This is a genomic window from Streptomyces anulatus, assembly GCF_014650675.1.
GTDB lineage: Bacteria > Actinomycetota > Actinomycetes > Streptomycetales > Streptomycetaceae > Streptomyces > Streptomyces anulatus.
In genome coordinates, this window is the sequence record NZ_BMVK01000019.1 from 1 (window position 1) to 57,671 (window position 57,671).

The window sequence follows — 57,671 nt, forward strand, 5'->3', positions numbered from 1 at the left end:
CCCGTTTCACCGGGGCCCTCCGGGCGCTTCCCTTCGTTTTCTTCTTTGTCTTGCTGTCCTGCGTTTCCGACTCTATCAGACTCTTTCGTGTCCGATTCCCGGTCGAAGCGGGATGCTTTCCAGGTCCTTCGCTTTCGCGTTTTCCCTTTCCGGCGGTTCCAACTTTACCAGACTCTTTTCCGTTCCGTTTCCGGTCCGAATTTGATTTCCAGTGGCCTGTGGAGTGGCCTTGCCTTTCGGCGGTCCCGACTTTATCAGAGATTCTGAGTCGGAATTCCCGCCCCGTTCGGGGTTCTCCAGGCGCACGAGTGCGCGCGGTGTTTCCCGTTCAGGCGGAGACGTAAACGTACTGGAGCGGGGCTCCCCGATGCAAATCGAGGGCCCCGCTCCAGGTCAGGCGGTCGTGAGGGGTCAGACCTCGACGACGACCGGAAGGATCATCGGGCGCCGGCGGTAGGTGTCGGACACCCACTTGCCGACGACCCGGCGGACCATCTGCTGGAGCTGGTGGGGCTCCATCACGCCGTCCTGCGCCGACTTGTCCAGGGCTTCCTGGATCTTCGGCGTGACGGCCACGAAGGCGCTGTCGTCGATGCCGGAGCCCCGGGCCTGGATGTGGGGGCCGCCCACGATCTTGCCGGAGGAGCTGTCGACCACGATGAACACCGAGATGATGCCCTCGTCGCCGAGGATGCGGCGGTCCTTGAGGGAGGTCTCGGTGACGTCCCCGACGGAGAGGCCGTCGACGTAGACGTAACCCGCCTGGACCTTGCCGACGATCTTCGCCTTGCCGTCGATGAGGTCGACGACCACGCCGTCCTCGGCGATGACGATGTGGTCCTTCGGCACGCCGGTGAGGGCGCCCAGCTCGGCGTTGGCGCGCAGGTGGCGCCATTCGCCGTGGACCGGCATCAGGTTCTTCGGCTTGCAGATGTTGTAGAAGTACAGCAGCTCGCCGGCCGAGGCGTGGCCCGAGACGTGGACCTTGGCGTTGCCCTTGTGGACGACGTTGGCGCCCCAGCGGGTCAGGCCGTTGATCACGCGGTAGACCGCGTTCTCGTTGCCCGGGATCAGCGACGACGCGAGGATCACCGTGTCGCCCGGGACGATCCGGATCTGGTGGTCGCGGTTGGCCATCCGGGAGAGGGCCGCCATCGGCTCGCCCTGCGAACCCGTGCAGACCAGCACGACCTCGTCGTCCGGGAGGTCGTCGAGGGTCTTGACGTCGACGACCAGTCCGGCGGGAACCTTCAGATAGCCCAGGTCGCGGGCGATGCCCATGTTGCGGACCATCGAGCGGCCGACGAAGGCGACCCTGCGGCCGTACTCGTGGGCGGCGTCCAGGATCTGCTGGATGCGGTGCACATGGCTGGCGAAGCTCGCCACGATGATGCGCTTCTGGGCGTTCGCGAAGACCGTGCGCAGGACGTTGGAGATGTCCCGCTCCGGCGGCACGAAGCCGGGAACCTCGGCGTTCGTGGAGTCGGAGAGAAGAAGGTCGATGCCTTCCTCGCTCAGCCGGGCGAACGCGTGCAGGTCGGTGAGACGGCCGTCCAGCGGGAGCTGGTCCATCTTGAAGTCACCGGTGGCCACGGCCATGCCCGCGGGGGTGCGGATGGCGACGGCGAGAGCGTCCGGGATGGAGTGGTTGACCGCGATGAACTCGCAGTCGAAGACGCCGATGCGCTCGCGCTGGCCCTCGGTGACCTCAAGGGTGTACGGACGGATCCGGTGCTCCTGGAGCTTCGCCTCGATGAGCGCGAGGGTCAGCTTCGAGCCGATGAGGGGGATGTCCGGCTTCAGGCGCAGCAGGTACGGGACACCACCGATGTGGTCCTCGTGGCCGTGCGTGAGGACGATGCCCTCGATGTCGTCCAGGCGGTCCCGGATCGTGGTGAAGTCCGGCAGGATCAGGTCGATGCCCGGCTGCTCCTCCTCGGGGAAGAGGACGCCGCAGTCGACGATGAGCAGGCGGCCGCCGTACTCGAAGACCGTCATGTTGCGGCCGATCTCGCCCAGGCCGCCGAGCGGGGTGACCCGCAGGGCGCCCTTCGGGAGCTTCGGCGGGGTACCGAGTTCAGGATGCGGATGACTCAAAAGACTCTCCTTACCACGCACGCCACGTACCGCTGAGGCACGTGGCGCGCATGTCATTCGTGCACTTGCTGTTGTCTTGGGGTGGTGCTCGATGCGAGTCGCCTCGCTGTTCAGTTGTGAAGTCTGTTGTGAAGCCGTGTTCAAGAAGTCTGACTAGAGATGTACCCCGCCGGCGGCGAGATCGATCTTGAGCTGGGCCGTCTCCTGGGCGCTGAGCTCCACCAGCGGCAGGCGCAGCGGTCCGGCCGGGAGGCCCTGGAGCGTCAGGGCGGCCTTCGTGGTGATGACGCCCTGGGTGCGGAACATTCCGGTGAAGACCGGGAGCAGCTTCTGGTGGATCTCGGTGGCCTTCTGGACGTCACCGCTCAGGTGCGCGTCGATCAGGGCCCGCAGGTCGGGGGTGACCATGTGGCCGACCACGGAGACGAAGCCGACCGCGCCGACCGAGAGGAGCGGCAGGTTGAGCATGTCGTCGCCGGAGTACCAGGCGAGTCCCGATTCGGCGATGGCCCAGCTGGCGCGGCCGAGGTCGCCCTTGGCGTCCTTGTTCGCGACGATCCGCGGGTGGTCGGCCAGCCGGACGAGGGTCTCCGTGTCGATCGGCACCCCGCTGCGGCCGGGGATGTCGTACAGCATCACGGGCAGACCGGTGGAGTCGGCGATGGCCGTGAAGTGCCGGAGCAGGCCCTCCTGCGGCGGCTTGTTGTAGTACGGCGTCACCGCGAGAAGGCCGTGGGCGCCGGTGCGCTCGGCCGTCCGGGCGAGTTCGACGCTGTGCCGGGTGTCGTTGGTGCCGATGCCGGCGACGACATGCGCTCGGTCGCCGACCGCTTCGAGCACCGCTCGTACGAGCTGGTCCTTCTCCGTGTCACTGGTGGTCGGGGACTCACCGGTGGTGCCGTTGACGATCAGGCCGTCATTGCCAGCGTCCACCAGGTGGGCGGCGAGCCGCTGGGCGCCGTCGAGGTCGAGAGCGCCGTCCGCCGTGAAGGGCGTGACCATAGCGGTGAGGACCCGCCCGAAGGGGGTCTGCGGAGTGGAGATCGGAGCCATGGGTAACACGCTACTCGCTGCTCAGCGCGCGGGGTCCCCTCGGGGGGACGGGGAAGAGGAGCCCGGCACTGCCTGCTCGGGGGTTCAAGCAGTGCCGGGTCCGTTTGATCAGCCTAGATGAACTTCTCGAAACGCCGCAATACGGACACCGCCTACGGGGCTACCCGTCCATTTTTGTTGAAGGCCGCATGAGTGAGCGGCATGAGCTGCTCCCAGTGGGCTTCCATCTGCTCGCCGACCATCTCGATCTCGCGCTGCGGGAAGGACGGAACCTTCGCCAGTTCGTGCTGGGTGCGCAGGCCGAGGAAGTGCATCAGGGAGCGTGCGTTGCAGGTGGCGTACATCGTGGAGAAGAGACCGACCGGCAGGACCGCACGGGCGACCTCACGGGCCACGCCCGCCGCGAGCATCTCCTGGTACGCCTCGTAGGAGGCCCGGTAGGACTCCTCCATGGCGCGGGTCGTCAGGTCGTACTGCTCCTCGGTGCCCTCGACGAACTCGTACTTGCCGGGGCGGCCCTGCTGGACCAGCTTGCGGGAGGTTCCGGGGACGTAGAAGACCGGATCCAGCTCCCTGTAGCGGCCCGATTCCTCGTTGTACGACCAGCCGACGCGGTGCCGCATGAACTCGCGGAAGACGAAGATCGGGGCGCTGATGAAGAACGTCATCGAGTTGTGCTCGAACGGGCTGCCGTGCCGGTCCCGCATGAGGTAGTTGATGAGCCCCTTGGAGCGCTCGGGGTCCTTGGTGACCTCTTCGAGCGACTGCTCTCCGGCGGTGGAGACCCGGGCGGCGAACAGCACGTCCGCGTCGCGCGCGTCGCTCTTCACCAGCTCGACGGTGACGTCGCTGCGGAAGTGGGGCTTTGCGGGTTCGGGGGTGTCGGTCACCGACAGGGGTCCTTCCAATGGCGTCGCTCGGGCGGCGACCACTTTACGGGCCGGGCGGACGGCGTATGCACGCGGCGGCCTCGGGCAGCCGTTCGTGGAGTCCTTCAAACGTTACGGCGATTCGGGGCACCGATCGGGCCGTTCGTACGTCTGACTCATTAGCAGCACCCGTCACTGAGATCAAGGAGAGTTTCCTCATGTTCCGCCGGCGTGAAGCCGTCCCGTTCTCGTTCGTCGCCGATTCCGACCGGTTCCGCAGTAATGTCACTCCCCCTCCCTCGACCCGCGCCACCGTTCCCGAACTGCTGGGGCGGTCCCTCGTCGGGCTCACCGTGGTCGCCGGTCTCGTGGGTTCTCTGCTGCTGGGGCTCCCGGCTCTCGACACCGAGCAGTCCCCCGCACACGGCAAGCAGTCCGAGGCGTCGCAGGGCCGCTGACTCGTACGGACCCCCTGGGGTGGTCGGGCCGGTGGCACGCTCGGTAGCCTCACCGGGCACAGCAATCGAGCGTGCTTGTGAGTGAGGATGAGTCGTGCCCCTGCCCTTTCTGACGGCCGACCGCGCATTCGATGCGAGCGCGGAGGACGTCGCGCTGCCGTTCGACGACCACGACAGCTGGCGGCGGCCCTACCGCCCCGGCCCGTGGCGGGTCGCGGCGGCGGCCACCCTGTTGTTGCTGGCCTCGTTCGTTCTGCTCGCGGCCATGATCATCGGTGTGGCCGGAGCGCCTTCCGGCGCCACCGTGTGCCTGGCCCTGGCCGGTGCGCTGATCGCCGCCGCCCTGCGACTGCTGCGGGTCGGCGCGTGGGTCAGCCGCCACGGTGTGCGGCGCGTCGCGTTCTTCCGGACCACCACGGTGGCCTGGAGCGGCACGTCCGCGGTTCGTACGGTCCAGCAGCCCGTGAAGTGGATGGGCCTGCCCCGTACGGTTCAGGGCCAGGCGCTCGTCGTGGTCCGGCAGAGCGGTGAGACGCTGCCGCCGCTGACCACCGACCACAACGCGGACTTCCTCGGACGCGAAGAAGCGTTCGAGCGGGCCACGGACGCGGTGGAGGCCTGGGCGGACGAGTACCGGCAGGTGTGAGCACCTGCCTGCCGCCACCTGTACGCAGATGAGCCCGGGACCCACAAGGGTCCCGGGCTCATCTGCGTACGGCAGGAAAGATGTCCTCAAACGCCGGACGGGCTGGAACTGCGCAACGCGATCGCTCGTTGCATCGCCTTGCGGGCTCTCGGCGTGTCCCTCGCGTCCTGGTAGGCGACCGCCAGCCTGAACCAGGTGCGCCAGTCGTCCGGGGCGTCCTCGGTCTCCTCGCGGCGCTTGGTGAAGACCACGTCCGCGGAGTCCCGGTCGATGCGGCCGGACGGGGTACGGGTCAGTTCGTCGACCGGCAGGCCGCCCTCGGCGTCCAGCTCGGCGGCCAGGGCGTTGGCGCGGCGGACGAACTGGGTGTTCTTCCAGAGGAACCAGACGCCGATCACCGGCAGGATCAGCACGGCGATCCCGAAGGTGACCGTGACCAGCGTGCCGTGCCGGATGAGCATCAGGCCGCGGCTGCCGACCAGGACGAAGTAGAAGACCAGGACGGCGGCCGTGACGATGTAGGTGATCTTTGCGCGCATGGTGGGCTCAGTCAGTTCAGGTCGAGGAAGTGTTCCAGGCCGAACGTGAGGCCGGGAGTGGTCACCACACGGCGGACGCCGAGCAGGATGCCCGGCATGAAGCTGCTGTGGTGGAGGGAGTCGTGGCGGATGGTGAGGGTCTCGCCCTCGCCGCCGAGAAGCACTTCCTGGTGGGCCAGCAGGCCGCGGAGCCGGATCGCGTGGACCGGGACGCCGTCGACGTCCGCGCCGCGCGCGCCGTCCAGGGCGGTGGCGGTGGCGTCCGGCTGGGGTGCGCTGCCCGCCTTCGCGCGGGCCGCCGCGATGAGCTGGGCGGTGCGGGTGGCGGTGCCGGAGGGGGCGTCGACCTTGTTCGGGTGGTGCAGTTCGACGACCTCGACGGACTCGAAGTAGCGGGCGGCCTGCTCCGCGAACTTCATGGTCAGGACCGCGCCGATGGAGAAGTTCGGGGCGATCAGGACGCCCGTCCCCGGGGAGTTGTCCAGCCAGGTGGTCAGCTGCGCGAGCCGTTCGTCGGTCCAGCCCGTGGTGCCGACGACGGCGTGGATGCCGTGCCGGACGCAGAAGTCGAGGTTGCCCATCACCGACGCGGGGGTGGTGAGCTCGACGACGGCCTGGGCGCCGGTGTCGGCGAGGGTCTCCAGCTTGTCGCCCCGGCCCAGGGCCGCCACCAGCTCCAGGTCGTCGGCGGCCTCGATCGCCCGTACGGCCTCGGAGCCGATGCGGCCCTTCGCACCGAGAACGGCTACGCGCAGCTTGCTCATCTTGATTCCTTAGGGGATTAGGAGACCGCTTCGTCGAGGCGGTCCGCCTGCTTGTCCTTGAGCGGGCCGATGACCGAGAGCGAGGGGCGTTGGGTGAGGAGCTCGCCCGCCACCTCCCGTACGTCGTCGGGGGTGACCTCCGCGATGCGCGCGAGCATGTCGTCGACGGACATCTGCTCGCCCCAGCACAGCTCGCTCTTGCCGATACGGTTCATCAGCGCGCCGGTGTCCTCCAGGCCGAGGACGGTGGACCCGGAGAGCTGCCCGATCGCGCGGGCGACCTCGTCGTCGTCCAGACCGTGCGTGGCGACCCGGTCCAGCTCGTCGCGGCAGATCTTCAGGACGTCGTGGACCTGGCTCGGGCGACAGCCCGCGTACACCCCGAAGAGGCCGCAGTCGGCGAAGCCCGAGGTGTACGAGTACACGCTGTAGGCCAGGCCGCGCTTCTCCCGTACCTCCTGGAAGAGGCGGGAGCTCATGCCGCCGCCGAGGGCGGTGTTGAGGACGCCCAGCGCCCAGCGGCGCTCGTCGGTGCGGGCGAGGCCGGGCATGCCGAGGACCACGTGGGCCTGCTCGGTCTTGCGGTTCAGCAGCTCGACCTTGCCGGCGGTGCGCAGGGTGCGGGAGCCCTCGCGGGGCGCCATCGGAACGGCGTCGTGACGGGAGAGGGCCCCGGCGCGTTCGAAGGCGCGGCGGACCTGGCGTACGACCGTGGCGTGGTCGACGTTGCCCGCTGCGGCGACGACGAGGTGCGTGGGGTCGTAGTGCTTCTTGTAGAAGCGGGCGATCTGGCCGCGGTTCAGCGCGTTGATCGTGTCGACGGTGCCGAGGACGGGGCGGCCGAGGGGGGTGTCGCCGAGCATGGTGTGCGCGAACAGGTCGTGCACACAGTCGCCCGGGTCGTCCTCGGTCATCGCGATCTCCTCGAGGATGACGCCGCGCTCGGCGTCGACGTCCTCGGGGGCGATCAGCGAGCCGGTCAGCATGTCGCAGACGACGTCGATGGCCAGCGGCAGGTCGGTGTCCAGGACCCGCGCGTAGTAGCAGGTGTACTCCTTCGCCGTGAAGGCGTTCATCTCGCCGCCGACCGCGTCGATCGCGGAGGAGATGTCGAGGGCGGTGCGCTTGGCGGTGCCCTTGAAGAGGAGGTGTTCGAGGTAGTGGGTCGCGCCGTTCAGGGTGGGCGTCTCGTCGCGGGAACCGACGTTGGCCCAGATGCCGAAGGTGGCGGACCGGACGGAGGGCAGGGTCTCGGTGACGATCCGCAGACCGCCGGGGAGGACGGTCCGGCGGACGGTGCCGATGCCGTCCTTGCCCTTCAGAAGCGTTTGGGTACGGGCGACGGCCCGCGCCTCCGAGGAGGTGCGGGCCGTCGTCGCGGAACTACGGGACGTCACTTGTCGGTGTCGTCCTTCTTCTCGTCCTCTTCACCCTCGACGACCGGGATCAGGGAGAGCTTGCCGCGGGAGTCGATCTCGGCGATCTCGACCTGGACCTTGGCGCCGACGGCGAGCACGTCCTCGACGTTCTCCACGCGCTTGCCACCGGCGAGCTTGCGGATCTGCGAGATGTGCAGCAGACCGTCCTTGCCCGGCATGAGCGAGACGAACGCACCGAAGGTGGTGGTCTTGACGACCGTACCCAGGTAGCGCTCGCCGACCTCCGGCATGGTCGGGTTGGCGATCGCGTTGATCGTGGCGCGGGCGGCCTCGGCCTGCGAACCCTGCTGGGCACCGATGTAGATGGTGCCGTCGTCCTCGATCGTGATGTCGGCGCCGGTGTCCTCCTGGATCTGGTTGATCATCTTGCCCTTGGGGCCGATGACCTCACCGATCTTGTCCACCGGGATCTTGACGGTGATGATCCGGGGGGCGTTCGGGGACATCTCGTCCGGAACGTCGATGGCCTCGTTCATGACGTCCAGGATGTGCAGACGCGCGTCACGGGCCTGCTTCAGCGCGGCGGCCAGGACCGAGGCGGGGATGCCGTCGAGCTTGGTGTCGAGCTGGAGCGCGGTCACGAACTGCTTCGTGCCGGCGACCTTGAAGTCCATGTCGCCGAAGGCGTCCTCCGCACCGAGGATGTCGGTGAGGGCGACGTAGTGGGTCTTGCCGTCGATCTCCTGCGAGATCAGGCCCATGGCGATACCGGCGACGGCGGCCTTGAGGGGCACACCGGCGTTCAGCAGCGACATGGTGGAGGCGCAGACCGAGCCCATGGACGTCGAGCCGTTGGAGCCCAGCGCCTCGGAGACCTGGCGGATCGCGTAGGGGAACTCCTCGCGCGAGGGCAGCACCGGCACGATGGCGCGCTCGGCGAGCGCTCCGTGGCCGATCTCGCGGCGCTTGGGCGAGCCCACGCGGCCGGTCTCGCCGACCGAGTACGGCGGGAAGTTGTAGTTGTGCATGTAGCGCTTGCGGGTCACCGGGGAGAGGGTGTCCAGCTGCTGCTCCATACGGAGCATGTTGAGGGTGGTGACGCCCAGGATCTGGGTCTCGCCACGCTCGAACAGCGCCGAGCCGTGCACGCGCGGGATGGCCTCGACCTCGGCGGCGAGCGTACGGATGTCCGTGACGCCGCGGCCGTCGATGCGGACCTTGTCCTTGATGACGCGCTCGCGGACCAGCTTCTTGGTCAGCGAGCGGTACGCGGCGGAGATCTCCTTCTCGCGGCCCTCGAAGGCCGGGAGGAGCTTCTCGGCGGCGATCTCCTTGACGCGGTCCAGCTCGGCCTCGCGGTCCTGCTTGCCGGCGATGGTGAGCGCCTGCGTCAGCTCGGAGGTGACGGCCTTGGAGAGCGCCTCGAAGACGTCGTCCTGGTAGTCCAGGAAGACCGGGAACTCGCCGACCGGCTTGGCGGCCTTGGAGGCCAGGTCCGACTGGGCCTTGCAGAGCGCCTTGATGAAGGGCTTCGCGGCGTCCAGACCGGCGGCGACGATCTCCTCGGTGGGAGCCTCGGCGCCGTCCTTGACGAGCTGGATCGTCTTCTCGGTGGCCTCGGCCTCGACCATCATGATCGCGACGTCGCCGTCCTCCAGGACGCGACCGGCGACGACCATGTCGAAGACGGCGTCCTCGAGCTCGGTGTGCGTCGGGAACGCGACCCACTGGCCCTTGATCAGGGCGACGCGGGTGGCGCCGATCGGGCCGGAGAAGGGCAGGCCCGCCAGGATGGTGGAGCAGGAGGCGGCGTTGATCGCGACCACGTCGTACAGGTGGTCGGGGTTGAGCGCCATGATCGTCTCGACGATCTGGATCTCGTTGCGCAGGCCCTTCTTGAAGGAGGGGCGCAGCGGCCGGTCGATCAGGCGGCAGGTGAGGATCGCGTCCTCGGAGGGCCGGCCCTCACGGCGGAAGAAGGAGCCGGGGATCTTGCCGGCCGCGTACTGCCGCTCCTCGACGTCCACCGTGAGGGGGAAGAAGTCGAGGTTGTCCTTGGGCCGCTTGGAAGCGGTGGTGGCCGACAGCACCATGGTGTCGTCGTCCAGGTACGCGACGGCGGAGCCGGCGGCCTGCTTGGCCAGGCGGCCCGTCTCGAAGCGGATGGTGCGGGTGCCGAAGGTTCCGTTGTCGATAACGGCCTCGGCGTAGTGGGTCTCGTTCTCCACTAGTGATTTCTCCATACTCGTCGTCTTTCGTCCTCACGCCCGTGTGGCGGGGGACGGTGCGGGAGAGGCGCACCGTGGATGCGGGCCGGTCTTCGATCGAAGCTCCCGGGCATGTTCCCGGGGGCCACTACCGAGGACCGGCGGCGGCGTCGTCGCGCCTCTCCCTCGTTCTTGCGTCGCGCGTGTTCGTCGCGCTGGTCGTGCGGGTGTCGCTGCACCCAGGTTACTGAGCTTGACACCGGTCGTGCACGTACGGCAAAGGGAGCGGTCCCCTCAAACGCGGGAACCGCTCCCTTTCCACAGCGTTCTTACTTGGCGCCGCCGGCCGCGCCACGGCGGATGCCGAGGCGGTCGACGAGCGCACGGAAGCGCTGGATGTCCTTCTTGGCCAGGTACTGCAGGAGGCGGCGACGCTGGCCGACCAGGATCAGCAGACCACGACGGGAGTGGTGGTCGTGCTTGTGCGTCTTGAGGTGCTCCGTCAGGTCCGAGATCCGGCGGGAGAGCATGGCGACCTGGACCTCGGGGGATCCGGTGTCACCCTCCTTCTGGGCGAACTCGGACATGATCTGCTTCTTCGTAGCGGCGTCGAGCGGCACGCGTACTCCTCTTGATGTTCGAAGCGCCCACGAGTGCCCCTGGTCTTGATCTCAGGGGAGCTTCCGTGACTCGGAGGCGAAGGTCCGATGAGCGCAGCCCCCAGGATGATCCGAGGACGCGTACACAAACGGCCACTGGACAGAGTACCAGCCATTCGGGTCACGCCCCGCCGGTGATCAGCCGGCGGGGCGTGCAGATCAGCTGGTGAGCGCGCGGATCGAGTGGTAGACGTCGAAGACCGCGAGGCAGAGCGGGAGCAGCGTCAACAGGACGACTGTTTCGGCGATCTCCAGGAAGCGGCCCCAGAACGGGGTCACCCCCTTGCGCGGCACGATCAGGCCGATGGCGGTGATCAGGACGGCGACGCCGGCGACGGCGGCGGCGAGCCACACCGTACGGATGTCGAGTGCGGCGCCCTCGCCCCGCATCGCGTCGCGCACCATGGCGACCGGCGGGTTGAGGGACAGCCCCAGGCCCAGCAGGACGAGGGAGCCGAGGCCCGCGGCGAGCGTGCAGCCGACCTGGGCCGTGTAGCGGAACAGGTGGGCGCGCATCAGCATGGCGACGCCGGTGGCCAGGGCGAGCAGCTGGCCCCAGACGTTGTTCGAGAACCCCAGCACCGCGGCGGCCGCCACGGCGACCAGGGCGCAGCCGCCGACCAGGCCGAGGAGCAGTTCATGGCCGCGCCGCGCCTGGGCGGCGAGGCGTACCGCGTCCACCGCGCCCGTGGACGCGGGCTCGGAGGTCCCGTAGTCGCCGACCGTGGTGCGGGGCGGCTCGAATCCGATGGGCAGCCGGGCGAAGCGGGTGGAGAGGCCCGGCAGGAAGGCGAGCGCCCCCACGGCGAGCGGGGAGCACACGGCGGCGGCCTCGATCGGCTTCATGTCGCTCAGGATCGCGACGAAGGTGACCAGGAGGCCGACGGCGCTCGCGAAGACGAACGCGACGAACGGCCCGTCCCCGCCGGGCGCGACGATCATCAGAATGACCGCCACGACGAGGACAGCCGCGCAGGCGAGCAGGAACTGCAGCCGTCCGACGCCCTGTCCGGTGCTCAGCGGCAGCAGGCCGGAGCCGGCGACCGCCGCGTTCACCAGGGCGCCGGTGCCGAGCGCGATCGCCGAGGCCCGGTCGTCGTACACCCGCGCCCGCACGCAGGCGAAGGCGAGCAGGAGCAGGGCGACGACGGCCGCCAGGATTCCCGGCAGGCCGTTCATGTCGTGGAGCGGGTCGGCCGTCCACAGCACGAAGCCGAGCAGCACCAGCAGGACGGAGCCGCCGAAGAGGCCGGCTCCGCGCATGAGGGCGTCGCCCCAGAGCGTGCGGTCCTTGGCCACGGCGGTGGCGACGGCGTCCGACACGTCGTCGAAGACGGCGGGGGGCAGCGATTCGGAGAAGGGCCGCATCGACAGCAGTTCGCCGTCGAGAATGCGGTGACCGGCGAGCGTACGCGCGCTGTCCAGGACGGTGCCGTCGCGGCGCACCAGGTGGTAGCCGACCGGCGCGCCGGGGGCGGGGCTCTGTCCGGACAGCCGGAGGATCTCGGGATACAGATCGGCTACGGGAATGTCCTCGGGCAGGGCCACGTCGACACGACTGTCGGGCGCGACGACCGTGACCCGGCAGAATCCGGTGCCGCTGCCGGACGGGGTCCCGTGACTTTGCCGACCGGATCCGGTGGCTGCCGCTTGGGCCGTCATGGTCACCTGGTGCTCCCCCTACTACTCGTACTACTAGCTTGTTCTGCGCTTCTGCTGCCGTTTGCTGCTTCTGCTTCTACTTGCTGCTTCTGCTGCTTATTTCCGTCGTTTGCTTGTTTCCGCCGTTGTCGCCGCGGCTCCCGCCGACCGGCTTCTTCCGCTGCCGCCGCAGCCCCCGTTTCCGCCGGGCCGCGTCCGCTTCCGCCGGAAACACACCGCCGGGACCACGGATCGCACCGCACGTCCCGAATGACCGTCTTCTCGCGACAGTTACGCGACAGTTAGCGGATGCGTACACGCGTCGCGACACCCTACCGCCATGGGACCGCCGCCACGCCAGTAGGATCCTTCCCGCGGATGGAGCCCGTCGCCACGGGGGCGCCGATAGGAACACTTCCGTCCGGCAAGGGAATTGGTGAGCTGTGAGCCAGATCGTCGTCAAGCGCCCGCCGCGGGCCCTGCCCACCGAAGTACCGGTCGAGCAGGTGCAGTTGCAACCTCCACCGGAACTCCCCCGGGGCCAGCAGGAGGGGGCGCTGATGCAGCTCCTGCCGATGCTGGGCATGGGTGGTTCCGTCGTCTTCTTCTTCATGACGCCGAACCCGATCATGCGGATCATGGGCATGATCATGATCGCCTCGACGTTGGCCATGGCCATCGCGATGCTCGTGCGGTACCGGCGGGGCACTCAGGGGGAGCTGGCGGACATGCGCCGCGACTACCTGAAGTACCTGACGCAGACCCGGCGCACGGTGCTGAAGACGGCCCGCAAGCAGCGGGACGCGCAGTTCTACCTCCACCCCTCCCCCGAGCAGCTGTGGGCGCTCGTCGCCGAGGGCAGCCGGGTGTGGGAGCGGCGTGCCGGTGACGCGGACTTCGCGCAGGTGCGCATCGGGCTGGGCAGCCAGGAGCTGGCCACGCCGCTCATCGCGCCCGAGACGGCGCCCGTGGACGAACTGGAGCCGCTGGCGGCCGGGGCGATGCAGCAGTTCCTGGCGACGCACTCCACGCTGGACGGTCTGCCCATGGCCGTCTCGTTGCGGGCGTTCTACCACCTGACGATCAGCGGCCACGCTGATTCCGCGCGCTCGGCGGCGCGGGCCGTGGTCGGCGGGCTGGCCTCTCTGCACTCCCCCCAGGACCTGGTGATCGCGGTCGCGACCGGTACGGAGGCCGCACCGCAGTGGGAGTGGGCGAAGTGGCTCCCGCACGCCCAGACCTCCGGGCCCGTGGACGGAGCCGGGAGCCGGCGCCTCATCACCACCAACGCCCTGGCCCTGGAGGAGCTGCTGGCGGGCCGCCTGGAGGGCAGGCCCCGCTTCCAGCCCGGCGGTCAGCCGCTCCTGGAGCAGCCGCACGTCGTCGTGGTCCTGGACGGTGAGTCGGTGCCCCCCATGTCGGTGCTCGCCTCGGCGGAGGGCCTGCAGGGCGTGACGGTCATCGAGGTGGTGCCGGGTGAGGTCACCGGGTCCCGCGGGGGCCTGTCCATCGTGGTGCAGCCGACGTCGTTGCAGCTGGAATCGGGTCAGGGGCTCGTCTACGACGGGGTTCCGGACCTGCTGAGCTACGAGGCCGCCGAGGCGCTCGCCCGCCAGCTGGCCCCGCTGCACATGGCCACCGGCGGGGACGACGACGAACCTCTGCTGGCCAACCTGGAGTTCACCGACCTGCTGAACCTGGGGGACGCCGCCTCGATCGAGGTCAGCCGTACCTGGCGGCCCCGGTCGCAGGCGGAGCGGCTGCGGGTGCCGATCGGTGTGGGCGAGGACGGCTCACCCGTGATGCTGGACCTCAAGGAAGCGGCCCAGGAGGGCATGGGCCCGCACGGCCTCTGCGTCGGCGCCACCGGTTCCGGAAAGTCCGAGCTGCTGCGAACGCTGGTGCTCGGTCTCGCCGTCACCCACACCTCGGAGACGCTCAACTTCGTTCTCGCCGACTTCAAGGGCGGCGCGACCTTCGCCGGTATGGCGCAGATGCCCCACGTCGCGGCCGTGATCACCAACCTCGCGGACGACCTGACGCTGGTCGACCGTATGGGTGACTCCATCAGCGGTGAGCTCAACCGCCGGCAGGAGATGCTGCGCGACGCGGGCAACTACGCCAACATCCACGACTACGAGAAGGCGCGCGCGGCCGGCGCCCCGTTGCAGCCCATTCCCTCGCTCGTCCTGGTGATCGACGAGTTCAGCGAACTCCTCACCGCCAAACCCGACTTCATCGAGATGTTCGTCCAGATCGGCCGTATCGGCCGCTCGCTGGGCGTGCATCTTCTGCTGGCCTCGCAGCGCCTGGAGGAGGGGCGGCTGCGCGGTCTGGAGACGTACCTGTCGTACCGCGTGGGTCTGCGGACGTTCTCGGCGGCCGAATCCCGGGCCGCGATCGGTGTGCCCGACGCGTACCACCTTCCCAACGTGCCCGGTTCCGGGCTGCTCAAGTTCGGTACGGAGGAGATGGTCCGGTTCAAGGCCGCGTACGTCTCCGGGGTGTACCGCTCGGGCGCGCACCGGGCCGCCGCGCCGGGTGCGCCGCTTCCGGTGGACCGCAGGCCGGTTCCGTTCACGGCCGCGCCGGTTCCGGTGCGGTACGTCGAGCCGGCGGCGCAGCCCGGAGGCGTACCGGATCAGCGCTCGACGCAGGACGACGCGCTGGCGGACACAGTGCTCGATGTGATCGTGCGCCGTCTGGAGGGCCGCGGGGCCTCCGCCCACCAGGTGTGGCTGCCGCCGCTGGACAATCCGCCGTCGCTGGACGAGCTGCTGCCGGGGCTCTCCCCGGTGCAGGGCCGGGGGCTGACCCAGCCCGGCTTCGAGGGCGCCGGCCGGCTGGTCGTGCCGCTGGGCGTCATCGACAAGCCGTTCGAGCAGCGGCGCGACACTCTGTACCGGGACTTCTCCGGCGCCGCCGGTCATATGCAGATCACCGGAGGGCCGCAGTCGGGGAAATCGACGCTGCTGCGGACGCTCATCGCCGGCTTCGCGCTCACCCACACACCGGAGGAGGTCCAGTTCTACGGCCTCGACTTCGGTGGCGGCGGCATGTCCTCGATCTCGGGTCTGCCGCACGTCGGCGGCATCGCGTCCCGCCTCGACCCCGAGCGGGTACGCCGTACGGTCGCCGAGGTGTACGGCATCATGGCGCGGCGCGAGGAGTACTTCCGCAGCGCCGGGATCGACTCCATCGCCACGTTCCGCAGGATGCGGGCGCGCGGCGACATCTCGGTGACGGACCAGCCGTGGGGTGACGTCTTCCTGATCATCGACGGGTGGGGCAGTTTCCGGACGGACTACGAGGGGCTGGAGTCGGCGGCCACGGACATCGCGGCCCGCGGGCTGGGTTACGGCATCCACCTGATCGTCACGGCGTCGCGTTCCATGGAGGTGCGGGCCAGCCTGAAGGACCACCTCATGAACCGCCTGGAGCTGCGGCTCGGCGACGTGATGGACTCCGAGCTGGACCGCAAGGTGGCCGCCAACGTGCCGGCCGGGGTGCCGGGTCGCGGTCTGACCCCGGAGAAGCTGCACTTCATGGCGGCGGTTCCGCGGATCGACAGCATCAACTCCGACAGTGACCTCTCGGAGGCCACCGCGGCGATGAACCAGGAAGTCGCCCGCCACTGGACGGCCGCGCCCGCACCGGCGGTGCGTCTGCTGCCGCGCGCGCTGCCGGCGAGCCGGCTTCCGGCCGGTTACGCGGTACCGGAGCGCGGCGTCGCCTTCGGCATCGACGAGAACAACCTGGAGCCGGTGTTCCTGAACTTCGAGCAGGACCCGTTCTTCCTGGCGTTCGGCGAGAGCGAGTCCGGGAAGTCCAACCTGCTGCGGTTGCTCATCAAGCAGCTGACCGAGCGGTACGACGGTGATTCCTGCAAGCTCTTCGTCATCGACAACCGGCGTTCGCTGCTCGATGTGACCCCGCGGTCGCACCTGGCGGAGTACATCCCGATGTCCAACAATATGGAACATCACATGGCGGCGCTGCACGACCTGATGAAGCGCCGCACACCGTCCGCCGACGTCACGGCGCAGGAGCTGCGCGACCAGAGCTGGTGGCAGGGCCCCACGGTGTACGTCGTCATCGACGACTTCGACCTGGTCTCCACGTCGAGCGGCAACCCGCTGTCACCGATCACGGAACTGCTGCCGTTCGCCCGCGACGTGGGCGTCCGCTTCATCATCGCCCGCAATACGGCGGGGGCCAGCCGGGCCCTGTACGAACCCTTCCTCCAGCGCATGATCGAGCTGGGCGCACAGGGCGTGGTGCTGTCGGGCGACCCGAACGAGGGCGACGTCCTCGGCAACGTACGACCGCGGCCGATGCCCGCGGGCCGGGGCATCTTCGTCACCCGGCGGCGGGGGAACCCGCTGGTGCAGACGGGGTTGATGGACGAGCAGTAGGCCCGCGAAGCGGGAAGGCGGAGGGGGCGGGACGCACGGATGATCGTGCGTCCCGCCCCCTCCGCTTTCCCCGTTGGCCGGACGAACCTCCGGGCGCAGGGCGCAGGGCGCAGGCTCGGAGGTCGCGGACCGGCCTCGGGACACAGCTCAGGGTGGACACCTCCCGCGCGTGTCCACCCTGATGTGCTGTGCTGCGTGCTGTGATCTGGTGCTGTGTTGTGCTGTGCTTTGGTGCTGGGCTTTCGTGCTGGGCTTGAACTCCGTTAGAAGTTCGCTGCCGCCCGCTTGTCACCGCTGCGGTAGATGGGCGACGCCTCGCTGACCTTCTGAGCGATGTCGTTGAGGTTGTCGCGGATGGCGCTGGCGTCGTTCCTCCACCGCTCCTGGGCGTCGGCGTAGGCACGCTTCGCCTCGCCCTCCCACAGCTCCGAAACGCCCGCGATCATGGTCCTGATCGCTTCGAGGTCCTCGGCGAGCTGCTTGCCCTGTCGCTTGATCTCGGCGGCCGCGAGATCCAGGCTCGCGTAAGTGACGACCGTCGTACCGTCGTTGTTGCCCATGTGATCCTCCGCTGAATTCGAGTTACGGGATGAGGCTCAGAAGTCGTTTAGGCTGGACGCCCGGTTCGTCGCCGCGCTGGAGTGGCCTTCGACGACGTCCACGCCCTTGAGGGCCGCGAGGATCTCGTCCTCGTTGTTGCCCGAGATGGTGCGGGCGGCCTTGATGGACTCCTGGAAGTGGAGAAGCTGCTTGGCCAGGCTGACCATGCGGTTGTTGATCTGCTCCTGCTTCGCGTTGAAGTGGTTGGCGCCGATGCCCTGCCACTTGCCCTCGAGGCCGTCGATCGTCGCGTGGAGCTTCTGGAGCTGGCCCTTCACCGAATCGAACTTGATGGAGAGGTCGCCTTCCAGCTTCAGGAGTGCGGCATCTGAGACCTTCTGATCTGCCATGGTTCTCTTTCCCTTTCGGTTGGTTCTGCAAGGCCGGCACGGGTCGCCGGCCGGTTATGCGGAACGTGCGGTCAAGCGGCCTTACGCCTGCGGACCACGGCGTAGGCCACTCCTCCGAGCACGACCACAACTGCGGCCACTCCGAGGATCAGGCCCAACTGGCTTTCGTCCCCCGAGGACTTGGTTTCTTCTGCCGCCACGGGCTTGTCGGCCTCCGCGCCGTTCTTGGCGGGCTGCTCCGAGGCCGAGTCGGCGGGCTTCTCGGACGAGTCGGCGGGGCCGGTCGTCCTCTCCTTGGTCAGCGGGCTGATGTCCGGGTCGCCGGGCTCACCCTTGCCCTTGAGGACGTTCATCGAAGGGCGGATCAGACCGTGACCGAGGTACTTGCTGGTCTCGCCCTTCTTCCAGTCACGGCCAGCCGTGTCGAAGAGGACGTTGAGTACCTGGTTGGCCGTCCAGTCGGGGTGGAGGGACCAGACGAGGGCGGCAGAGGCGGAGGCGATGGCGGTGGCGGCGCTGGTGCCGCCGTCGCCGTCGCAGTAGCTCTTGAAGGAGCTGTCGCACCAGTACGGGACGTCGCTGCCGGGGGACGCTACATCCACCGTGCCTGCGTGCTGCGAATAGAACGAGACCTTCCCCTTGCGGTCTGCTGAAGCGATACCCACTACCTCAGGGAAAGCGGCTGGATACCCCTGCTTGTTCTTCTTATGCCCTTCATTCCCCACGGCCGCGAAGAGCAGCTTGCCTTTACTTTCGGCGTACTTGATCGCTTCATGTTCCTGAGGCGAGAAGTAAAAGCCACCGAAGGACATGCTGATGATCCGTGCATCGCCGTCGGCCGCAGCGCGGATGGCGTTCGCCGTGTCAGGGATCGTGATGGAAGGCTTCTTCTTCTCGAACTCGCCCAAGGCGACGCGCATAGGGATGATCTTGGCTCCGGGGGCAAGTCCCTTCAGACCGCCTCCCTTGCCTGTCCCGGCGATCAACTCAGCCATCGTCGTACCGTGACCGTCGTAGTCGTCGGTTTCGTCGCCTGGTGCCTCGGTTGCGTCGACTCCCTTGAGCACTTGTCCCTGCAGCGACGGCGTGGACGAATTCACACCCGAGTCAATGACAGCGACTTTGACGCCTTCGCCCGTCGTGACTTTCCACATTTCCTCAGCCTGCATCGCGCTGAGATACCACTGCTTCGACTGCGTGTCGGCTGCGGCGGGCTGCGCCGCGCCGACGAACAACACACTCCACGAAGCGGCCACAGCCAACGCGCCGAGCCCACGCACGCGCCTCTGAGCTCGGCTCATTCCTGCTGTCATCCCGGCTTCCGTACCTTCCCTGGGGACTGCTACTCGACCACCGGCGGCACGGCTCCGCGCCGACCGGCATTCCACGTCTCTTCGTCTTCCGTCAGGTAGTCGGGACGGGTCGAACCGTTGTCGTCCTCTTCCTCCCGGCCGGAATTCCGCCGACCGGCAGGACCACGGACGAGCCCTGCCCCACCGGCCGTGAAGCCCTTGGCATTCGAGCCGGCTCCCCCAGCCTTGCGGGGAGCACCCACGACTCCGTTGGCGCCCGAAGCCTGAGCGGGCCGTCCGCCGGGCCGGGATGCGGCAGCCGCTGCCCCACGTCCTCCGATCACGCCCCGCTGACCGGCAGCTCCGGTCCTTCCCTGGGGCGCATTCTGAGGGGTTCCGCCGACGATGCCGGTTCTCCCTCCCCCACGAGGACCTCCGACTGTGGACGTTCCTCCTTGGCCGGTAACCGGTCGTCCACCGGTCGGAGTGGAACGGCCGGTGATCGGCGACTGCGGCCCGACCGGTGGACGGGTGGACGTCCCTCCACCTCCCATGGGGCTGGGACGGCCGACCGGGGGCCCGCCCGGGCCCTTGGCCACGGGCCCTCCCCCGGTGGGCTGCGCCTTACCCAAGCCGGGGCCTGCCGGGTTCACCGTCCGTTGCGTTGCAGGCCCTGTGGTACGCGGCGGGTTCCCCTGCGTGGTGGTCATGAAGGGCGGCGGAACCGGCGAGGGCTGCGGAACAGTAGGCCCCGTCGTGGGCGTGGGCGACGGGAGCGGCGGCGTGCCGGTAATCGTCGTCGGAGCAGGCGGCGTCTTGACGCTATTGATCTCCGTAGCTGTGCTCCCGTCCGGCAAGGGTGCCGAGCCGAGAACCTGATTCGGTGGCCTACTGGTTGTGGCTACTGGAGCGGTGTCCCCCGCCGTAGAGCGTCCTGAAGAGTCAGGCACTGGACTGTTGCCGAGACTCTCGGAGCGCTCGCCGGAAGTGCCGGAGGTCGGGGTGCCCCAACGATCCCTCGGCGGAGGCATATAAATACCCAGCGGCTTATCGAACCGCGGCGGCTCCTGCCCCGCCAGCACTTCCTCGGAGACCGAGTAGTACGACGCCAACCGGTTGACCTGGTTGATCGCCTCCTGGCGGTTCTTCTCCACCTCAAGCGCAGCCGCGTACTGCGGGTTCGTCTCGGTCCGGGCCGGGAACAGGATGTCCTTCACGTCCGTCTGGATCATCCGGCTGTCACGCGGCGGCATGGCACTCTTCACCGACGCCAGGCCGGTGCCCGCGACCGTGATCTGAGTGCCGGCCGCGTCCGCGAAGTCGCCCAGCTTCTCGGCGTGGGCGACCAGGCCCGTTCCGAAGGCCCGGAAGGCCGTGCCGGACTCGCCCTGCCAGTCGACCCCCTTGAGGTGGTCCTTCAGTTCCTTCGCCGCGCGCCGGATGGCGTCCCTGGCCTTCCAGAGGGCCTCGCCGGCGCTCTCCAGGTGTTCCGGGTTGGTGTTCTCCACCATGTCGATGAGGGCGTTGAGCTGGTGTCCCTCAAAGGAGGTACGGCCTCCGGTGCGGGGGTTGCCGAAGCCGAAGGATTCCATTGCCCGGCCGAGCGTCTCGGTCATGTCCGTGACGACGATCTGGGTCTGGACCCGCCCCTCGTCCTGCTTGTGCTGCTCGGCGGGGGTCAGGTTCGGCTGCTTCTCGTCGCTCATTCCGCTGCCCACCCGGAGTCCGACTGCTTCTCGTTGTTGGTCTGTTCAGGCTTCGCCTGCTCGGCCTTCGCGTGCTTCTCGCGTTCCTGTTCCATCCGGGTCTGGATCTCGTAGAACCGCCGCCTGATGTCGTCCTCGACGTTGTCGAAGCCGACGGCCGCCGCGTGCACACCCAGGCTCAGGTACTCGATCTGGTCGCCGAGCGACTTGGAGAGCGAGACGAGGGAGGAGTGGACCCGGTTGTACTGGGTGTAGAGGCCGTCCGCCTCGGCGAAGCGCGCGTTCGGGCCGCTCAGTGAGGCCCGCGAGACCTTCTGGTCGGCGACCTTCGTCTTGCTGGCCGCCGAGCCCTCGAAGTCCGTCAGCAAGGCGTCGACACGCTTCTTGAACGTCTCCAGCGCTCCCACTCCGCGCCTGAGGTCACCCGTACCGCCACCGCCACCTGGATCGGTCACAATGCCGTCCTCCCCGTTCTGCATCCCCGTTTGCTCGGATCATGCCGCGTTGCTATCGCACTGCCGCGGTCCGATCCGATCCCATCCCGACAACTCTAGTCACTGCCTACGACAGCGCCAATCGACTTGAGAGCCACGTGACTTGTCTCATGACTGGCTCTTCACCGTTCTTCACCGTTCCCGTCGTTATGCCGCGCCCGCCAGACGCCCCGCGCGTCGCCGCTTGTCCCGTACCGCCACAGCCGTACCCGCGATGGCCGCCACCAGGACGCCGCCGCCGACCATGACGTACGTCGCCAGGCGGGCGTTCCGCTCGTCGGCCGTTTCGCCCAGGTGGAGTTCTGCGGGGGTGGGGGCTTTGCCCTTGCTCATCCCCTCGCCGGCGACCGGTTGGTCGATCGGTTTGTCGTCCTCGGTGAGGGCGCGTACCGGGTCCACCACGCCCCAGCCGACCAGACGGTCGTGGCCCGCCACCGAGCGCTCCGCCGTCTGCTGCATCTGCGCGACGATCTGCTTCTGCGTCCAGTCGGGGTGCTTCGCCTTGATCAGGGCGGCTACTCCGGCGACGTACGGGGCGGAGAAGCTGGTTCCGTTGTCGGCGCAGTGGCCGCCGCCGGGGACCGTGGAGACCATGTCCACCCCGGGGGCGGCGATGCCGACGAAGTCGCCGGACTGGGAGAAGGCCGCCCGTTCGTTGTTGCGGTCCGAGGAGGCGACGGCGAGGACGCCGTCGAAGGACGCCGGGTAGGTCTCCTTGACGTTGCCGCCGAGCCCGTCGTTGCCTGCCGAGGCGACGACCACGATGTCCTGGGCGAGGGCGTTGTCCACGGCCTGCCTCAGGGCCGGGGACGGCTTCACCGCGTTCGCGGTGTCCTGGGAGATGTTGATGATGTCCGCGCCCGCCTTCTCGGTGGCGTAGCGGATGGCGTCGGCGAGGGTCTCGGTCGTTCCGTGGCCGTCGGCGTCGTTCTGCTGGAGCGGGATGATCGTCGCGTCGGGGGCCAGGCCGGTGAAGCCCGTGCCCTTCATCTCGCGCGCGGCGATGATGCCGGCGACCTTGGTGCCGTGGCCCACGGTGTCCGTGGTGCCGTTCTCCTTGCCGCGTTCGATCTTCGTACCGTCCTCGGTCTTGAGGTTCTTCGGCAGGAAGTTGCGGCCCGCCCCGGTGTCCACGGCGGGCTTGAGCTGTTTGTTCCTGACGTCGACGCCGGTGTCGATGACCGCTACGCGTACGCCCTTGCCGGTGGACTGCTTCCACACCTCGTCCAACAGGACGCGTTGCAGGGCCCAGGGGCGGCCCGGGTAGCTCTTCGAGGGGAACGTGCACTGCGTCGAGTCGGCCGCGGCCGCCGGGAGCGCCGGCAGGGTGACGACGAGGACGGCCGCGGCCGCCGTGGCGGTGAGCAGACGGCGGGCCGGGCCGTGGTGGTCGTGGGTCGCCATGTCCGTGCCCCCGCTCACGAACCCTGCGGCTGGCTGGCCGCACCGGTGGAGAGCCGGGGGCCGGTCGGCAGGAGGGCGGACCAGACCGCCGGTACGGGGTTGGGGTCGACGTCCTTGTAGCCGAGCCGGTTCTGCGCCTGCTGCGCCTCTTCCTGCTGGGACTCCCGCTCTTCCTTCGAGCCGGACACGCCGATGCCGGAGTCGTCCTGGCCGCTGTCGCTGTTGGACTGCATCGCGTAGCGCAGGCCGGTGTCGGTGACCAGGAACAGGAAGCCGGCGCTGGTGGTGGATCCCTTGAACTGGCGGAAGAACTCGCCCGATCCCGGCGTGACGTAGGCGCTGCTGGAGCCGGTGGGGAGCGTCGCGGGGAAGCTCGTGCCCACCCAGGTGCTCAGCGTGGTGGCACCGCTGTCCGCGTCGACTCCGCGCAGTACGTTGCACACGGTGTTTCGGCTGCCCTTCGTGACGTCCGGGGAGTTGACGGGCTCGGGCTTGCTGACCGGCCAGTCCATCTTCTGGTTGAAGGGGGCTCCCGGTTTGATCTCACCGGCGCTGACCCCCTGGGCGTTGCCCGCCTGCTTGAGGGATACCAGCTGCCTGCTGCTGAGCAGGAGCTTGGCGGTGAAGTCCGAGACGGGGGCGACCCTGCCCGGCAGGACGACGTAACTCTGGGTCTTGGTTCCCGCCGTCGCGGCCAGGACCATGCCGACCCTGTTCGTCCGGTCGTCCAGGATGCCGGGAGCGCCCGCGGGGGCCCCGGGGGTGCCGTCCACGGTCGGGAAGGTGATCGGAGCCCCGGTGTGGAGCGTGGCCAGCCAGGCGGCCGAGACCCGCTGGGGCTTGGTGTCCTGGCCGACCAGGGTGCGCAGGAGCAGTTCGTCCTTCTGGACGGGGTAGGCCTTGCCGGCGGCGTCCACGATGTAGCGGGTCCGGTCCGGCCCCTCGACGTACATCAGCTCACCGCCGGCCAGGGCGTTCTTGCCCTCGGTCTTCTTCTCCTCGCGCTCGGCGAAGATGAAGGTCGCTTTCTGGATGGCCCTGCCGCCCTCGCCGGGCCGCTCGCAGACCGCCCAGCGCTTGGCGGCGCCCGCTTCCTTGGAGTCGGGCAGCCGGTCGGGGGCGTACGGGATGCCGAGCGTCGCGCCGTGCGGAATCTTGCCGCTGTCCAGGACCGACTCGTTGACGTTGACGACGGTGCCCTTGTCCGGGGCGAGCAGGAGCTTGGCGGAGGCCATGTTCAGGACGGGGTGCAACTGCTTCTTGCCGTCGGTCTCCAACACCACGTACCGGGTGGTGGATTTGCTGGCGATGATGACGTGTTCCTTGGGGGCGTCCCATTTCTGGGGGGCCACCGGCTTGAACATGCCCCAGGCGCCGAAGACGGCGAGAACCACGACGGCGATGATGGCCCCGGGCAGTACCGCGCGCAGCGGTTTGGGGGCGCCTTCCTCGGAACCCGTGGGGTTGGGTTGCAGGAACTGTGCGATCAACCTCCGCTTCGCAAAGGTATAGGCGTTGAGCTCATCCCGCCGTGATGCCATGTGTCCGCTGACCCTTCTCCCCAGTGATCGAACAGGGTCCCACACGCACCGTCGGCCCCCGCTGCCGTACCGCGCCCCTACTATGCCTGCTGGGGTTCCGCTCCCTGTGCTCAGGTAGGGTGACGACCCGATCAACACCCGTGTAAAAAGCGGTGAATACGGACACGAGGGGGCAACGGGGCGATGGGTGCAGCTACGCGCGAGCGTACCGGGCGGGCCGGCCGTAGAAGCTCCGGGACTTCCCGGAGGCAACGTAGCAACGAGTCGCCCGCGACGCCCCCCGCTCGGCCCTCCGGCACTTCCGGACAGAACGCCCCCGCCGCGACGACGCTGCGTTCGATCTCACGGACCGACCGGGTGCGCCCCGTGCTGCGGCAGATGGTGATCGTCGAGGTGGGCCTCGTGATCGCCGCCGTGGGCGCGGCGCTCGGCGGCGCCTGGCTGATCCCCTCGCTCGTGGTGCTCTGCCTGCTGGTCGCCCTCGCGGTGGTACGCCGGCGGGGCCGCGCGCTCCAGGACTGGGTGTCGGGCGCCCTCGGGCTCCGGGCCCGGCGCCGGGCCGCCGCCACGCCGCCCTCGGACGCGGAGCCGATGCTGGCGCCGGTCGCCGAGAACGTGCCCGGCTTCGGCCCGCAGGTGTACGTGGACCGGACTCACCGGACGGTGGGCATGCTCGGCGACGGCACGTTCCTGACGGCCGTGGTGCGCGTGGAGGCGAGCGGCGAGTCGCTGCGGCCCGCGTTCGGCGCCCGGTCGCTCCCGCTGTCGCTGCTGGGCGACGCACTCCGGGTGGACGACATCGTGCTGGAGTCGGCGCAGTTGGTGCAGCAGGTGCGGTGCGCTCCGGCTCCCCATCTGCCGCAGCAGTCGGTGGCCCGGCTCTCGTACGCGCCGCTGCAGGACCAGACCGGTGCGCCCGCCCTGCGGATGACGTGGGTGGCGGTGAAGCTGGATCCCGAGCTGTGCCGTGAGGCCATCGAGGCGCGCGGCGGCGGGATGGAGGGTGCGCAGCGCTGTCTGGTGCGGGTCGCGGACCATGTGGCGAGCCGGATCACGGGCGCCGGTTTCCAGGCCGCGGTGCTGGACCAGGACGAGTTGAACTCCGCCGTGGCCACCTCCGCGTGCGCCAATCCCATCCTGTCGGGGCGGGCGGGCCGGCCGGACGCCGCACCGCAGCGGCGCACGATGGAGACGTCCCGGGTCTGGCGGTGCGACGACCGCTGGCACACCACCTACGCGGTGGACCGCTGGCCCGAGCTGGGCCGGGGCGCGACGCCGCTGCCGCAGCTGGTCGCGTTGCTGACCTCGGTGCCCGCGTACGCGACGACGTTCAGCCTGACGGTGCGCCGCGGGGTCCGCCAGGGCTCGACGAGCGTGGCCGGCCATGTGCGGGTCACCGGCGGTTCGGACACCGAACTGATCGGTGTGAGAAGGACGTTGGAGCAGGCAGCCCGGCACGCCAAGGTGGGGCTGGCACGACTGGACCGCGAGCAGTTGCCGGGCGTCCTGGCCACGCTCCCGCTGGGAGGCGCACAGTGAGCAACCGGACCGAGCCCCGGCGTGGGCTGCGCGGCCCCCGTCACGCGGGTCACACCGTGGCCGCGGATCACCTGGGGGCGTTGTCCCTGCCGGTCGGCGACGACGGCGTGATCATCGGCAACGACGCGAACAACAAGCCGCAGTTGATCGGCTTCCACCGTCCGGTGCCGTACGACGTCACGCTGATCGGCGGGCTGTGGACGGCGCAGGTCCTGGCGCTGCGGGCGGCGGGCACGGGCGCCAGGGTGGCGGTCGAGACCGGTCGCGTCCAGGCCTGGACCACGCTCGCCCAGGCGGCGGGCGCCGGGCTGGAGTGCGTGTCCCTGTACGACGTGGGCCGTGTTCCGCCGACGGGAGCGACCGTGGGCAGTCCCGTGGTCGTCGTGCGGGACTGCGGCATGCGCCCGCCGCGCGGCCGGGTGGTGTCCTCGCCGTGGCAGTCCGTGCTGACGCTGCTTCCCTATCTGAGCCCTGTCGCACCGCGGTTGATGCGGTCGTCGGCGCTGGTGGGCATCCAGCGGGTCTCGCCCGGCGAGGCCGAGCAGATCGGCCGGATCCTGGGGCTGGCGCGGGCCGAGTACGAGGCGCTGCCCACCCTGGCGGACGGTGTCACCCTCTGGGTGGCGGGGCGCGAACACCATTGGGTGATGACCAACCCGACGGACGCCGAGACCGGTCTGCTGGGCACAGCTCGCCGGATGGACTGATTCCTGCACCGTTCGGCCCACGAACACCCCTTCCGCCGGGGAACATGGACCACGCACCGAATCCGTTCGATCGAAGGGACGCCGTCATGGGCACCCAGCAGGAAAAGGACGAGCTCTACGCTCTCGACATCTCGGATGTGACGTGGCTCAGTGCGCCCGGCACCGAGGAGGCCGAGGAGCGGGTCGAGATCGCACATCTGCCGGACGGCGCCGTCGCCATGCGCTCCTCGCTGGACCCGGACACCGTCCTGCGGTACACGGAGGCGGAGTGGACGGCGTTCGTCCTGGGTGCTCGCGACGGTGAGTTCGACCTCACGTAGGTCCGTGCGTCACGCGGGTTCGGCCCCGTGGGGGCGCGGAGCGCCGCGAAGGGTGGCCGCCGGAGTGAGCTTCCACCCTTCGCCCTGTACGTGTATGGCATGGATTGACCGTCTCGTCGCACCCTTTCCGTCGCACGTGGTTCACCGGGGTGTGACACGTGGCCCGTGGGGCGGGGTTCGGCGTGCCCCATGCCCTGCCTGAGTTCACCGGATGGCGATTAGGGTGGGTGGGGCGCGGCAGATGAAACCTGCGAGCAGGTGATGCGCGTCGCAAGGGGGAGAGCCGGGCGGACCGGCACATCGGGAACGGTCGCCCCCACCCACCACGGCACAAGGGTGCTCGACCACACCAGGAGGCAAAGTGAACGGCGATCGGGACGAGATCCGCGGCGGATGGGACCTGCCCGTCGACGAGTCGTCCGACGCGGATCCCGCCGAGATGACGGGTGAGTTCACCATCGACTACACCCCTCCCGCCTGGTACACGCAGAACGCGGCGGGGGACTCGTCGGGAGGAGCGGGCTCGCACCTGGCGCCCCCTCCGCCGGTCGGGGCGCCTCTGTCCGCGCCCGACCTGTCGGCGACGCCCGGCGGCTTCGACCCGAACTGGGCGCCCGAGCCTCCGGCGCCCGCCGAGCCGGCCGTCCCCGCGGCTCCGGAGGCTCCGGTCTCCCCCGCCGTGCCGGAGACGCCGCACGCTCCGACTCCGCAGGCGCAGGTTCCGGACGCTCCCGCTCCGCAGACGCACGCGCAGGCCGCGGACGCTCCGGCTCCGTACCCGCAGGCCCCGGACGCTCCGACCGCTCCGGCCGCCGACAGCGGGGACGCGGGGCCGTTCGGCGGCGGCGATGTGGAGAGCGGCGCGACGATGCGGTTCTCGCCCGCCGCGCTCCAGCGGGAGATCGCGGAGCGCGAGGCGGAGGCCTCGGCCGGATCCGCCGACGGGACGGGTTCCGGGTCCGCCGCTGACGGCCTGTCCGGTGCCGGGGCGACGGACGACGGGAAGGCCGACGCCCTCGCCTCCGGTACGGAGCCCGAGGAAGCGTCCCCGTCCGGTACGCCCTCCGGGCCGGCCGCCGCCGCCCTTCCCTCGCTCGCGGACACGGACTCCGCGGCCGTCTCCCGTACGGACACGGGCTCCGCCGACGCACCCGCGCCCGACGCCAGCGCCATTACGCCTCCGAACGCCGGCGCGGGCACGCAGGACATCGCACCGCAGGACGCGGGTCCCCAGGACTCCGCGCCCCAGGACGTGGCGCTCCCCGCCGCCGACGCCCCGCAGGCCGCCTCGGCACCGGTGCCGTGGTCGCCGCCCGCGCAGGGCGGCGCGCTGCCGCCGCTGCCGCCCGCCTTCCAGCCGGCCGCTCCGGGGCCCTCCGCGCCGCAGCCCGCGGCGCAGTGGCCCGGTTCCGCACCGGCGAACGAGGCGCCGGGCGGCTACGGCTTCCCGCAGACCGGCCAGCCGCCGCAGGCACCTCAGGCGTTTCAGCCCCCTCAGGCGCCGCAGGCTGCCCAGCCGCCGCACCAGCAACAGCCGTTCCCCGGTCAGCCCGGCCCCGGCGCCCCGCTGCCGCCCCAGGCACACCCCCAGGCCCCCCAGGGCGCGGGCGGGTACGGCTTCCCGCCGCAGGGCGGCTACGGCTTCCCGCAGCCCGGCCAGCCGGGCCAAGCGCCCCACGCGCCGCAGCCCCACGCGCCCTTCCCGGCCCAGGGCACCCCGAACCTCCCCGCCCCCGTCGCCCCGCAGCAGCCGGAGGCGTACGGACAGCAGCCCCAGGCCGCCCAGGCCCAGCCGCAGCAGCAGCAGCAGCCGCCGCCTGTCGACCCGCGTACGGGCGGAGCCTGGCCCACCCCGGTCGCGCACGACCAGCGCGAGCGGTCGGTGCCCGGCGCCCCGCTCGGGTACACGGCGGCCGTCGAGCTCTCCTCCGACCGGCTGGTGCGGGGCAAGCAGAAGGCCAAGAGCAGCCGTAACCCCTCCGCCGCCTCCCGGTTCAAGCTGGGCGGCAAGAAGGAGGAGGCCGAGCGGCTGCGCAAGCTGGAGCTGATCCGCACCCCGGTGCTGTCCTGCTACCGGATCGCCGTCATCAGCCTCAAGGGCGGTGTCGGCAAGACCACCACGACGACCGCGCTGGGCTCGACGCTGGCCACCGAGCGGCAGGACAAGATCCTCGCCATCGACGCCAACCCGGACGCCGGCACGCTGGGCCGACGGGTGCGCCGCGAGACCGGGGCGACCATCCGCGACCTGGTGCAGGCGATCCCGTACCTCAACTCGTACATGGACATCCGGCGGTTCACCTCGCAGGCGCCCTCCGGTCTGGAGATCATCGCCAACGACGTGGACCCCGCGGTCTCCACGACGTTCAACGACGAGGACTACCGGCGCGCGATCGAGGTGCTCGGCAAGCAGTACCCGATCATCCTCACCGACTCGGGCACCGGGCTGCTCTACAGCGCGATGCGCGGGGTGCTCGACCTCGCCGACCAGCTGATCATCATCTCGACGCCCTCGGTCGACGGCGCGTCCAGCGCCTCGACGACGCTGGACTGGCTCTCGGCGCACGGCTACGCCGACCTGGTGCAGCGTTCACTCACCGTCATCTCCGGTGTCCGCGAGACCGGCAAGATGATCAAGGTGGACGACATCGTCCAGCACTTCGAGACGCGTTGCCGCGGAGTCGTCGTCGTGCCGTTCGACGAGCACCTGGCGGCGGGCGCCGAGGTCGACCTCGACATGATGCGGCCCAAGACCCGTGAGGCGTACTTCCACCTCTCGGCGCTGGTGGCCGAGGACTTCGCGCGGGCCCAGCAGCAGCAGGGGCTGTGGACGGGGGACGGCCAGAACCCGCCGCCGCAGTTCGCCCCGCCCATGCCCGGCCAGCAGGGCTACCCGGCGGCCCAGCCGATGCCGGGACAGCCGATGCCGGGACAGCAGGGCGGCCCCGGTCAGCCCGCGGCGGGTCAGCAGGTTCCCGGTCAGCAGATCCCGGGTCAGCAGATCCCCGGTCAGCAGCCGTACGCACCGCAGCAGCCCGGGCCCGGCCAGCCCTACCCGCAGCAGCAACCGCAGCCGCAGCACCCCGGGCAGCCGCAGCAGGGACAGCCGGGACAGCCGCAGCCGTACGCCCAGCAGCAGCCCTACGGTGGACAGCCGCCGTACGGGGGATATCAGGCGGCCGGTCAGCCGGGCGGCCCCTACGCCCCGCAGGGGGCTCCCGGCGGACCGCAGAACGGGTGGCTCCAGGCGCCTCCCCCGCAGGCCGGGCCGGGTGCGCCCGGGGCAGGCGCGCCGCCGCAGGCGCAGCCGGAACAGCAGGGCGGGCAGGCCAACCCGGCAGGCCAGCCCGAGTTGCAGGGTCCGGTGCCTCCCGCCGGCTGGCAGCAGGCGCCTCCGCAGCCGCCGCCGGCGCCTCAGCAGTAGGCCCGAAGTGGTTGAGACCAATGAGGGCAAGTGAAGGGCCCGTACCGCTCGCGCGGTGCGGGTCCTTCCGCTATTCCCGCAGCCCACACGCTGTTTGACTGACCGTTGACGAGCCTCGACCACCGCTGATAAACCTTCGCTTCACCAACTGGCGAACCAGAGATCTACCCGCCTTCTTCAGCGAGTGATGACGCGAGGTCCCCGTCCATGGTCACTAGAGTTCCCCACCACTCCACCCGGCCACGCCGACGCCTGCGCCTCCTGCTGGCCTCCGGCGTGGCCGCCCTGGCACTCACCGCCGGATCCGTCGTACCCGGAAACCTGCTCGCGCCCGCCCCCTCCGAGGCGCGCGCGGACGACGGGAAGACGACGCTCACGGTCGCCGTCGCGCAGAGCGTCGACTCGCTCAGCCCGTTCCTTGCGCAGCGGCTGCTCAGCACGAGCGTCCTGCGGCTGATGTACGACTTCCTCACCAACTACGACCCCAAGGACAACAAGGCGATCCCGGGCCTCGCCACCGCGTGGGAGCCCTCCGCGGACAAGCTGACGTGGACGTACACGATCCGCTCGGACTCGAAGTGGTCCGACGGGCAGCAGGCCACCGCCGAGGACGCGGCCTGGACGTTCAACAAGATGATGACGGACGAGGCCGCCGCGACCTCCAACGGCAGCTTCGTCGGCAACTTCGAGAAGGTGACCGCCCCCAGCAAGGACAAGCTGGTCATCACGTTGAAGGAGCCGCAGGCCACGATGGCCGCGCTCGACGTGCCGATCGTGCCGAAGCACCTCTGGGAGAAGGTCGGCGACTTCTCGAAGTTCAACAACGACAAGGAGTTCCCCATCGTGGGGAACGGTCCGTTCATCGTGACGGACTACAAGGTCGACAGCTATGTGAAGCTGAAGGCCAACAAGGACTTCTGGCGCGGGTCCCCCAAGTTCGACGAACTGGTCTTCCGCTACTACAAGGACCAGGACGCGGCCGTGGCCGCCCTGCGCAAGGGCGAGGTGTCCTTCGTCGCGGGCAGCCCCAGCCTGACCCCGGCCCAGTCCGCCTCGCTGGAGAACGCTCCGGACATCAAGGTGAACGACGCCCCGGGCCGCCGCTTCTTCGCGCTCGCCGTCAACCCCGGCGCCCGTACCAAGGACGGGCAGAAGTTCGGCGACGGGCACCCGGCACTGCTGGACCAGAAGGTGCGGCACGCGCTGTTCATGGCGGTCGACCGCAAGACCATCATCGACAAGGTCTTCCAGGGCCACGCCGTCGAGGGCGAGGGCTACATCCCGCCGCGCTTCGGCGACTACTTCTGGAAGCCGTCGGCGGACCAGAAGCTCGCCTACGACCCGGCGCGGGCCGGATCCCTGCTGGACGAGGCCGGGTACAAGAAGAACGGCGCGGGCAAGCGCGTCGGCAAGGACGGCAAGCCGCTCGACTTCCGCATCCTCTGCCACGCCACCGACCCCAACGACAAGGCGATCGGCAAGTACCTCCAGGAGTGGTGGGGCGAGCAGGGCATCGGGCTGAAGGTCGACTGCCTCGACAACGTTTCCGACCCCTGGTACGCCGGTGAGTACGACCTCGCCTTCGACGGCTGGTCCGTCAACCCCGACCCCGACTTCGTCCTGTCGATCCACACCTGCGACGCACTGCCGGCGAAGGCGAAGGAGACGGCCTCGACCGACAACTTCATCTGCGACAAGCAGTACGACGAGCTCTACAAGAAGCAACTGGCCGAGTACGACCCCGCCAAGCGGGCGGATCTGGTCAAGCAACTGGAGTCACGGCTGTACGACACCGGGTACATGAACGTCATGGCGTACCCGAATGCCGTCGAGGCCTACCGCACCGACCACATCGAGTCCATCACCACCATGCCGTCGGCCGCGGGCAACATCTACGGCCAGGACGGCTACTGGAGCTGGTGGTCGGCGGTCCCGGCCGCCGGGGCCTCCTCGTCCGGTTCCTCCGACTCCGGTGGCAGCTCCACCGGGGTGCTCATCGGGGTCGGGATCGCCGTCGTCGTCCTCGCCGGTGGCGGACTCCTGTTCGCCATGCGTCGCCGCTCCACCGCGGAAGACCGTGAATAGTCCATGAGCTCAGAAAGCACTCCCGCCCTGCTGAAGGGCGCGGCGGGCGTGGAGAGCACCGAATCCGGCGGCCCGGCTCCGGCCGGGCCGTCGGCCCGCTCCCCGCGCTCCCGCTCCACCGCCGCCTACGCCCGCTACGCGGCGGGCAAGCTCGCCGGGGCGGCCGTCTCCCTCTTCGCCGTCCTCGTCACCAGCTTCTTCCTCTTCCGGCTGATCCCCGGCGACCCGGTCAAGCAGATGACCGGCGGCCGTCAGGTGTCGACCGAGCAGATCGCGGCGATGCGCCGCGAGTTCGGCCTGGACCTGCCGCTGTGGGAGCAGTTCACCCAGTACTGCGGCAAGGCGCTGACCGGCGACTTCGGTACGTCGTACCAGTTCCGCGCCCCGGTCGTCGACAAGATCGCCGAGGCGCTGCCCGCCACCCTGCTGCTGACCGGCACCGCCTTCGTGATCTACACGCTGCTCGGCATCTGGCTGGGCGCGCGCTCCGCGTGGCGCAACGGCAGCGCCGGGGACCGCGCCAACACGGCGTTCGCGCTGACGCTGTACTCGGTGCCCTCGTTCTGGCTCGGCCTGCTCCTCATCATCACCCTGTCGGTGGGCATCGGCCCGATCCCCGGGCTCTTCCCGACCGGCGGCATGGAGTCCGGCGACACCGAGGGCTTCGACCGGGTGCTGGACATCGCCCACCACATGGTGCTGCCCGTCGTCACGCTCGTCGCCGTGGAGTACGCGCGCACCCTGCTGGTGATGCGCTCCTCGCTGCTGGACGAGATGGGCAGCGACTATCTGACGACCGCCCGCGCCAAGGGGCTGCGCGACGATCTCGTACGCCGGAAGCACGCCGTGCCGAACGCGATGCTGCCGACCGTGACGCTGCTCTTCGTGAACCTCGGCACGACGGTCGCCGGGGCGATCCTGGTGGAGACCGTGTTCTCCTGGCCGGGGCTCGGCGGCCTCTTCTACCAGGCGCTGAGCGTGCCCGACCTGCCGTTGGTGCAGGCGCTGTTCTTCGTGTTCGCCGCCGCGGTGATCCTGATGAACACGCTGGCCGATGTGATCTATCCGCTGCTCGATCCCCGGGTGGGCCGATGACGACGTCGATGCAGAAGCCCGAGCCGCTGGAGCCGGACGCCCGGAAGCCCTCCGGGCAGCCGGAGAAGGTGGTTCCGGTGCAGAGCCCGCGCGCCCTCACCCGGGCCCGGCGGCGGCAGGCGGTGGCCCGCTTCTGGCGGCAGTACCGCACGCACCGCGCCGGGCTCGTCGGTCTGGCCGTGCTCGCGGTGATCGCCCTGCTCGCGCTGACCGCCCCGCTGCTGGTGGGGGCCGACTCGCAGAGCGTGACCAGTGCCCCGGGCGGCCCGATGGAGGCCCCGAGCGGTGAATTCCCGCTCGGGACCGACCAGTTCGGCCGCAGCCTGCTGGCCCTGATGCTCTGGGGCACCCGGGTCTCGCTGACGGTCGGCCTGCTCGCCGCCTTCCTGTCCGTGGCGATCGGCACCCTGATCGGGATCACCGCGGGCCACTTCAAGGGCTGGTACGCCACCGTCGTCATGCGGATCACCGACTGGTTCCTGGTGATGCCGACCCTGGTGCTGGCCATCGCCCTGGCGACCGTTCTCTCCCGGTCGGTCTGGACGACGATCCTGGCGATCGGCGTGACGACCTGGCCGACGACCGCACGTCTGGTCCGCGCCCAGACGCTGTCGGTCGAGTCCCGCCCGTACATCGAGCGCTCCCGGGCGCTCGGCGGCGGACACCGCCACATCATGTCCCGCCATGTGCTGCCCAATGTGATGCCCCTGGTGCTGGCCCAGACCACACTCGTGATCTCCACCGCCATCCTCACCGAGGCGACCCTCGCCTTCCTCGGCCTCAGCGATCCCACGATCGTCTCCTGGGGCGGTCTGCTCCAGGACGCCCGCGAGGCCGGCGCGGTCAGCTCCGGCAACTGGTGGTACCTCGCTCCGCCCGGACTCGCCATCGCCGTGGTCGCCCTCGCCTTCACGCTGTGCGGCCGCGCCATCGAGTCCGTGCTCAACCCCAAGCTGGGGGTGTCCCGTTGACCGCCACGACCACGACCACCACGCCGAACCCGGACCCGTCCGGCTCTCCCGGCCTGTCGAAGCCGGTCGGCGATCCGCCGCTCCTGGAGGTGCGGAACCTGACGGTCACCTACGGGGGCGGGGCCGACGCCGTCCCCGCCGTACGGGGTGTCGATCTGCGGGTCGAGGCCGGGCAGAAGCTCGGCATCGCCGGGGAGTCCGGCTGCGGGAAGTCGACGCTGGCCCTCGCGCTGCTGCGGCTGCTGCCGGCGACGGCCACGCTGTCCGGCGAGATCCTTCTCGACGGCGAGGACGTCCTGACCATGAAGTGGGGGCGGCTGCGGGCCGTCCGCTGGGCGGGCGCGTCGATCGTCTTCCAGGGCGCGATGCACTCGCTGAACGCCGTGCACCGGGTCGGGGACCAGATCGCCGAGCCGATCCTGCTGCACAGCAAGTCCACCCCGGCCGCCGCCCGCAGGCGGGCCGGTGAGCTGCTGGAGCAGGTGGGGCTGCCCGCCGCCCGTGCCCAGGCCTACCCGCACGAGCTGTCCGGCGGTCAGCGGCAGCGCGTGATGATCGCCATGGCGCTGGCCTGCGATCCTCGGCTGATCGTCGCGGACGAGCCGACCACCGCCCTCGATGTGATGATCCAGGCGCAGATCCTGCGGCTGATCGAGGCGCTCGTCGCGGACCAGGGCGTCGGGCTGATCATGATCAGCCACGACCTCGCGGTGCTCGCCGACACCTGTGACCGGCTCTCGGTGATGTACGCGGGCCGGGTCGTCGAGGAGGGCCCGGCCCGGCAGGTGTACGCGGACGCCCGTCACCCGTACGGCAGGGCGCTCTCCGCCGCGTTCCCGAGGATCGGGGACCTCTCCTCCCGGCACGCCCCGCGCGGCCTGCCGGGCGACCCGCCGGACCCCTCGGCGCTGCCGGGCGGCTGCACCTTCCATCCGCGCTGCCCGGTGGCGCTCGACTCCTGCGCCACCGAGGACCAGGAGCTGCGGGACGCCGGGGCCGAGCGCCGGGCGGCCTGCGTCCTGGTGGACGCGCCCGTCCCCGCCGGGGCCGACGACACGAGGAGCACGACATGAGCACCACCCCTCCGGTCGACGCCGCTCCTCCGGCCGGCACCGCTCCGGTCGGCGCAGCTCCCCTGCTCAGCGCCGAGACGCTGAAGGTCGCCTTTCCCGGCCGGCGCGGGGCCGCCACCGCCCGCGCCGTCGACGGCGTCGATCTCGACATCCGGCCCGGCGAGATCGTCGCGCTGGTCGGCGAGTCCGGCTGCGGCAAGACGACGCTCGCCCGGTCCCTGCTCGGCCTGGTCCCGCCCACCTCGGGGCGGGTCACCTTCGGCGGCGCACCGCTCGACTACACGGGCCGGGCGCTGAAGGCGTACCGCAAGCGCGTGCAGCTGGTCCTCCAGGACCCGAGCGGTTCGCTGAACCCCCGGCACACGGTGTACGACGCGGTGGCCGAGGGGCTGCGCATCCACGGGTACGCGGGCGACGAGCGGGCGGCCGTCTCGGAGGCCCTCTCCCGGGCCGGGCTACGACCGCCGGAGCGGTTCTTCCTGCGCTTCCCGCACGAGCTGTCGGGCGGTCAGCGCCAGCGGGTGGTGATCGCCGGGGCTCTGGTGCTGGAGCCGGAGCTGATCGTGGCCGACGAGCCGGTGGCGTCGCTGGACGCGTCGGTACGGGGCGAGATCCTGGCGCTGCTGCTGCGCCTGCGGGACGAACTGGGGCTCTCGGCGCTGGTGGTCACCCACGACCTCGGGCTCGCCTGGAACATCGCGGACCGGGTGGCGGTGATGTATCTGGGCCGGATCGTCGAGACGGGCCCGGTCGAGCAGCTGCTGACGGCCCCTCGGCATCCGTACACGCGGGCCCTGTTGTCCGTGCTCCCGGAGGCGGAGGGCGAACCGGTCGTGCTGGCCGGGGAGCCGCCGGACCCCTCGAACGTGCCCTCCGGCTGCCGGTTCCACGTCCGCTGCCAGGTCCTGGCCTCGGGCGAGGCGGAGCGGGCGGGCGTGGCGGAGGCGTGCCGCACGGTGGATCTGCCGGTGCTGAGCGGCGGCGGGGACACCCAGGTGGCGTGCCACTGGGCGGCGGCGTGCGGCGGGGAGGACCGGGGCGTGCCCGCCTGAGGGCGGTGCTGTTCAGCGGGTCCGGTAGCGGGCGTAGACCAGTCCACTGGCGAAGGCGTGCTCCTCGACCAGTTCGAGGTCGAGGCGCACGCCGTCGGGGAAGAACCGCTTGCCGCCGCCGACCACGCTCGTGGTGATGAAGAGGTGGTATTCGTCGACCAGACCGGCCGCGATGGCCTGGGCCGCGAGGTTCGGGCCGTCGACGGTGAGGTCGTGGTCGGACTCGGCCTTGAGCTGGCGCACCGCGTCCGGGTCGAAGGTCCGCTCGATCCTGGTCTTCGCGCTGGACACCTCGTCGAGCGTCGTGGAGTACACGACCTTCTCCGCGGCCTGCCAGTCGCGGGCGTACTGCAGGATGTGCGGCGGCTGGCCGGGCTCGGTGTGCGCGGTCTCCCAGTAGACCATCGTCTCGTACATCCGCCGGCCGTAGAGGTACGTGCCCACGGGGCGGAAGAGGTCGCCGACGAAGGTGTGCACCTCCGGGTCCTCGGCCCCGGTGCCGAGGCCGCCCTCCGCCGCCTCCGCGTAGCCGTCGAGCGAGGTGATCATGGAGTAGACGAGCTTGGCCACGGCGTCTCCTTCGGTACGGACGCGCGCCTGTCGGCGGTCCCGCAGGTGGTGACCGCCGCGCCCTGCGGAACTCATCGGTCGGCAGGCGTCGGCACCCCGCCGCGACAGACCGCAAAGAGTTCTTCGCGAAGAAGTCTTTGCGAAGGACTCTTTGCGATCTAGAGTCTGCCGTATGACAGACGACACTCCGCGCCCGTCCGACGACCCGTCCCCGGATGAGGGATCGGTCGTCCTGGACGCCAAGGGGCTGCGCGCCATGGCGCATCCGGTCCGCGTACAGCTGGTCGGGCTGCTGCGAAAGCACGGCCCGTCCACAGCCACCCGTCTCGCGGAGCGGCTGGGGGTGAACTCCGGAACGGCCAGCTACCACCTGCGTCAGCTCGGCGCGGCCGGCTTCGTCGAGGAGGACACGGAGCGCGGCAACGCCCGCGAGCGCTGGTGGCGTTCGGTGCACCGGACCACCTGGTTCAACGACCCGGAACTGGCCGAGCGGGAACCCGAGGCCGCCCTCGCCTACCAGCAGTCCGTCGCCTCCATCTACGCCCTGCGCACCCAGCAGACGCTGAACGATCTGCAGACGATGCCCCGCGTCTGGCGGGAGCGGTTCGACCTGAGCGACTGGGTCCTGCGGCTCACCCCCGAGGAAGCGACCGCGCTCTATCAGGAGTTGTGGGGCGTCATCGGCCGCTACCGGCGGGACACCCCGGAGAACGCGGCGACCGCCCCGGCGGGCGCGGAGCGCGTCGGCGTCATCACCCACTTCCTGCCCGAGCTGAACACGCCCGCCCCGGAAGCGGAGGCACCGTGAGCCCCGGGGACCCGGGCGGCACCGGGGTCATACCCGCCGATCGGTCCTTACGGCCGCTGGCCGGGGTGCTGGCGGCCATCGCCGCTTCCGTGACCGGCACCCGGATCTCCCTGATCGCCCTCCCCTGGTTCGTCCTCGTCACCACGGGCAGTGCTACGCGGACCGGGCTGGTCGCCTTCTGCGAGATGGCCCCCTACGTCCTGGTCAAGGCGTTGTCCGGCCCGCTGGTGGACCGCACGGGCCCACGGACCGTCTCCTGGAGCACGGACCTGGTGAGCGCGGCCGCCGCCGCGGCGATCCCGCTGCTGCACACCCTGGACCTGCTGTCCTTCCCTGTTCTGCTGGGCCTGGTCGCGGTGATCGGGTCCGCTCGCGGTCCGGGCGACCTGGCGAAGGAGGTCATGGTCCCGGAGGCCGCCGAGCGCGCCGGAACACCCCTGGAGCGGGCCATGGGCCTGTCCGGCGTGATCGAGCGGCTCGCCTCCACCATCGGCCCGGCGGCGGGCGGCGCCCTGGTGGCGCTGCTCGGCCCCATGACGGGCCTGGTCGTCAACGCGGGCTGCTTCGTCCTCGGTTCGGTGATCGTCGCGGTCGCGCTGCCGCGCGGCACGGGGCGTCCGGCCATGGCCCCCTCAGCACCTGCCGACGCCCAGGAGCCGGGCTACTGGCGGCGGTTCGTCGAGGGCTTCACCTTCCTGCGCGGCGATCCGTTGCTGCTCGCCGTCATCGTCGTGGTCGGGATCACCAACCTGCTGGACGCGGCGCTGACCACCCTGATGATCCCCGTGTGGGCCGGAGGGTCCGGCAACGGTCCGGCGGCCATCGGCCTGGTCAGCACGGCGATGGGGGCCGCCGCGGTCTGTGGAAGCCTCATCGCCGCCATGGCCGCCCACCGGCTGCCCCGCAGGGCGGTGTTCCTCGTCGGGTTCCTGCTGGCCGGGGCCCCGAGGTTCCTGGTCCTCGCGGTGGACGCCCCCTTGGGCGTGGTGCTGGCCGTCTTCGCCGTCAGCGGCTTCGGAGCCGGGTTCATCAACCCCGTACTGGGGGCCGTCTTCGTCGAACGGGTGCCGCGCCGGATGCTGGGCCGGGTCAACGCCCTCGGGGACTCGCTGGCCTGGTCCGGCATCCCGCTCGGTGGGCTGCTCGCCGGGGCGGCGGTGACGGCCGCCGGACTGACTCCGGTGCTGCTCGTCTGCGGGGCCGCGTACTTCCTCACCACGACCCTGGCCGGGCTGCGGCCGGAGTGGCGGGCCATGGACCGCTCCCGGGAGCGCGCCGTACCCGGGGAGGCGGTTCAGGACGGGGCGAAGGCGGTGCCCTGATCACCGCGTGCCGGTCGGCCCGCCGGGGTGGTGGATCGCCCCCGACAGTTCGCCGAGCGGCCGGCCCGTGCCGCCCCAGCGGTGCTGGATGATCTCGGCGGCGATGGAGACGGCCGTCTCCTCCGGCGTACGGGCTCCGAGGTCGAGGCCCACCGGCGAGGCGAGGCGCGCGAGGTGCGCCTCGTCCACCCCGGCCGCACGCAGCCGGGCCAGCCGGTCGCGGTGGGTGCGGCGGCTGCCCATCACCCCGATGTACGCGGCGGGCGTGCGCAGGGCCGCGGCGAGCAGGGGCACGTCGAACTTGGGGTCGTGGGTGAGCACGCAGATCACGGTGCGGGCGTCGACCTCGGTGGACTCCAGGTAGGCGTGCGGCCAGGCGCGGACGACCTCGTCCGCCGTGGGGAAGCGCTCCCGGGTGGCGAAGGCGGGGCGGGCGTCGCAGACCGTGACCCGGTAGCCGAGGAACGAGCCGATGCGGGCGGTGGCCGCCGCGTGGTCGATCGCGCCGAAGACGAGCATGCGGGGCGGCGGGGCGTACGTCCGGACGAAGACGGCGACCTCCTGCATCCGGCGCTGGCCGTGCGCCCCGTACCACTGGATCCCGGTGTGCCCCTGGGCCAGCAGCCCCCGGGCGTCGTCGGAGACGGCGGCGTCCAGCCCTTCGGAACCGAGAGTTCCGAACGTGCCGGGGATGTCGTGGATGCCGGGGATGTCGCGGCTGTCGGCAGCAAGGGCGGGCCGGACGACCAGGCGGGCCCCGGTCTCCGCCGCGCCGGACAGGACCGTGGCCTCGGCCACCGGCAGATCGGCGGCGATCAGGTCCAGCACGGCCGCGAGATCCTCGCGTTCGGCGGCGGTCGCGTAGGCACGCACCAGGATCTCGATCGTGCCGCCGCAGGTCAGCCCGACGCCGAACGCCTCGTCGTCGCTGATCCCGTACGACACCACGCGCGGCCCCGCCCCGGCGAGCACCTCGCGGGCGACCTCGTACACATCGCCCTCGACACAGCCCCCGGAGACGCTGCCGACCACGGTCCCCGCCGCGTCCACGGCCAGCACGGCGCCGGGGTCGCGGGGCGCGCTGCCGTGCACGGCGACGACGGTCGCCAGGGCGAAGGGGATGCCGTCGGAGCACCGGGCACGGAGGTCGGGCAGGATGTCGCGCACCCTGTCAGCATCCGCCGTCGCCGGGCGGACCGCACGGCGGGAATGTGACGACAGGCCCCAGCGTCAGTGGGTTCGGTCGTACGCCGCGGTCAGCTCGCTGGAGCGCTTCACATCGGCGGCCATGGCGACCAGAAGGTCGTCGATCGAGTCGAACTTCAGCATGCCGCGGACGTACGCGAGGAAGTCGACGGCCACGTGCAGCCCGTACAGGTCCAGGTCGACGCGGTCGATGGCGTATGCCTCGACGGTCCGGTCGACGGCGTCGAACTGCGGGTTCGTCCCCACGGAGATCGCCGCGGGCATCGACTCGCCGGCCACCTCCAGCCAGCCGGCGTAGACGCCGTCGGCGGGGATCGCGGTGTGCGGCAGGGTCTCGACGTTGGCCGTCGGGAAGCCCAGCTCCCGGCCGCGCTGCGCGCCGCGCACCACGATGCCCTCGACCCGGTGCGGGCGGCCGAGGATCTCGGCGGCCCCGGCGACATCGCCCTCGGCGATCAGCCTGCGGGTGAGCGTGGAGGAGAACGGCTGCCCGCCGCCCGCCTCACCGGTGACGTACAGGTCGATGACCTCGACGGTGTAGTCGTAGGCGGCGCCCAGCTCGGTCAGGAGCGCGACGTTGCCCGCCGCCTTGTGGCCGAAGCGGAAGTTGGGGCCCTCGATGACGGCCTTGGCGTGCAGCCGGTCGACGAGGACCTTCGCGATGAAGTCGGCGGGCGACAGCTTGGAGAACTCGGCGGTGAACGGCAGGATCAGCAGGGCGTCCACGCCCAGCTCCGCCATCAGTTCGGCGCGGCGGTGGTGCGGGGACAGCAGCGGCGGGTGGCTGCCGGGGCGGACGACCTCGCTGGGGTGCGGGTCGAACGTGACGACGACGGACGGAACGCCCAGCTCACGGGCGCGCTCGACGGCCCGGCCGATGATCAGCTGGTGTCCGCGGTGCACGCCGTCGTAGGAGCCGATGGTGACGACGCTGCGCCCCCAGTCCTGGGGGATGTCCTCCAAGCCACGCCAGCGCTGCACTGTGACCGCTCCTCGCCCGAACCTGTGTACGTGTGTATGTCGATTACGCAGGTCTAAGACTGCCATGCTCACGTCCCGCCGCCTGCATCGGCATCGGCATCGGCGGACGTGATGTCTCCAACGCCTCGACCGTGCGCCGGGCGCTCGGGCCCACGACCGCCGCCCACTCCTGGGGGGCGTCGGCCAGCCAGCGGGTGACGAGGGCGGCGAATCCGGGCACGTCGCGGGCGAGTTCGACCAGGCCCCGGTCGAACCGGGCGGCGCCTTCGGGGGTGCGGACCAACAGCATCCCGGTGCGGTGGACGAGTGCGCGCGTACGGATCTCCGGGCGGCGTTCCGAGCCCTCGGCGGCGGCCCGCAGCAGCGCCTCCAGGACGTCCGGGTCCCGGCCGGTGACCTGCTCGAACTCCAGCAGGACCTCCAGCAGCTCCGCCCGCAGCGGCCGGGACGCGGCGCTCCCGGCCCCGGCGAGGACCCGGGCGAGCGCGGCGCGCACCGGCGGCGGTGCGGGGCGGTCCCGCAGCAGCCCGGTCACCAGGGGCAGGAGGAGTGCCCGGGCGGCGGGGCCGTGCTCCAGGCGGAGGTCGACGTACTCGGCGGCGTGCGTGCCGTCCTCGGGGTGGGCGTCGATGTACTCCCGTACGAGACCGGCGACGTGCAGCGCGAGCGCGGGCGTGTCGAGTCCGGCCAGCGCCCGCAGCACCGCTCCCCCGCCGTCCCCGGGGCGGGCGAGCCGGGCGCGGAGGGCGGCGAGGACCGGCTCCGGGTGGGCCGGGAACACCTCGGCGAGCAGCTCGACGGGCAGCCGGGGGTCTCCGGCGGCGAACGCGCGCAGGGCCCCGGGCAGGTGGCTTCTCCTGGCCACCGGGTCGCGGACGAGGAGGGTGAGGGCGGCGGCGTGCAGGGCGCCGTCCTCGGGGCGGTCCAGCAGCAGGAGAGCGGCGGAGCGCAGCAGCGCCCGGTCGCCCTCGGCGGTGACCCGCTGCTGGAGGAGTCCGGCGTAGCGGGCGGCGGCGGAGCGACGGGCCGGGCGGTCCTCGTCGCGGGCCCAGCGCTCCACGGCCCGGCAGAGCACGGTGGGCTCGTCCTCGGCGAGGGCGAGGAGCAGTTCCCCGGCGCGCTGGTGCGGGGTGGCGATCAGCGCGTCGGTCAGGTCGTCGAGGGCGAGGTCGCGGCGGGCGTACAGCAGGGCCTGCGCGGCGGCGGCGACCGTGGGGCGCAGCGGGACGTCCGGGGCGTCGGGGCCCACGAGCAGCGGGCGTTCGTCGGTGAACCAGCGGCACAGCAGCGGCTGCACGGTCGGGGCGTCCAGGGCGAGGCGGCGGGCGACCGCGTCCAGATAGCGTTCGTCGCCGTCGGTGCGGGGCAGCCCGTCGGCGGGCACGAGGCGGCGGAGCAGGTCGATCCGGTCCTCCTCGGGCAGCCGCAGCCGCCGCCAGAACCAGGGCCCGAACTCCCCGTACGCCCCGAGGTCCCCGGGTCCGTCGGGGGCGGCGGAGCGGCGGGTGATGCGCCCGGCGAGGACCCGCAGGACGCCGAGGTACGGGCGGGCGTCGGGCACCCGCAGCAGGCTGCCGCCCAGGAGGTGGGCCGCCCACCAGGCGGCGTCCTCGTCGCGCGGGCCCTCGTCGGTCCACAACCGGTCCAGCGCCTCGATCAGGTCGGCCATCCGGTGCGCGAGCGCGGCCGTGCCCTGGCGGCGGCCGAGGAGCACCATCGCCTGGATCACCGGTCCGATGCGGTGCCGGGGCACGGGCAGGCTGCGGGGTTCGCCGACGGTGCGGGGGTGCGACACCCGGTCCGGGCCGCCGCTCCCCCGGTGCCAGCGGTGCACCAGGGAGCGCAGGGCCGCGTCGAGGTCGAGGTGGGCGCCCTGCACCCAGTCGCCGAGCTCCTCGTGGGCGAAGCGGTAGCCCGCCCCGGCGGGGACGAGGAGGCCTTCGGTGAGGACGGCGGAGGCCCAGCCGGTGCGCCAGGGGAAGATCTCCTCGAACGCCGTCCGGTCCAGCTCACCCTGGCCCGGACCCAGGCAGCGGCGGGCCGCCTCGTGGACCTGGCCCGCCACCCCGGCGGCGAGGCGGCGCACGGCGGCGCCGCGGGGCTGTTCGTCGGCGGCGGCCGCGATCCGGACCGCGACGCGCACGCACAGCAGGTCGAGGTGGGCGCCGAAGACGTCCTCGGTGTCGGGGCGGCCCGGCACACCGGGCGGCAGCGCGGCGCGGACCTCGGCGAGGAGCCGCAGGGTGAGCGGGTGCCGGTCGTGGCCGGGGGCGAGGGCGGCGGGCGGGATGCCGTAGGCCTCCTTGGCCCGCTCGGCCTGCTCGGGGGTGAGGTCGCCCAGGCGCAGGGCGGCCGGCAGTCGGCGGGCGGCGCGGTGCGGGCGGTGCAGGGCGTCCGGCGGGTAGAGGACGCCCGCGGTCTCCCAGTGTTCGGGGCGGCAGGCCACGACGAGCCGGACGCCCTGCTCGCGCAGCCAGGCGACGGTGCCGGCGGTCCAGTCGGCGAGCCGGTGGGCCAGCAGCGGCGGCATCTCCTCGGGGCCGTCGAGGACCACCAGGAGCGGTTGCCCCGCGTCGGCGGCGAGCCGGGCGACGCGCTCCGGGGTGGCCGTGCTCATGTCGCCGCGGGCGCCCGCGGCGGTGACGATCCGGGCGGCGCGGGTGAGCGTGCGGCTCGCGGCCTCCGCGATCGAGGTGTCCTCGGCCAGCAGGTCCGCGCCGCGCAGCCAGAGCGTGGGGGCGGGCGCGCCGCCGTCGGCGCGGCGGTCGGCGAGGGCGGCCAGCTCGGTGGTGCGGCCGGTGCCGGGCGCTCCGACGAGGCCGAGGACCAGCCCCGTGCCGGCGGCGAAGGCGGCGAACTCGGCGTGGACGTCGGCGCGCTCGACGGGGGCGGTGCGGGCTCGCGGGCCGTCCGCCGAGCCGACGGAGGTGGCGGTGAGCTGGAGGGCCCCGGCCAGGTTGAGATCGGGGCCGTAGGCGGGGGCGGCGGTGGCGTTGCGGCGCAGCAGGGCGTCCAGCGTCCCGTCCGCGCCCCGGCCGATCGGGAGCGCGAGGCCGGCCGCCTCGTGCGGGGCGGTGAGGGCGGTGCAGAGGATCCCGACGACCGCGCCGGTGACCGGGTCGGTGACGGGCCCGCCGATGGCCGCGCCGCCGGAGCGCAGCGCGTCGCGGCCGTCGGTGCCGAGGGCCAGCTCCAGGGCGGCGGGGACCGGGTGGCCGACGCCGTCCGGTGCGGTGTAGGTGGCGGGGGTGGTGCCGAGCACCCGGGCCTCGCGCCGCCCGTGGGCGGCGATGTCCACGTAGCCGCCGGGCTCGGTGCGGTCGTGTCCGGCGATGGGCAGGGGTTCCGCGTCGAGGGCGTCGGGGCCGTCGGTGCGCAGGAGGGCGAGGCCGAGGGCGGGCAGCGCGGTGATGTCGTCGGGGGCGACGGTGCAGGAGCGTCCGTCGGTGCCGTGGAGGAGGAGCGGGCCCGGGGAGGTCACGGCCTGATGGGCGGTGACGACCGTGCCTCGGTCGTCCGCGACGAATCCGGTCCCTCGCGGCCGGCCGGCCTGATCACAGATTCTTACCAGCTTCGACCGGTCCCCACTGCCCATGGTGCGACGTTAGGCCGCCGATGATCTCCCGAAGCCCGGGGACGGGGAAAGCGCCCCCCGCGCCCCCGGTGTTCACTCCGAGCGCCCGTCCATTGGGGTGAATAAGCGTGTCCCTCGGAGAGCAGGGATGGTGCCGGGGAGGGGAACGTGGAGCGGGCACCGGGTGGGGCATGGGTGCCCGCTCCACGCATGACCCGCCGGAGCGCGGGGTGCGGCCCGGACGCTGGATGCGACAGGCGCGGGGGTGCGGGGTGCGGCTCAGGCGAAGACGGCGAGGCTCTTGGCCTTGCCCTTCTCCTCCTCGACGAGCACGAGGAACGTGCCGTCGGGCCCGAAGACCGCGACCGGCCCCGGAGGATGCGCGGGCATGTCCAGCCGTACGCCGTTGAGGAGCAGCTTGGCGCGCTTCTCGTCCACGTCCCAGCGGGGGAACGCGGAGGCGGCCGCCTCGGCGACCGGCATCACGGTCAGCTCCTGCTGGTGCTGATCGAGCGTCCGGGCCGCGTCCAGTCCGTACGGACCGACCCGGGTCCGGCGCAGCGCGGTCAGGTGACCGCCGACGCCGAGCCCGGCTCCGAGGTCACGGGCGATGGCCCGGATGTACGTCCCCGAGGAGCAGACGACGGAGACGACCAGGTCGAGGACGGGGGTGCCGTCCTCGGCGACGGCCTCACGGACGTCGTAGACGCGGAAGGAGGAGACGGTCACCGGACGGGCCGGAATCTCGAACTCCTCGCCGCCGCGCACCCGCGCGTAGGACCGTTTGCCGTCGATCTTGATGGCGCTGACCTTGGACGGGACCTGCATGATCCGTCCGGTCAGTGCGGCCACCCCGGCGTCGATGCCCTCACGGGTCACGCCGGAGGCGTCGGTGGACGAGGTGATCTCGCCCTCGGCGTCGTCGGTGACCGTGTCCTGGCCGAGCCGGATCGTGCCGAGATACTCCTTCTCGGTCAGGGCCAGGTGGCCCAGCAGCTTGGTGGCCCGCTGGACCCCGAGCACCAGGACGCCGGTCGCCATCGGGTCCAGCGTGCCGGCGTGGCCGACCCGCCGGGTGCGGGCGATGCCGCGCATCTTGGCGACGACGTCGTGCGAAGTGAAGCCGGACGGCTTGTCGACGATGACAAGGCCGTCCGGCGTGGTGGTCTGCTCGGTCATGCGGAGGCCGGGCCCTCGTTCTTCTCGGAGGATCCGTCGGTCCCGGGCTCGTCGTCCTCGTCCTCGGGCTTGCGGTACGGGTCGGCTTCGCCGGCGTACTTCGCGCCCGTGGACACCTGGCGCACCTCCGCGTCCTTGGCCCGCGCCTTGTCGAGGAGGTCCTCGATGGTGCGGGCGTTGTCCGGGAGGGCGTCCGGGACGAAGGCCAGGCTCGGCGTGAACCTGACCCCGGTCTGCCGGCCGACCTCGGTGCGGAGGACGCCCTTGGCGCTCTCCAGCGCCGCGGCGGAGGCCGCGCGCTCCTCGTCGTCGCCGTAGACCGTGTAGAAGACCGTGGCCTCCCGCAGGTCGCCGGTGACCCGGGCGTCCGTGATCGTCACGAATCCCAGCCGCGGATCCTTGATTCGCCGGTCCAGGGTCTCCGCGACCACGACCTGGATGCGATCGGCCAGCTTGCGGGCCCGCGCGTTGTCGGTCACCGGTCCGTCACTCTTCCTTCTGATTTCGCTCGACTGTCAGTCTTCGTCACTGTGCAGCCGCCGTCTCACCGACAGCAGCTCCACCTCGGGGCGTCCCGCGACCAGCCGTTCGCAGCGGTCCAGTACGTCCGTGAGGTGTCCGGTGTCACCGGAGACCACGGCAAGGCCGATCTCGGCCCTGCGGTGGAGATTCTGTCCGCCGGTCTCGGCCGCGCTCACCGCGTACTTGCGCTGGAGCTCGGCGACGATCGGGCGGACGACGGAACGCTTCTCCTTCAACGACCGTACGTCGCCGAGGAGCAGATCGAAGGACAGGGTCCCCACATACATGTGTGTCCGGATGTCCCGCCGGTTCGGGTTCGTGCCCCGCCAGAGCTTGCCGGGGACATCAGAACCGTACCGGAACGGCCGGAGCCGATCGACGGAAATACGACCCGTCGACCGGCCCCGACCGTGGTGGAGGGGGGCCGGGAGCGAACTCCCGGACCCCTTCCGAATCCTTGCGGATCCGAGGTTGATCAGCCTCGCGGCTTCTCGCGCATCTCGTACGTCGCGATGACGTCGTCGATCTTGATGTCGTTGAAGTTTCCGAGGTTGATACCACCCTCGTAGCCTTCGCGGATCTCGGTGACGTCGTCCTTGAAGCGGCGCAGACCGGAGATGTTGAGGCTCTCCGCGATGACCTTGCCATCGCGCAGCAGGCGCGCCTTGGTGTTGCGCTTGACCTCGCCGGAGCGGACCAGCACACCGGCGATGTTGCCCAGCTTGGACGAGCGGAAGATCTCGCGGATCTCCGCCGTGCCCAGCTCGACCTCTTCGTACTCCGGCTTGAGCATGCCCTTGAGGGCCGCTTCGATCTCTTCGATCGCCTGGTAGATGACCGAGTAGTACCGGACGTCCACACCCTCGCGCTCGGCCATCTGCTCGGCACGCCCTGCGGCGCGCACGTTGAAGCCGATCACGATGGCGTCGGAGCCGGTCGCCAGGTTGATGTCCGACTCGGTGACCGCACCCACACCGCGGTGCAGGATCCGGATGTCGACCTCTTCACCGACGTCGAGCTGGAGCAGCGAGGACTCGAGAGCCTCCACCGAACCGGACGCGTCGCCCTTGATGATGAGGTTGAGCTCCTGGACCAGACCGGCCTTGAGCGCCTCGTCCAGGTTCTCCAGGGAGAACCGGACGCCCTTGCGGGCGAAGTTGGCGTTGCGCTCACGAGCGGCACGCTTCTCGGCGATCTGACGGGCCGTACGGTCCTCGTCGACCACCAGGAGGTTGTCGCCGGCACCCGGGACGTTGGTGAGACCCAGGACCAGGACGGGGGTCGACGGACCCGCTTCCTGGACGTTCTGACCGTTGTCGTCGAGCATCGCCCGGACACGGCCGTACGCGTCGCCCACGACCACCGTGTCACCGATGCGCAGCGTTCCGCGCTGGACCAGGACGGTCGAGACGGCACCGCGACCGCGGTCGAGGTGGGACTCGATCGCAATACCCTGCGCGTCCTGCTCCGGGTTGGCCCGCAGGTCGAGCGAGGCGTCGGCGGTGAGGACGACGGCCTCCAGAAGAGCCTCGATGTTGAGGCCCTGCTTGGCGGAGATGTCGACGAACATCGTGTCGCCGCCGTACTCCTCGGCCACCAGCCCGAACTCGGTGAGCTGACCGCGCACCTTGGTCGGGTCGGCGCCCTCGACGTCGATCTTGTTGACCGCGACCACGATCGGCACCTCGGCCGCCTTGGCGTGGTTCAGCGCCTCGATCGTCTGGGGCATCACACCGTCGTTCGCCGCCACCACGAGGATCGCGATGTCGGTGGACTTCGCACCACGTGCACGCATGGCGGTGAACGCCTCGTGACCCGGGGTGTCGATGAAGGTGATACGGCGGTCCTCGCCGTTGACCTCGGCGCCGACCTGGTAGGCACCGATGTGCTGCGTGATGCCGCCGGCCTCGCCCGCGACGACGTTCGTCTTGCGGATCGCGTCCAGCAGTCGGGTCTTACCGTGGTCGACGTGACCCATGACGGTCACGACCGGCGGACGGGAGACCAGGGCCTCTTCGCCGCCCTCGTCCTCGCCGAACTCGATGTCGAAGGACTCGAGCAGCTCGCGGTCCTCCTCCTCGGGGCTGACGATCTCGAGGACGAAGTTCATCTCGTCCGCGAGCAGCCGCAGCGTCTCGTCGGGGACGGACTGCGTCGCCGTGACCATCTCGCCGAGGTTCATCATCACGCCGACGAGCGACGCCGGGTTCGCGTTGATCTTCTCCGCGAAGTCCGTGAGCGAAGCACCGCGGGACAGCCGGACAGCCTGCCCGTTGCCGCGGGGCAGCATGACGCCGCCCACCGACGGGGCCTGCATGGACTCGTACTCCTGGCGCCTCTGCCGCTTCGACTTACGGCCACGACGCGCCGGACCGCCGGGACGGCCGAACGCACCCTGTGTGCCACCGCGGCCACCGGGGCCGCCGGGACGTCCACCGAAGCCGGGACGACCGCCGAAGCCGCCGCCGCCACCGGGACGACCGGCACCGCCGCCGCCACCGGGACCGGCCGGACGACCGGCGAAGCCGCCACCGCCGCCGCCACCGGGACGACCGGCGAAGCCGCCGCCGCCACCGGGACGACCTGCGCCGCCACCGGCACCGCCGGGACGACCGCCACCGCCGCCGGGACCACGGCCACCGCCGGGGCCGCCGCCGGGACGCGGGCCCGCAGCGGGACGCTGCGGCATCATGCCCGGGTTCGGACGGTTACCGGCGGGACCGCCGCCGGGACGCGGAGCCTGCGGGCGGGGCATGCCGCCCGGAGTGGGACGGGCACCGCCCTGACCCTGACCACCCTGCGGACGCGGGGCGCCGCCGGGGCCACTGCCCTGAGGACGCGGGGCGCCGGGGCGCTCCGAGCCGCCACCGGGGCGCGGGGCGCCACCCGGACGGGGCGCGCCGGGGCGCGCCATGCCGGTGGAACCGCCGGAGGTGAAGGGGTTGTTGCCCGGACGGGGACCGGCCGGACGGGTACCGCCGGGGCGCGGGGCGCCCTGGCCCGCGGGACGTGCGGGGCGGTCGCCGCCACGCTCGCCACCACGGCCGCCGTCACGCTGGCCACCGTCGCGCTGGCCGCCGTCACGCTGACCGCCGGCCGGAGCCGGACGGGCGGGTGCGGGACGGGGACCCGGGGTGGCACCCGCGGGACGCGGGGCCTGGGGCTGCTGGGGGGCAGCCGGCTGGGCCGGAGCCGGAGCCGAGAACTCGGCGGCCGGGACCGGGGTCACCGGGGCCGCCTTCGGCGCGGGCTTCGGGCCCGGACGGGGGCCCGCCGACGGCGCGGAGGGCGCCGCCGGGGTGCTGCTCGGGGCCTCGGCCTCGACCGGCTTGGGAGCCGGTGCGCCGGGCTTCGGGGCAGCGGGACGTGCCGCAGCGGCCGGGGAGGGCGCTGCGGGCTTCACGGGTGCCGCCTTGCGGGGCGCACCAGGCTTGGCAGCGGACTTGCCGGCGTTGCCGCCGGGCCCCTGCAGTGCGTCGGTCAACTTACGTACAACCGGCGCCTCGATCGTCGAGGACGCCGAACGGACGAATTCACCGAGTTCTTGGAGCTTGGCCATGACGACCTTGCTCTCGACGCCGAACTCCTTGGCGAGTTCGTATACCCGGACCTTAGCCACTTCGCTCCTTTTAGGTCCGGGTTACCGCCGGACCGTCGCTACTTCATGGGCGTACTCATCGCGTACTCATCGAGTGCTCATCGCAATCTCGACCTACTTCCAACTCGCGAGGTACCTGACCGCACGGGGACCCGTGCCGTTCACTTTTCTTACGGTGCAACCCGCTCGACGAACCGCGTCAGTGCCGCGGTGTCGAACGGCCCCTTGGCCTTGAAGGCCCGGGGGAACGCCCGGCGGCGAACCGCCAGGTCGATACAGACAGGGACAGGGTGCACGTAAGCACCCCGGCCGGGCAGCGTACCGCGTGGATCAGGGGCGCAAGCGCCCTCGTCCACCACGATGCGCAGCAGCTCGCTCTTGGCCGCTCGCTCCCGGCATCCCACACAGGTTCGCTCGGGGCAAGCGCGGGCTTGCGTCCGGCCAGACACGTTTAAGTCTACCTCCCCGTACCGACCTCGCCGCTTTGGGGCAAAAATCGAACGGATGTTGTCGTGATCTCAGCGGCGTACCGCCCAGATCTATTCCCTGGAGCCGCTCCGGGTCAACGCCTTTCCGAGCGCTCCCGGGCCCGCTCGGCCCGCTCGCGGTCGGCGTTCTCGCGCTCCTCGTCCGTCTCGGTGTCCGGACGGATGTCGATGCGCCAGCCGGTGAGGCGGGCGGCGAGGCGGGCGTTCTGGCCCTCCTTGCCGATCGCCAGCGACAGCTGGTAGTCCGGCACGGTGACGCGGGCGGAGCGGGCGCCGAGGTCGACGACCTCGACCTTGCTCACCCGGGCGGGCGAGAGGGCGTTGGCGACCATCTCGGCCGGGTCGTCGGACCAGTCCACGATGTCGATCTTCTCGCCGTGCAGCTCGGCCATGACATTGCGCACACGGCTGCCCATCGGGCCGATGCAGGCGCCCTTGGGGTTCAGGCCGGCGCGGGTGGAGCGCACCGCGATCTTGGTGCGGTGACCGGCCTCGCGCGCGATGGCCTCGATGACCACCGAGCCGTCCGCGATCTCCGGGACCTCCAGCGCGAAGAGCTTCTTCACCAGGTTCGGGTGGGTGCGCGAGAGCGTCACCGACGGACCGCGGACACCCTTGGCGACCCGTACGACATACGTACGAAGGCGCAGGCCGTGCACGTACTCCTCGCCCGGGACCTGCTCCTGGACCGGCAGCATGGCTTCCATCTTGCCGATGTCGACCAGGACGTTCTTGGGGTCCTTGCCCTGCTGGACGACGCCCGTGACGACATCGCCCTCGTGGCCCGCGTACTCCCCGAAGGTGCGGTCGTCCTCGGCGTCGCGCAGCCGCTGCAGGATGACCTGCTTGGCGGTGGTCGCGGCGATGCGGCCGAAGCCGGACGGGGTGTCGTCGAACTCCTTGGGCTCCTGGCCCTCTTCGAGGTCGGCCGGGTCCTCCTTGGCCCACACCGTGACGTGGCCGTTCGCGTCGAGCTCCACGCGCGCCCGGCGGTGGCTGCCGTCGGTGCGGTGGTACGCGATGAGGAGGGCCGACTCGATCGCCCCGACGAGCACGTCGAAGGGGATCTCCTTGTCCTGCGCCAAGCCCTTCAGAAGCTTCACATCGATGTCCACGGCTACGCCTCCTCTTCCTTCTTGTCCTTGCGGTTGAATTCGATCTCCACACGCGCCTTGGCGATCTCGTCGAAGGCGAGGCGGCGGGCGGTGGGCTTGCGGCCCTTGACGCCGGGCACTTCGAGGTCGAGCCCGTCCTCGTCCACGGCGAGGATGCGGGCGACCAGCTCATCGGATCCATCGCCGGCCAGGTGGAACCTGGCCAGCCGGCCGATGGCGCGTACGTAGTGGCGGTGCTCGGTCAGCGGGCGGTCCGCGCCGGGGGAGCTGACTTCGAGGACGTACTCGCCCTCGCCCATCGCGTCGGTCTCGTCCAGCTTCTCGGAGATCGCGCGGCTCAGCTCCGCGCAGGCGTCCAGCTCCACGCCCTCTTCGGAGTCCACGATGATCCGCAGCACTCCTCGGCGGCCGGCCCGGGACACCTCGATCTCCTCGAGGTCCAGCTGCTGCGCGCTGACGAGCGGTTCCAGCAACCCGCGCAGCCTCTCGCTCTGGGTGGTGCTCATCCGGGTGACTCCTCGGCCGCGTGTGCTGTTGTGGGGATCGTCGTGCGTCAGGTCAAAGGGTATCCGGTCGCCAGGGGTGTTGCCGTCCGCCTGCCGCTCGGCCGCGGGTACGCTCGCCTGCGGTGATCACATCAGGACAGATCCTGTCAGGACCGGTCCAGGCCCGAAGGAGAAACGTGCGGCGCACGGGGACGACGCGCAGGGGGGCGCTCACCGCTACGGGAGCCCTCGCCCTGGGTGCGGTGCTGACCGGCTGCGGGGGCGGCGACGAGGCGGCGGACGGCGGGAAGCCCGCGCACTCCGGCGCGCGGGCCGCCGCCGCGAAGACCGAGAGGACCCTGCGCGAGAAGGCGGTGCGCGACGGCGCCCTCCTGCTCGCCCGGTACGACCTGGTGGCCGAGGCGCATCCGGCGACGGCGGCGGGCCTCGCGCCCCTGCGGGCGGCCGTGCGCGAGCACGGGAAGGCGCTGGCGCCGCCGCGCGCCGAGGGCGGCGGCGCGAAGCCCCCTGCCGCCCCACCCGGCCCGGTGTCCGCGGCCCCGAAGGCCGCGGTGCGGGAGCTGGCCGCCGCCGAGCGCCGCCGGGCCGACGTCTGCGCCGAGGCGCTGCTGACGGCCGGACCGGAGCTGGCCCGGCTGCTGGCCTCGGTGGCGGCGGCAGCGGCGGCGCACGCGTATCTGCTGACCGAACTGGCCGAGGAGACAGCCGCATGAGCACCCGTTCCGTCCGGCCGTCCGAGGAGGACGCCGACTCCCCCGAGCTGACCGCCGTCCAGGCGGCCCTGGCCGCCGAGCACGCCGCGGTGTACGGCTACGGCCTGCTGGGAGGCCGCATCGACGGGAAGCGGGGCGCAGAGGCCCGCGCGGCGTACGACGGGCACCGGGCCCGCCGGGACGCGCTGGCCCGCGCCGTGCGCGACCTGGGCGGGAGGCCGGTGGCCTCGGACGCCGCGTACGCTCTGCCGTTCGCCGTCGCGGACTCCCCGTCGGCGGTGCGGCTGGCCGCGGTGCTGGAGGACCGGATCGCGGGCGTCTACGCCGATCTCGTACGGGCTGCCGAGGGCCCGCGCCGCAAGGAGGCCGCGGGCGCGCTGCGGGAGGCCGCGGTGCGGGCGGCCCGCTGGCGGGGCGGCAACGTAGCCTTTCCGGGGCTCGCCGAGCGGGCCGCCGGTGCGGATCCGGCCGCGACGGGCCCGGTGGAGGCCGCCGGCGCGGACGGCGCGCGCTGATACGAAGAACCGGAAAGGGAACACACGACGTATGGGTTGCGAACCGCCGCAGCGCCTGGTGCGCGCGCTCGGTGAGATGTACGGGGACGCCGTGGCGGCCGACTGGCTGGACGCGCTCCCCGCGCTGACCGAGCAGGCGCTCACCGCCGGGGACGGCCTCACCGTGGAGCGGGTGGCCGCCCCCGGCGGGCGCAGCTCCCTGGTGGTCCTGGTACGGCGGGCCGACGGAACCCCGGCCGCGCTGAAGATCGCCCCGCCGGTCGCCGGGCCCGAGCTGGAGCGGGCGGCGCTGGAGCACTGGAACGGGTGGGGCGCGGTGCGGCCGCTGGACGCGCCGGAGCTCGACGCGTCCGGTGCGCTGCTGCTGGAGCGGCTGCACCACGAGGTGTCGCTGCGTTCGCTGCCGGAGGCGAAGGCGCTGCTGGAGGCGGCGGGCACGCTGCGGCGGCTGTGGGTGGAACCGCCGGCCGGGCACGCCTTCGAGAGCGTGGCCGGGCGGACCGATCGGCAGAGCGCCGGGATGCGGGCGGCCGCCGAGGCAGATCCGGAGCTGGCGCCGCTGGTGGACGCGGCGCTCGCGGCGCGGGCGGAGCTGGTGGAGGGATCACCCGAACTCCTGCTGCTGCACGGCAATTTCCGGCAGAGCAAGGTGTTCTCCGGGGAGCGCGCGCCGTGGCTGACGGTGGGTCCGGAGCCGCTGGTGGGCGAGCGCGCCTATGACCTGGCGCGGCTGGTGCGGGACCGGGTGGAGGATCTGATCGCCTCCCCCGGCGGACCCGTGACGGCCCGGCGACGGGTCAAGAGGCTGGCGGAGTCGCTGGAGGTGGAGCAGGCGCGGCTGCACGGCTGGACGCTGTTCCGGGCGGTCGAGTCGGGCACCCGCGCGCTGGCCGAGGGGCGGCGGCAGATGGGCGAGATCAACCTGGAGTTCGCGGGCTGGCTGTAGCCCGTCCCGTACGACGAAGGCCCCCGCGCGATCCTGCGCGGGGGCCTCTTCGACGGCTGATCAGGCCAGGTCGGACGTCAGGCGGGCGATCGCCTCGTCGACGGTCAGTTCCTCGCGCTCGCCGGTGCGGCGGTCCTTCAGCTCCAGGACGCCGTCGGCGGAACGGCGGCCGGCGACCAGGATCTTGGGCACGCCGATCAGCTCGGAGTCGGTGAACTTCACGCCGGGCGAGATGCCGGGGCGGTCGTCGACCAGGACCCGCAGGCCCGCCGCGTTGAGCTTCTCCGAGACGTCGAGGGCCAGCTCCGTCTGGAGGGCCTTGCCCGCGGCGACGACGTGGACGTCGGCCGGGGCGATCTCGCGGGGCCAGCACAGGCCCTTGTCGTCGGCGGTCTGCTCGGTGAGGGCGGCCACGGCGCGGGAGACGCCGATGCCGTACGAGCCCATCGTGACCCGGACGGGCTTGCCCTGCTGGCCGAGCACGTCGAGCTGGAAGGTGTCGGCGTACTTGCGGCCGAGCTGGAAGATGTGGCCGATCTCGATGGCGCGGTCCAGGGTGAGGCCGGTGCCGCACTTCGGGCAGGGGTCGCCCTCCTCGACCACGACGACGTCGAGGTACTGGTCGACCTCGAAGTCGCGGCCCGCGACGACGTTCTTCGCGTGCTTGCCCTCCTGGTTGGCGCCGGTGACCCAGGAGGTGCCGGGGGCGACGCGGGGGTCGGCGAGGTAGCGGACCTTCTCCAGGCCCTGGGGGCCGACGTAACCGCGTACGAGGTCGTCGCGGCCGACGAAGTCCTCGGCGGTGACCAGCTCGACGACGGCGGGGGCCAGGTGCTCGCCGAGCTTGCCGAGGTCGACCTCGCGGTGGCCGGGGACGCCGACGGCCACGATCTCGCCGTCCACCTTGACCAGCAGGTTCTTCAGGGTCGCGGAGGCGGGGACGCCCAGGTGCGCGGCGAGCGTCTCGATGGTCGGGGTGTCGGGGGTGTCGAGCTCCTCGACCGCGCCGTGCGCCGAGCCGTCGACCGGGGCGAGCGCGAAGGTCACGGCCTCGGTGTTGGCGGCGTAGTCGCAGTTCGGGCAGTCCGCGAAGGTGTCCTCGCCGGCGGCGGCGGGGGCGAGGAACTCCTCGGACGCGGAGCCGCCCATCGCGCCGGAGACCGCGGAGACGATGCGGTGGTCCAGGCCGAGACGCTCGAAGATCTTGATGTACGCGGCCCGGTGCAGGGCGTAGGAGTGCGCGAGGCCCTCGTCGGTGGTGTCGAAGGAGTACGAGTCCTTCATCTGGAATTCGCGGCCGCGGAGCACGCCCGAGCGGGGGCGGGCCTCGTCGCGGTACTTCGTCTGGATCTGGTACAGCATCACCGGCAGGTCCTTGTAGGACGAGCACTGGTCCTTGACGGTCTGGGTGAAGATCTCCTCGTGGGTGGGGCCGAGGAGGTAGTCGCCGCCCTTGCGGTCCTTGAGGCGGAAGAGCAGGTCGCCGTACTCCTCCCAGCGGCCGGACGCCTCGTAGGGCTCCTTGGGCAGCAGGGCGGGCAGCAGGACTTCCTGGGCGCCGATGGCGTCCATCTCCTCGCGCACGACGTTGGAGATGTTGTCCAGGACCTTCTTGCCGAGCGGCAGCCAGGACCAGATGCCGGCCGCGTTGCGGCGGACGTACCCGGCGCGGACCAGCAGCTTGTGGCTGAGCGTCTCGGCGTCCGCCGGGTCGTCGCGCAGTGTCTTGACCATCAATCGGGACATGCGCTGGACCTGGGCCATGGTGAACTCCTGCTCGCAAGGGTGGTGAGCCCGAGGTTAACCGGGCGGTGCGGGCTGGCGGAAATCCATTCAGGCCCCGGGCCTCGCGCGCAGCAGCGGCAGGGGCGCGCCCATGACCGCGTACGGCTGCGGGGCGCTCGGGAAGACCACCTGGCGGGCCAGATCGCGGTAGCCGAGGGAGTGGTACAGGGTGCGGGCCGGGCTGTCCTTGTCGATCGCCGAGAGGATCGACCGGGGGTGGCCGACGGAGTCGGTGATGGCGGTGATCAGGGTGCGGCCGATGCCGCGCTGCTGGTGGTCCGGGTGGACGTGGAGTTCGGTGATGACGAAGGAGTCGTCGAGCCAGCCGTCGGACCCGGTGGCCCGCAGATAGGGCTCGACGACGGTGGACCACCACTGGGAGCGGTCGCTGGGCAGCCCGTAGACGAAGCCGACGAGCCGTCCGTCGGGGGCGACGGCGCCGAGTGCGCGGGCGTGGGGGTGTTCCAGGTGTCTGAGGACGATGTGGCGGCGTACGTCGATCTCGTCCTGGCTCAGTCCGAAGGCCGCCGCCTGGACGCGCAGGGCTTCGTCGACGCGGGCGGCCAGGTCGACGGGGCCGATCTCGGCGTCGGATGCTGCGGGGCCTTCTCCGGGGGCTGCTGCCATGCGGGAACCCTACTGGCCGGGGCGGGCGGTCAGAACCGCGCGTTCCGGGGGGCGTGCTCGTGACGGTTCAGAACAGGACGCTCATGAACGCGCCGACCTCGCGGAAGCCGACACGGCGGTAGGCCTTGCGGGCGGGGGTGTTGTAGTCGTTCACGTACAGGCTGACGACGGGGGCGACGTCGGCCAGCGCGTAGCGCAGGACGGCGGCCATGCCCGCTTCGGAGAGGCCCTTGCCGCGGTGTTCGGGGGCGACCCAGACGCCCTGGATCTGGCAGGCCTGCGGGGTGGCCGCGCCGATCTCCGCCTTGAAGACGACCTTGCCGTCGTCGATGCGGGCGAAGGAGCGGCCGGTGCCGATGAGTTCGGCGACGCGGGCCTGGTAGAGGAGTCCGCCGTCGCCGGCGAGCGGGGAGATGCCGACCTCCTCGGTGAACATCGCCACGCAGGCCGGCATCAGGACCTCGGTCTCGTCCTTGCGGACGCGGCGGACGAGCGGGTCGGGCGTGACGTCGGCGGAGAGGCTCTCGGTGACCATGAGGGGCTGGTTGGCACGGACCTCGCGGGCGGGGCCCCAGCTGGGTTCGAGGAGCCGCCACAGCCGGGTGGTGGCTTCGGCGGGGCCGACGATGGAGGAGCAGCGGCGGCCGGCCCTGCGGGCCCGGTCGGCGAAGGCGCGGACGGCCTCGGGTCCGGCACAGATGGGGACGAGGTTGGCGCCGGAGTAGCACAGGGAGCGGAGCATGCCGTCGGCGTACCAGCCCCACATCTCGCCGCCGAGGCGCCAGGGATCGAGTCCCGCGACCTGCACGCGGGACGTCACGAAGGCGTTGGCCACG

General features: G+C 71.3%; 47 protein-coding genes (1 of these 47 running past the window's edge). 17 read left to right on the forward strand and 30 right to left on the reverse strand.

Annotated elements, in window-relative coordinates:
* Positions 1-411: 411 nt before the first annotated feature.
* The 3 genes from IE272_RS32435 to thyX form a co-directional block, all read right to left on the reverse strand.
* Positions 412-2,097: a ribonuclease J gene (locus tag IE272_RS32435; protein WP_032792692.1), complete on the reverse strand. Its 1,686-nt coding sequence runs from the start codon at positions 2,095-2,097 to the stop codon at positions 412-414.
* 153 nt (positions 2,098-2,250) lie between these two features.
* Complete coding sequence (gene dapA, locus IE272_RS32440) at positions 2,251-3,150, reverse strand: 4-hydroxy-tetrahydrodipicolinate synthase (protein WP_007453244.1); 900 nt, start codon at positions 3,148-3,150, stop codon at positions 2,251-2,253.
* Positions 3,151-3,302: 152 nt separating this feature from the next.
* On the reverse strand, positions 3,303-4,040 hold the full coding sequence (gene thyX, locus IE272_RS32445; protein ID WP_056704328.1) for an FAD-dependent thymidylate synthase: 738 nt from the start codon (positions 4,038-4,040) through the stop codon (positions 3,303-3,305).
* Between the two features lie 197 nt (positions 4,041-4,237).
* Here thyX and IE272_RS32450 point away from each other — a divergent pair, with 197 nt between their 5' ends.
* Both IE272_RS32450 and IE272_RS32455 read left to right on the forward strand, forming a co-directional pair.
* Positions 4,238-4,477 carry a hypothetical protein gene (locus tag IE272_RS32450; RefSeq protein WP_050358521.1) on the forward strand — a complete coding sequence of 80 codons (240 nt, stop codon included), beginning with the start codon at positions 4,238-4,240 and terminating at the stop codon, positions 4,475-4,477.
* A 94-nt stretch (positions 4,478-4,571) separates the two neighbouring features.
* On the forward strand, positions 4,572-5,123 hold the full coding sequence (locus IE272_RS32455; protein WP_007453247.1) for an SCO5741 family PH domain-containing membrane protein: 552 nt from the start codon (positions 4,572-4,574) through the stop codon (positions 5,121-5,123).
* Between the two features lie 86 nt (positions 5,124-5,209).
* Here IE272_RS32455 and IE272_RS32460 read toward each other — a convergent pair whose 3' ends face one another.
* The 6 genes from IE272_RS32460 to eccD form a co-directional block, all read right to left on the reverse strand.
* Positions 5,210-5,662, reverse strand: coding sequence for a tetratricopeptide repeat protein (locus tag IE272_RS32460; protein WP_190009316.1), 453 nt, complete (start codon positions 5,660-5,662; stop codon positions 5,210-5,212).
* Between the two features lie 11 nt (positions 5,663-5,673).
* Complete coding sequence (gene dapB, locus IE272_RS32465) at positions 5,674-6,426, reverse strand: 4-hydroxy-tetrahydrodipicolinate reductase (RefSeq protein ID WP_050358523.1); 753 nt, start codon at positions 6,424-6,426, stop codon at positions 5,674-5,676.
* Between the two features lie 17 nt (positions 6,427-6,443).
* Entirely contained in the window at positions 6,444-7,823 is a 1,380-nt protein-coding gene (locus tag IE272_RS32470) for a M16 family metallopeptidase (protein WP_050358524.1), read from the reverse strand.
* A complete protein-coding gene (locus IE272_RS32475) occupies positions 7,820-10,033 on the reverse strand; it encodes a polyribonucleotide nucleotidyltransferase (protein ID WP_007453253.1) in 2,214 nt (737 codons plus the stop codon). The genes IE272_RS32470 and IE272_RS32475 overlap by 4 nt, the downstream gene beginning before the upstream one ends.
* Positions 10,034-10,341: 308 nt before the next feature.
* Positions 10,342-10,632 (reverse strand): 30S ribosomal protein S15, encoded by a 291-nt coding sequence (gene rpsO / locus IE272_RS32480; RefSeq protein ID WP_003965855.1) that lies wholly within the window; start codon positions 10,630-10,632, stop codon positions 10,342-10,344.
* 198 nt (positions 10,633-10,830) lie between these two features.
* Positions 10,831-12,333: a type VII secretion integral membrane protein EccD gene (gene eccD, locus IE272_RS32485; RefSeq protein ID WP_190009317.1), complete on the reverse strand. Its 1,503-nt coding sequence runs from the start codon at positions 12,331-12,333 to the stop codon at positions 10,831-10,833.
* Between the two features lie 422 nt (positions 12,334-12,755).
* On the opposite strand from eccD, the gene eccCa reads away from it, so the two are divergent.
* Positions 12,756-16,727 (forward strand): type VII secretion protein EccCa, encoded by a 3,972-nt coding sequence (eccCa, locus tag IE272_RS32490; protein ID WP_073957504.1) that lies wholly within the window; start codon positions 12,756-12,758, stop codon positions 16,725-16,727.
* Positions 16,728-16,990: 263 nt separating this feature from the next.
* On the opposite strand, the gene IE272_RS32495 is transcribed toward eccCa, so the two are convergent.
* From IE272_RS32495 to eccB, 7 genes are all read right to left on the reverse strand, one after another.
* Entirely contained in the window at positions 16,991-17,287 is a 297-nt protein-coding gene (locus tag IE272_RS32495; protein WP_007453256.1) for a WXG100 family type VII secretion target, read from the reverse strand.
* 36 nt (positions 17,288-17,323) lie between these two features.
* A complete protein-coding gene (locus IE272_RS32500; protein ID WP_007453257.1) occupies positions 17,324-17,677 on the reverse strand; it encodes a WXG100 family type VII secretion target in 354 nt (117 codons plus the stop codon).
* Positions 17,678-17,748: 71 nt separating this feature from the next.
* Positions 17,749-18,990, reverse strand: coding sequence for a S8 family serine peptidase (locus tag IE272_RS32505; protein ID WP_190009319.1), 1,242 nt, complete (start codon positions 18,988-18,990; stop codon positions 17,749-17,751).
* Positions 18,991-19,019: 29 nt separating this feature from the next.
* Positions 19,020-20,675 (reverse strand): WXG100 family type VII secretion target, encoded by a 1,656-nt coding sequence (locus IE272_RS32510; protein WP_190009321.1) that lies wholly within the window; start codon positions 20,673-20,675, stop codon positions 19,020-19,022.
* Positions 20,672-21,154, reverse strand: a complete 483-nt coding sequence (locus tag IE272_RS32515; RefSeq protein ID WP_190009323.1) for a DUF2563 family protein — start codon at positions 21,152-21,154, stop codon at positions 20,672-20,674. Before IE272_RS32515 ends, IE272_RS32510 begins: the two co-directional genes overlap by 4 nt.
* Positions 21,155-21,316: 162 nt before the next feature.
* Complete coding sequence (mycP, locus tag IE272_RS32520) at positions 21,317-22,573, reverse strand: type VII secretion-associated serine protease mycosin (RefSeq protein ID WP_056704319.1); 1,257 nt, start codon at positions 22,571-22,573, stop codon at positions 21,317-21,319.
* A 14-nt stretch (positions 22,574-22,587) separates the two neighbouring features.
* A complete protein-coding gene (eccB, locus tag IE272_RS32525) occupies positions 22,588-24,114 on the reverse strand; it encodes a type VII secretion protein EccB (RefSeq protein WP_190009325.1) in 1,527 nt (508 codons plus the stop codon).
* 183 nt (positions 24,115-24,297) lie between these two features.
* Between eccB and eccE the strand changes: the two genes are divergently transcribed.
* The 9 genes from eccE (at position 24,298) to IE272_RS32570 (ending at position 36,380) form a co-directional block, all read left to right on the forward strand.
* The gene (gene eccE / locus IE272_RS32530; protein WP_050358530.1) at positions 24,298-25,653 is read left to right on the forward strand and encodes a type VII secretion protein EccE; all 1,356 of its coding nucleotides are present in this window, start codon (positions 24,298-24,300) and stop codon (positions 25,651-25,653) included.
* Positions 25,650-26,360 carry a hypothetical protein gene (locus tag IE272_RS32535; protein WP_047179113.1) on the forward strand — a complete coding sequence of 237 codons (711 nt, stop codon included), beginning with the start codon at positions 25,650-25,652 and terminating at the stop codon, positions 26,358-26,360. Before eccE ends, IE272_RS32535 begins: the two co-directional genes overlap by 4 nt.
* An 86-nt stretch (positions 26,361-26,446) precedes the next feature.
* The gene (locus tag IE272_RS32540) at positions 26,447-26,680 is read left to right on the forward strand and encodes a DUF397 domain-containing protein (protein WP_032792700.1); all 234 of its coding nucleotides are present in this window, start codon (positions 26,447-26,449) and stop codon (positions 26,678-26,680) included.
* Between the two features lie 361 nt (positions 26,681-27,041).
* Positions 27,042-30,104 carry an SCO5717 family growth-regulating ATPase gene (locus IE272_RS32545; RefSeq protein ID WP_190009327.1) on the forward strand — a complete coding sequence of 1,021 codons (3,063 nt, stop codon included), beginning with the start codon at positions 27,042-27,044 and terminating at the stop codon, positions 30,102-30,104.
* A 207-nt stretch (positions 30,105-30,311) separates the two neighbouring features.
* Positions 30,312-32,189 carry an ABC transporter substrate-binding protein gene (locus tag IE272_RS32550; protein WP_050358532.1) on the forward strand — a complete coding sequence of 626 codons (1,878 nt, stop codon included), beginning with the start codon at positions 30,312-30,314 and terminating at the stop codon, positions 32,187-32,189.
* Between the two features lie 3 nt (positions 32,190-32,192).
* Positions 32,193-33,284, forward strand: coding sequence for an ABC transporter permease (locus IE272_RS32555; RefSeq protein ID WP_032792703.1), 1,092 nt, complete (start codon positions 32,193-32,195; stop codon positions 33,282-33,284).
* Positions 33,281-34,255 (forward strand): ABC transporter permease, encoded by a 975-nt coding sequence (locus tag IE272_RS32560; protein WP_179893061.1) that lies wholly within the window; start codon positions 33,281-33,283, stop codon positions 34,253-34,255. Before IE272_RS32555 ends, IE272_RS32560 begins: the two co-directional genes overlap by 4 nt.
* Positions 34,252-35,328 (forward strand): ABC transporter ATP-binding protein, encoded by a 1,077-nt coding sequence (locus IE272_RS32565; protein ID WP_073957511.1) that lies wholly within the window; start codon positions 34,252-34,254, stop codon positions 35,326-35,328. The genes IE272_RS32560 and IE272_RS32565 overlap by 4 nt, the downstream gene beginning before the upstream one ends.
* Positions 35,325-36,380: an oligopeptide/dipeptide ABC transporter ATP-binding protein gene (locus tag IE272_RS32570; RefSeq protein ID WP_229897892.1), complete on the forward strand. Its 1,056-nt coding sequence runs from the start codon at positions 35,325-35,327 to the stop codon at positions 36,378-36,380. The genes IE272_RS32565 and IE272_RS32570 overlap by 4 nt, the downstream gene beginning before the upstream one ends.
* 12 nt (positions 36,381-36,392) lie before the next feature.
* Here the strand turns inward: IE272_RS32570 and IE272_RS32575 are convergent, their stop codons facing one another.
* On the reverse strand, positions 36,393-36,950 hold the full coding sequence (locus IE272_RS32575) for a dihydrofolate reductase family protein (protein ID WP_190009329.1): 558 nt from the start codon (positions 36,948-36,950) through the stop codon (positions 36,393-36,395).
* Between the two features lie 172 nt (positions 36,951-37,122).
* Here IE272_RS32575 and IE272_RS32580 point away from each other — a divergent pair, with 172 nt between their 5' ends.
* Positions 37,123-37,758: an ArsR/SmtB family transcription factor gene (locus IE272_RS32580; RefSeq protein WP_050358536.1), complete on the forward strand. Its 636-nt coding sequence runs from the start codon at positions 37,123-37,125 to the stop codon at positions 37,756-37,758.
* On the forward strand, positions 37,755-39,080 hold the full coding sequence (locus IE272_RS32585; protein WP_190009331.1) for an MFS transporter: 1,326 nt from the start codon (positions 37,755-37,757) through the stop codon (positions 39,078-39,080). The genes IE272_RS32580 and IE272_RS32585 overlap by 4 nt, the downstream gene beginning before the upstream one ends.
* On the opposite strand, the gene IE272_RS32590 is transcribed toward IE272_RS32585, so the two are convergent.
* The 10 genes from IE272_RS32590 to rimP form a co-directional block, all read right to left on the reverse strand.
* Complete coding sequence (locus tag IE272_RS32590; protein ID WP_190009333.1) at positions 39,081-40,247, reverse strand: XdhC family protein; 1,167 nt, start codon at positions 40,245-40,247, stop codon at positions 39,081-39,083.
* Between the two features lie 63 nt (positions 40,248-40,310).
* The gene (locus tag IE272_RS32595) at positions 40,311-41,267 is read right to left on the reverse strand and encodes a bifunctional riboflavin kinase/FAD synthetase (protein ID WP_073957514.1); all 957 of its coding nucleotides are present in this window, start codon (positions 41,265-41,267) and stop codon (positions 40,311-40,313) included.
* Positions 41,268-41,310: 43 nt separating this feature from the next.
* The gene (locus IE272_RS32600) at positions 41,311-44,862 is read right to left on the reverse strand and encodes a trypsin-like peptidase domain-containing protein (RefSeq protein ID WP_190009335.1); all 3,552 of its coding nucleotides are present in this window, start codon (positions 44,860-44,862) and stop codon (positions 41,311-41,313) included.
* 258 nt (positions 44,863-45,120) lie between these two features.
* The gene (gene truB, locus IE272_RS32605) at positions 45,121-46,020 is read right to left on the reverse strand and encodes a tRNA pseudouridine(55) synthase TruB (RefSeq protein WP_007450962.1); all 900 of its coding nucleotides are present in this window, start codon (positions 46,018-46,020) and stop codon (positions 45,121-45,123) included.
* Positions 46,017-46,499, reverse strand: a complete 483-nt coding sequence (gene rbfA, locus IE272_RS32610; RefSeq protein ID WP_050358541.1) for a 30S ribosome-binding factor RbfA — start codon at positions 46,497-46,499, stop codon at positions 46,017-46,019. The genes truB and rbfA overlap by 4 nt, the downstream gene beginning before the upstream one ends.
* Positions 46,500-46,535: 36 nt before the next feature.
* Positions 46,536-46,829: a DUF503 domain-containing protein gene (locus IE272_RS32615; protein ID WP_018960670.1), complete on the reverse strand. Its 294-nt coding sequence runs from the start codon at positions 46,827-46,829 to the stop codon at positions 46,536-46,538.
* A 188-nt stretch (positions 46,830-47,017) separates the two neighbouring features.
* Positions 47,018-50,161 carry a translation initiation factor IF-2 gene (gene infB / locus IE272_RS32620; RefSeq protein WP_073739447.1) on the reverse strand — a complete coding sequence of 1,048 codons (3,144 nt, stop codon included), beginning with the start codon at positions 50,159-50,161 and terminating at the stop codon, positions 47,018-47,020.
* A gap of 149 nt (positions 50,162-50,310) precedes the next feature.
* Complete coding sequence (locus IE272_RS32625) at positions 50,311-50,589, reverse strand: YlxR family protein (protein WP_073739449.1); 279 nt, start codon at positions 50,587-50,589, stop codon at positions 50,311-50,313.
* Positions 50,590-50,702: 113 nt separating this feature from the next.
* A complete protein-coding gene (gene nusA, locus IE272_RS32630; RefSeq protein WP_007452815.1) occupies positions 50,703-51,743 on the reverse strand; it encodes a transcription termination factor NusA in 1,041 nt (346 codons plus the stop codon).
* Between the two features lie 2 nt (positions 51,744-51,745).
* Positions 51,746-52,249, reverse strand: a complete 504-nt coding sequence (rimP, locus tag IE272_RS32635; protein WP_007452816.1) for a ribosome maturation factor RimP — start codon at positions 52,247-52,249, stop codon at positions 51,746-51,748.
* Positions 52,250-52,425: 176 nt separating this feature from the next.
* Here rimP and IE272_RS32640 point away from each other — a divergent pair, with 176 nt between their 5' ends.
* Genes IE272_RS32640 through IE272_RS32650 form a run of 3 tightly spaced genes read left to right on the forward strand, consistent with a single transcriptional unit; the run spans position 52,426 to position 54,423 of the window.
* Positions 52,426-52,962 (forward strand): hypothetical protein, encoded by a 537-nt coding sequence (locus IE272_RS32640; RefSeq protein ID WP_050358542.1) that lies wholly within the window; start codon positions 52,426-52,428, stop codon positions 52,960-52,962.
* Positions 52,959-53,477 (forward strand): ferritin-like domain-containing protein, encoded by a 519-nt coding sequence (locus IE272_RS32645; RefSeq protein ID WP_056704296.1) that lies wholly within the window; start codon positions 52,959-52,961, stop codon positions 53,475-53,477. The genes IE272_RS32640 and IE272_RS32645 overlap by 4 nt, the downstream gene beginning before the upstream one ends.
* A gap of 31 nt (positions 53,478-53,508) precedes the next feature.
* Positions 53,509-54,423: an aminoglycoside phosphotransferase family protein gene (locus IE272_RS32650; protein WP_190009337.1), complete on the forward strand. Its 915-nt coding sequence runs from the start codon at positions 53,509-53,511 to the stop codon at positions 54,421-54,423.
* A gap of 60 nt (positions 54,424-54,483) precedes the next feature.
* Here the strand turns inward: IE272_RS32650 and IE272_RS32655 are convergent, their stop codons facing one another.
* The 3 genes from IE272_RS32655 to IE272_RS32665 all read right to left on the reverse strand — a co-directional run.
* Positions 54,484-56,187, reverse strand: coding sequence for a proline--tRNA ligase (locus IE272_RS32655; protein ID WP_190009339.1), 1,704 nt, complete (start codon positions 56,185-56,187; stop codon positions 54,484-54,486).
* 69 nt (positions 56,188-56,256) lie between these two features.
* Positions 56,257-56,835 (reverse strand): GNAT family N-acetyltransferase, encoded by a 579-nt coding sequence (locus IE272_RS32660; RefSeq protein ID WP_190009341.1) that lies wholly within the window; start codon positions 56,833-56,835, stop codon positions 56,257-56,259.
* A gap of 67 nt (positions 56,836-56,902) precedes the next feature.
* Positions 56,903-57,671, reverse strand: partial view of a GNAT family N-acetyltransferase gene (locus IE272_RS32665; RefSeq protein WP_050358547.1) — the 3' portion only. Its footprint extends 77 nt past the window's final position; only the last 769 of its 846 coding nucleotides appear in the window; the start codon falls outside the window, past its right edge; its stop codon occupies positions 56,903-56,905.

Excerpts from the sequence above, each read along its gene's own strand:
- dapA (WP_007453244.1), bottom strand. The coding sequence starts at position 3,150 with ATGGCTCCGATCTCCACTCCGCAGACCCCCTTCGGGCGGGTCCTCACC.
- IE272_RS32450 (WP_050358521.1), top strand. The coding sequence starts at position 4,238 with ATGTTCCGCCGGCGTGAAGCCGTCCCGTTCTCGTTCGTCGCCGATTCC.
- IE272_RS32460 (WP_190009316.1), bottom strand. The coding sequence starts at position 5,662 with ATGCGCGCAAAGATCACCTACATCGTCACGGCCGCCGTCCTGGTCTTC.
- dapB (WP_050358523.1), bottom strand. The coding sequence starts at position 6,426 with ATGAGCAAGCTGCGCGTAGCCGTTCTCGGTGCGAAGGGCCGCATCGGC.
- eccD (WP_190009317.1), bottom strand. The coding sequence starts at position 12,333 with ATGACGGCCCAAGCGGCAGCCACCGGATCCGGTCGGCAAAGTCACGGG.
- IE272_RS32495 (WP_007453256.1), bottom strand. The coding sequence starts at position 17,287 with ATGGGCAACAACGACGGTACGACGGTCGTCACTTACGCGAGCCTGGAT.
- IE272_RS32500 (WP_007453257.1), bottom strand. The coding sequence starts at position 17,677 with ATGGCAGATCAGAAGGTCTCAGATGCCGCACTCCTGAAGCTGGAAGGC.
- IE272_RS32505 (WP_190009319.1), bottom strand. The coding sequence starts at position 18,990 with ATGACAGCAGGAATGAGCCGAGCTCAGAGGCGCGTGCGTGGGCTCGGC.
- IE272_RS32510 (WP_190009321.1), bottom strand. The coding sequence starts at position 20,675 with ATGAGCGACGAGAAGCAGCCGAACCTGACCCCCGCCGAGCAGCACAAG.
- IE272_RS32515 (WP_190009323.1), bottom strand. The coding sequence starts at position 21,154 with ATGCAGAACGGGGAGGACGGCATTGTGACCGATCCAGGTGGCGGTGGC.
- mycP (WP_056704319.1), bottom strand. The coding sequence starts at position 22,573 with ATGGCGACCCACGACCACCACGGCCCGGCCCGCCGTCTGCTCACCGCC.
- eccB (WP_190009325.1), bottom strand. The coding sequence starts at position 24,114 with ATGGCATCACGGCGGGATGAGCTCAACGCCTATACCTTTGCGAAGCGG.
- eccE (WP_050358530.1), top strand. The coding sequence starts at position 24,298 with ATGGGTGCAGCTACGCGCGAGCGTACCGGGCGGGCCGGCCGTAGAAGC.
- IE272_RS32540 (WP_032792700.1), top strand. The coding sequence starts at position 26,447 with ATGGGCACCCAGCAGGAAAAGGACGAGCTCTACGCTCTCGACATCTCG.
- IE272_RS32550 (WP_050358532.1), top strand. The coding sequence starts at position 30,312 with ATGGTCACTAGAGTTCCCCACCACTCCACCCGGCCACGCCGACGCCTG.
- IE272_RS32555 (WP_032792703.1), top strand. The coding sequence starts at position 32,193 with ATGAGCTCAGAAAGCACTCCCGCCCTGCTGAAGGGCGCGGCGGGCGTG.
- IE272_RS32560 (WP_179893061.1), top strand. The coding sequence starts at position 33,281 with ATGACGACGTCGATGCAGAAGCCCGAGCCGCTGGAGCCGGACGCCCGG.
- IE272_RS32570 (WP_229897892.1), top strand. The coding sequence starts at position 35,325 with ATGAGCACCACCCCTCCGGTCGACGCCGCTCCTCCGGCCGGCACCGCT.
- IE272_RS32580 (WP_050358536.1), top strand. The coding sequence starts at position 37,123 with ATGACAGACGACACTCCGCGCCCGTCCGACGACCCGTCCCCGGATGAG.
- IE272_RS32600 (WP_190009335.1), bottom strand. The coding sequence starts at position 44,862 with ATGGGCAGTGGGGACCGGTCGAAGCTGGTAAGAATCTGTGATCAGGCC.
- truB (WP_007450962.1), bottom strand. The coding sequence starts at position 46,020 with ATGACCGAGCAGACCACCACGCCGGACGGCCTTGTCATCGTCGACAAG.
- IE272_RS32615 (WP_018960670.1), bottom strand. The coding sequence starts at position 46,829 with ATGTATGTGGGGACCCTGTCCTTCGATCTGCTCCTCGGCGACGTACGG.
- rimP (WP_007452816.1), bottom strand. The coding sequence starts at position 52,249 with ATGAGCACCACCCAGAGCGAGAGGCTGCGCGGGTTGCTGGAACCGCTC.
- IE272_RS32645 (WP_056704296.1), top strand. The coding sequence starts at position 52,959 with ATGAGCACCCGTTCCGTCCGGCCGTCCGAGGAGGACGCCGACTCCCCC.
- IE272_RS32650 (WP_190009337.1), top strand. The coding sequence starts at position 53,509 with ATGGGTTGCGAACCGCCGCAGCGCCTGGTGCGCGCGCTCGGTGAGATG.
- IE272_RS32655 (WP_190009339.1), bottom strand. The coding sequence starts at position 56,187 with ATGGCCCAGGTCCAGCGCATGTCCCGATTGATGGTCAAGACACTGCGC.
- IE272_RS32660 (WP_190009341.1), bottom strand. The coding sequence starts at position 56,835 with ATGGCAGCAGCCCCCGGAGAAGGCCCCGCAGCATCCGACGCCGAGATC.